The organism is Marvinbryantia sp. (assembly GCF_047017445.1).
Taxonomy (GTDB): Bacteria; Bacillota; Clostridia; order Lachnospirales; family Lachnospiraceae; genus Marvinbryantia.
Genome location: NZ_JBKXTT010000001.1, coordinates 331,420 through 389,090 on the forward strand (window position 1 = coordinate 331,420; position 57,671 = coordinate 389,090).

The 57,671-nt window shown below is 51.7% G+C and carries 48 protein-coding genes and 1 riboswitch (1 of these 49 running past the window's edge); of the genes, 8 read left to right on the top strand and 40 right to left on the bottom strand.

Translation table 11 applies throughout. The annotated features are described in order from the left end of the window. The 22 genes from nifJ to ACLU9Q_RS01545 form a co-directional block, all read right to left on the bottom strand. On the bottom strand, positions 1-1,932 hold the 5' portion of the coding sequence (nifJ, locus tag ACLU9Q_RS01440; protein ID WP_296907870.1) for a pyruvate:ferredoxin (flavodoxin) oxidoreductase. The gene continues 1,608 nt to the left of window position 1, outside the view; 1,932 of the gene's 3,540 nt are visible here — the first part of the coding sequence; its start codon is at positions 1,930-1,932; the stop codon falls past the left edge of the window. Positions 1,933-2,202: 270 nt separating this feature from the next. Continuing rightward, positions 2,203-3,960, bottom strand: coding sequence for a WG repeat-containing protein (locus ACLU9Q_RS01445; RefSeq protein ID WP_412624574.1), 1,758 nt, complete (start codon positions 3,958-3,960; stop codon positions 2,203-2,205). Between the two features lie 226 nt (positions 3,961-4,186). Then, complete coding sequence (locus tag ACLU9Q_RS01450; protein WP_296839890.1) at positions 4,187-4,888, bottom strand: zinc ribbon domain-containing protein; 702 nt, start codon at positions 4,886-4,888, stop codon at positions 4,187-4,189. Positions 4,889-4,911: 23 nt separating this feature from the next. After that, positions 4,912-6,111: a transglutaminase domain-containing protein gene (locus ACLU9Q_RS01455; protein ID WP_296839892.1), complete on the bottom strand. Its 1,200-nt coding sequence runs from the start codon at positions 6,109-6,111 to the stop codon at positions 4,912-4,914. Between the two features lie 203 nt (positions 6,112-6,314). Continuing rightward, the gene (locus ACLU9Q_RS01460) at positions 6,315-7,889 is read right to left on the bottom strand and encodes a hypothetical protein (RefSeq protein WP_412624575.1); all 1,575 of its coding nucleotides are present in this window, start codon (positions 7,887-7,889) and stop codon (positions 6,315-6,317) included. Positions 7,890-8,082: 193 nt separating this feature from the next. Beyond that, positions 8,083-11,052, bottom strand: a complete 2,970-nt coding sequence (locus ACLU9Q_RS01465; RefSeq protein ID WP_412624576.1) for a tetratricopeptide repeat protein — start codon at positions 11,050-11,052, stop codon at positions 8,083-8,085. A 172-nt stretch (positions 11,053-11,224) separates the two neighbouring features. Next, positions 11,225-12,190, bottom strand: a complete 966-nt coding sequence (locus ACLU9Q_RS01470; protein WP_412624577.1) for a succinylglutamate desuccinylase/aspartoacylase family protein — start codon at positions 12,188-12,190, stop codon at positions 11,225-11,227. Positions 12,191-12,339: 149 nt separating this feature from the next. Beyond that, positions 12,340-13,578: a hypothetical protein gene (locus ACLU9Q_RS01475; protein WP_412624578.1), complete on the bottom strand. Its 1,239-nt coding sequence runs from the start codon at positions 13,576-13,578 to the stop codon at positions 12,340-12,342. A 49-nt stretch (positions 13,579-13,627) separates the two neighbouring features. Continuing rightward, positions 13,628-14,614, bottom strand: coding sequence for an ABC transporter ATP-binding protein (locus ACLU9Q_RS01480; protein ID WP_412624579.1), 987 nt, complete (start codon positions 14,612-14,614; stop codon positions 13,628-13,630). Next, entirely contained in the window at positions 14,604-15,392 is a 789-nt protein-coding gene (locus ACLU9Q_RS01485; protein WP_412624580.1) for an ABC transporter ATP-binding protein, read from the bottom strand. Before ACLU9Q_RS01485 ends, ACLU9Q_RS01480 begins: the two co-directional genes overlap by 11 nt. Positions 15,393-15,421: 29 nt before the next feature. Further along, positions 15,422-16,966, bottom strand: coding sequence for an ABC transporter substrate-binding protein (locus tag ACLU9Q_RS01490; protein ID WP_296907879.1), 1,545 nt, complete (start codon positions 16,964-16,966; stop codon positions 15,422-15,424). Between the two features lie 14 nt (positions 16,967-16,980). Then, positions 16,981-17,808, bottom strand: coding sequence for a nickel transporter permease (gene nikC, locus ACLU9Q_RS01495; protein ID WP_296836672.1), 828 nt, complete (start codon positions 17,806-17,808; stop codon positions 16,981-16,983). A 1-nt stretch (position 17,809) separates the two neighbouring features. Next, positions 17,810-18,748 carry a nickel ABC transporter permease gene (gene nikB / locus ACLU9Q_RS01500; protein WP_296836675.1) on the bottom strand — a complete coding sequence of 313 codons (939 nt, stop codon included), beginning with the start codon at positions 18,746-18,748 and terminating at the stop codon, positions 17,810-17,812. 235 nt (positions 18,749-18,983) lie between these two features. Beyond that, a riboswitch (cobalamin riboswitch) is annotated at positions 18,984-19,171 on the bottom strand. A 93-nt stretch (positions 19,172-19,264) separates the two neighbouring features. Further along, entirely contained in the window at positions 19,265-20,131 is an 867-nt protein-coding gene (hflC, locus tag ACLU9Q_RS01505) for a protease modulator HflC (RefSeq protein ID WP_296836678.1), read from the bottom strand. Between the two features lie 2 nt (positions 20,132-20,133). Next, complete coding sequence (hflK, locus tag ACLU9Q_RS01510) at positions 20,134-21,189, bottom strand: FtsH protease activity modulator HflK (protein WP_296836685.1); 1,056 nt, start codon at positions 21,187-21,189, stop codon at positions 20,134-20,136. A gap of 261 nt (positions 21,190-21,450) precedes the next feature. After that, entirely contained in the window at positions 21,451-21,876 is a 426-nt protein-coding gene (locus ACLU9Q_RS01515; RefSeq protein ID WP_296836688.1) for a DUF1284 domain-containing protein, read from the bottom strand. Then, positions 21,866-22,420 carry a biotin transporter BioY gene (locus ACLU9Q_RS01520; protein WP_296836690.1) on the bottom strand — a complete coding sequence of 185 codons (555 nt, stop codon included), beginning with the start codon at positions 22,418-22,420 and terminating at the stop codon, positions 21,866-21,868. Before ACLU9Q_RS01520 ends, ACLU9Q_RS01515 begins: the two co-directional genes overlap by 11 nt. Before the next feature lie 405 nt (positions 22,421-22,825). Then, positions 22,826-24,613 carry a beta-glucuronidase gene (gene uidA, locus ACLU9Q_RS01525; protein ID WP_302591248.1) on the bottom strand — a complete coding sequence of 596 codons (1,788 nt, stop codon included), beginning with the start codon at positions 24,611-24,613 and terminating at the stop codon, positions 22,826-22,828. Positions 24,614-24,627: 14 nt separating this feature from the next. Then, positions 24,628-26,367 carry a DUF2264 domain-containing protein gene (locus tag ACLU9Q_RS01530; RefSeq protein ID WP_296836696.1) on the bottom strand — a complete coding sequence of 580 codons (1,740 nt, stop codon included), beginning with the start codon at positions 26,365-26,367 and terminating at the stop codon, positions 24,628-24,630. 9 nt (positions 26,368-26,376) lie between these two features. Then, entirely contained in the window at positions 26,377-27,222 is an 846-nt protein-coding gene (locus tag ACLU9Q_RS01535) for a carbohydrate ABC transporter permease (RefSeq protein WP_296836699.1), read from the bottom strand. Between the two features lie 16 nt (positions 27,223-27,238). Further along, positions 27,239-28,147 (bottom strand): carbohydrate ABC transporter permease, encoded by a 909-nt coding sequence (locus tag ACLU9Q_RS01540; RefSeq protein WP_296836701.1) that lies wholly within the window; start codon positions 28,145-28,147, stop codon positions 27,239-27,241. Between the two features lie 106 nt (positions 28,148-28,253). Continuing rightward, a complete protein-coding gene (locus ACLU9Q_RS01545) occupies positions 28,254-29,039 on the bottom strand; it encodes an extracellular solute-binding protein (RefSeq protein ID WP_412624581.1) in 786 nt (261 codons plus the stop codon). 151 nt (positions 29,040-29,190) lie between these two features. Here ACLU9Q_RS01545 and ACLU9Q_RS01550 point away from each other — a divergent pair, with 151 nt between their 5' ends. Continuing rightward, a complete protein-coding gene (locus ACLU9Q_RS01550; protein ID WP_412624582.1) occupies positions 29,191-29,937 on the top strand; it encodes a helix-turn-helix domain-containing protein in 747 nt (248 codons plus the stop codon). Between the two features lie 96 nt (positions 29,938-30,033). On the opposite strand, the gene ACLU9Q_RS01555 is transcribed toward ACLU9Q_RS01550, so the two are convergent. The 4 genes from ACLU9Q_RS01555 to ACLU9Q_RS01570 all read right to left on the bottom strand — a co-directional run bounded on the left by ACLU9Q_RS01555 (position 30,034) and on the right by ACLU9Q_RS01570 (position 37,431). Continuing rightward, the gene (locus tag ACLU9Q_RS01555; RefSeq protein WP_296838413.1) at positions 30,034-31,518 is read right to left on the bottom strand and encodes a glutamate synthase subunit beta; all 1,485 of its coding nucleotides are present in this window, start codon (positions 31,516-31,518) and stop codon (positions 30,034-30,036) included. Positions 31,519-31,530: 12 nt separating this feature from the next. Beyond that, entirely contained in the window at positions 31,531-36,069 is a 4,539-nt protein-coding gene (gene gltB / locus ACLU9Q_RS01560; RefSeq protein WP_296838411.1) for a glutamate synthase large subunit, read from the bottom strand. Between the two features lie 353 nt (positions 36,070-36,422). After that, complete coding sequence (locus ACLU9Q_RS01565) at positions 36,423-36,983, bottom strand: Maf family protein (protein WP_296838407.1); 561 nt, start codon at positions 36,981-36,983, stop codon at positions 36,423-36,425. Positions 36,984-37,128: 145 nt separating this feature from the next. Next, positions 37,129-37,431 carry a hypothetical protein gene (locus tag ACLU9Q_RS01570; RefSeq protein ID WP_296838404.1) on the bottom strand — a complete coding sequence of 101 codons (303 nt, stop codon included), beginning with the start codon at positions 37,429-37,431 and terminating at the stop codon, positions 37,129-37,131. 163 nt (positions 37,432-37,594) lie between these two features. Between ACLU9Q_RS01570 and ACLU9Q_RS01575 the strand changes: the two genes are divergently transcribed. Genes ACLU9Q_RS01575 through ACLU9Q_RS01585 form a run of 3 tightly spaced genes read left to right on the top strand, consistent with a single transcriptional unit; the run spans position 37,595 to position 38,761 of the window. Continuing rightward, on the top strand, positions 37,595-37,912 hold the full coding sequence (locus tag ACLU9Q_RS01575; protein WP_296838401.1) for a PadR family transcriptional regulator: 318 nt from the start codon (positions 37,595-37,597) through the stop codon (positions 37,910-37,912). Next, a complete protein-coding gene (locus ACLU9Q_RS01580; RefSeq protein WP_296907892.1) occupies positions 37,905-38,525 on the top strand; it encodes a DUF1700 domain-containing protein in 621 nt (206 codons plus the stop codon). Before ACLU9Q_RS01575 ends, ACLU9Q_RS01580 begins: the two co-directional genes overlap by 8 nt. After that, complete coding sequence (locus ACLU9Q_RS01585; RefSeq protein ID WP_296838388.1) at positions 38,522-38,761, top strand: hypothetical protein; 240 nt, start codon at positions 38,522-38,524, stop codon at positions 38,759-38,761. Before ACLU9Q_RS01580 ends, ACLU9Q_RS01585 begins: the two co-directional genes overlap by 4 nt. Here ACLU9Q_RS01585 and ACLU9Q_RS01590 read toward each other — a convergent pair. The 4 genes from ACLU9Q_RS01590 to ACLU9Q_RS01605 form a co-directional block, all read right to left on the bottom strand. Next, positions 38,721-40,964 (bottom strand): ABC transporter permease, encoded by a 2,244-nt coding sequence (locus ACLU9Q_RS01590; protein WP_296907894.1) that lies wholly within the window; start codon positions 40,962-40,964, stop codon positions 38,721-38,723. The two genes, ACLU9Q_RS01585 and ACLU9Q_RS01590, sit on opposite strands and share 41 nt — an antisense overlap. Before the next feature lie 5 nt (positions 40,965-40,969). Then, entirely contained in the window at positions 40,970-41,647 is a 678-nt protein-coding gene (locus ACLU9Q_RS01595; protein ID WP_296907896.1) for an ABC transporter ATP-binding protein, read from the bottom strand. A gap of 86 nt (positions 41,648-41,733) precedes the next feature. Further along, complete coding sequence (locus ACLU9Q_RS01600) at positions 41,734-42,954, bottom strand: sensor histidine kinase (RefSeq protein ID WP_296837690.1); 1,221 nt, start codon at positions 42,952-42,954, stop codon at positions 41,734-41,736. Beyond that, complete coding sequence (locus ACLU9Q_RS01605; protein WP_296907899.1) at positions 42,951-43,628, bottom strand: response regulator transcription factor; 678 nt, start codon at positions 43,626-43,628, stop codon at positions 42,951-42,953. The genes ACLU9Q_RS01600 and ACLU9Q_RS01605 overlap by 4 nt, the downstream gene beginning before the upstream one ends. 213 nt (positions 43,629-43,841) lie before the next feature. Here ACLU9Q_RS01605 and ACLU9Q_RS01610 point away from each other — a divergent pair, with 213 nt between their 5' ends. Both ACLU9Q_RS01610 and ACLU9Q_RS01615 read left to right on the top strand, forming a co-directional pair. Next, positions 43,842-45,089, top strand: coding sequence for an MFS transporter (locus ACLU9Q_RS01610; RefSeq protein WP_412624583.1), 1,248 nt, complete (start codon positions 43,842-43,844; stop codon positions 45,087-45,089). Between the two features lie 73 nt (positions 45,090-45,162). Continuing rightward, entirely contained in the window at positions 45,163-45,942 is a 780-nt protein-coding gene (locus tag ACLU9Q_RS01615) for a class I SAM-dependent methyltransferase (RefSeq protein ID WP_302225189.1), read from the top strand. 16 nt (positions 45,943-45,958) lie between these two features. Here ACLU9Q_RS01615 and ACLU9Q_RS01620 read toward each other — a convergent pair whose 3' ends face one another. The 10 genes from ACLU9Q_RS01620 to ACLU9Q_RS01665 form a co-directional block, all read right to left on the bottom strand. Beyond that, entirely contained in the window at positions 45,959-46,717 is a 759-nt protein-coding gene (locus ACLU9Q_RS01620; protein ID WP_302225188.1) for an ABC transporter ATP-binding protein, read from the bottom strand. 106 nt (positions 46,718-46,823) lie between these two features. Continuing rightward, positions 46,824-47,609 (bottom strand): ABC transporter ATP-binding protein, encoded by a 786-nt coding sequence (locus ACLU9Q_RS01625; protein ID WP_302225186.1) that lies wholly within the window; start codon positions 47,607-47,609, stop codon positions 46,824-46,826. Between the two features lie 72 nt (positions 47,610-47,681). Next, on the bottom strand, positions 47,682-49,232 hold the full coding sequence (locus ACLU9Q_RS01630) for an ABC transporter substrate-binding protein (protein ID WP_302225184.1): 1,551 nt from the start codon (positions 49,230-49,232) through the stop codon (positions 47,682-47,684). A gap of 31 nt (positions 49,233-49,263) precedes the next feature. Next, positions 49,264-50,163, bottom strand: coding sequence for a nickel transporter permease (gene nikC, locus ACLU9Q_RS01635; RefSeq protein WP_302225182.1), 900 nt, complete (start codon positions 50,161-50,163; stop codon positions 49,264-49,266). Next, positions 50,160-51,104 carry a nickel ABC transporter permease gene (gene nikB, locus ACLU9Q_RS01640; protein ID WP_302591213.1) on the bottom strand — a complete coding sequence of 315 codons (945 nt, stop codon included), beginning with the start codon at positions 51,102-51,104 and terminating at the stop codon, positions 50,160-50,162. The genes nikC (ACLU9Q_RS01635) and nikB (ACLU9Q_RS01640) overlap by 4 nt, the downstream gene beginning before the upstream one ends. Before the next feature lie 4 nt (positions 51,105-51,108). Continuing rightward, complete coding sequence (locus ACLU9Q_RS01645) at positions 51,109-51,714, bottom strand: class I SAM-dependent methyltransferase (RefSeq protein WP_302591212.1); 606 nt, start codon at positions 51,712-51,714, stop codon at positions 51,109-51,111. Between the two features lie 18 nt (positions 51,715-51,732). Continuing rightward, positions 51,733-52,914: an ABC transporter substrate-binding protein gene (locus ACLU9Q_RS01650; RefSeq protein WP_302591210.1), complete on the bottom strand. Its 1,182-nt coding sequence runs from the start codon at positions 52,912-52,914 to the stop codon at positions 51,733-51,735. Beyond that, complete coding sequence (locus tag ACLU9Q_RS01655; RefSeq protein WP_302591209.1) at positions 52,911-53,678, bottom strand: ABC transporter ATP-binding protein; 768 nt, start codon at positions 53,676-53,678, stop codon at positions 52,911-52,913. The genes ACLU9Q_RS01650 and ACLU9Q_RS01655 overlap by 4 nt, the downstream gene beginning before the upstream one ends. Beyond that, entirely contained in the window at positions 53,672-54,739 is a 1,068-nt protein-coding gene (locus tag ACLU9Q_RS01660) for a FecCD family ABC transporter permease (protein WP_412624584.1), read from the bottom strand. Before ACLU9Q_RS01660 ends, ACLU9Q_RS01655 begins: the two co-directional genes overlap by 7 nt. Positions 54,740-54,801: 62 nt before the next feature. Further along, complete coding sequence (locus tag ACLU9Q_RS01665; RefSeq protein WP_302591303.1) at positions 54,802-55,701, bottom strand: LysR family transcriptional regulator; 900 nt, start codon at positions 55,699-55,701, stop codon at positions 54,802-54,804. Positions 55,702-56,102: 401 nt separating this feature from the next. Here ACLU9Q_RS01665 and ACLU9Q_RS01670 point away from each other — a divergent pair, with 401 nt between their 5' ends. Both ACLU9Q_RS01670 and ACLU9Q_RS01675 read left to right on the top strand, forming a co-directional pair. Continuing rightward, positions 56,103-56,861 (top strand): class I SAM-dependent methyltransferase, encoded by a 759-nt coding sequence (locus ACLU9Q_RS01670; RefSeq protein ID WP_302591207.1) that lies wholly within the window; start codon positions 56,103-56,105, stop codon positions 56,859-56,861. A 5-nt stretch (positions 56,862-56,866) separates the two neighbouring features. Continuing rightward, positions 56,867-57,622 (top strand): class I SAM-dependent methyltransferase, encoded by a 756-nt coding sequence (locus ACLU9Q_RS01675; RefSeq protein ID WP_302591205.1) that lies wholly within the window; start codon positions 56,867-56,869, stop codon positions 57,620-57,622. Positions 57,623-57,671: the final 49 nt, after the last annotated feature.

Sequence of the window (57,671 nt, forward strand, 5' to 3'; positions counted from 1 at the left end):
TACGGTATTTACGAAATCAACAACATCCTGTCTCTTTCCGGTAACATCCTTTGCGATGATATCTTCCTCTGCAGCATCCTTCCAGCTTTCCGGAACGGTGATCTCAACAACCTGCTTTGCGCCGGCGTCGATCGCATCGTAGTTCATCTGAACGATCGCGTCACCCTTACGTCCGTAGGTAGCCTTTGCAGCAGCCTTCATGAGGTCGATTGCCTGCTCCTCCGGAATGATGTTCGCCAGTTTGAAGAATGCGGACTGCAGAACAGTGTTGATACGCTGTCCAAGACCAATCTCCTTACCGATCTTAATACCATCAATTACATAGAATTTGATGTTGTGGTTTGCGATAAAGCTCTTAACCTGTCCCGGAAGATGCTTCTCGATACCTTCCATATCCCACGGGCAGTTCAGAAGGAATGTACCGCCGTCTACCAGCTCCTGTACCATGTTGTACTTACGTACATAGGACGGGTTGTGGCATGCAACGAAGTTTGCCTTATGAATAAGGTAGGTAGATTTAATCGGCTTCTTACCAAAACGAAGGTGGGACATTGTAACACCGCCGGACTTCTTGGAGTCATAATCGAAGTAAGCCTGTGCGTACATATCGGTGTTGTCGCCGATGATCTTGATGGAGTTCTTATTAGCACCTACGGTACCGTCTGCGCCCAGACCCCAGAATTTGCAGTTGATGGTTCCTTCCGGTGTGGTAACGAGCGGAGCGCCCAGTTCCAGAGACAGGTTGGTAACATCATCTACGATACCAAGGGTGAATTTCTGCTTTGTGGTGTTGTTATATACTGCAACGATCTGTGCCGGTGTGGTATCCTTGGAACCAAGGCCATAACGTCCTGTGAATACCGGAACAGAATCAAATTTGGAGCCCTTCAGAGCTGCAACAACGTCCAAGAACAGCGGCTCGCCCATAGCGCCCGGCTCTTTTGTTCTGTCGAGAACAGTGATCTGCTTCACGGTCTCCGGGATAGCTGCGATCAGAGCCTCTGCGCTGAACGGTCTGTAAAGACGAACCTTTACAACGCCGACCTTCTCGCCTGCTGCCATCAGGTAGTCGATGGTCTCTTCGATGGTATCACATACGGAACCCATTGCTACGATAACTTTTTCAGCATCCTCTGCGCCGTAGTAGTTGAACAGCTTGTAGTTTGTGCCGATCTTAGCGTTTACTTTGTCCATGTATTCCTGTACGATTGCCGGCATAGCATCATAGTACGGGTTACATGCTTCACGAGCCTGGAAGAAGATATCCGGGTTCTGTGCAGAACCTCTCTGGCACGGATGATTCGGATTCAGCGCATGTTTTCTGAATGCATCAACTGCATCCATATCTACCATATCTTTCAGATCTTCGTAATCCCATGTCTCGATCTTCTGGATCTCGTGAGATGTACGGAAACCATCGAAGAAGTTGATGAACGGGATACGTCCCTTGATCGCTGCACAGTGTGCAACCGGTGTAAGGTCCATAACTTCCTGTACGGAAGATTCGCACAGCATAGCCGCACCTGTCTGACGACATGCGTAAACGTCGGAGTGATCTCCGAAGATGGAAAGCGCATGGCTTGCGATCGCACGAGCGGATACGTTGAATACGCCCGGAAGCTGCTCACCAGCGATTTTGTACAGGTTCGGGATCATCAGAAGAAGACCCTGAGAAGCTGTGTAGGTAGTTGTCAGAGCACCTGCTGACAGGGAACCGTGTACAGCGCCTGCTGCACCTGCCTCGGACTGCATCTCTGTAACCTGAACTTCCTGGCCAAAGATGTTCTTTCTGCCCTGGGTTGCCCATTCGTCTGTAGCTTCAGCCATAACAGATGACGGGGTGATCGGGAAGATAGCCGCCACATCACTGTATGCATAAGAAGCATGAGCTGCAGCATGGTTACCATCCATGGTTTTCATTTTTCTTGCCATTTTTGATATTCCTCCTTATTTTTTTGAATCCCAAAGGATTCATTGTTTCATATGTGTACCATATGACACGAAGCCCGTGCCCTGCACGCCCGGCAGCGCCCGAAGCTTCTCATATGGATTTATCATATCACAAATCTGGCAACTTGTCTATTTTCCCTTGCGCAAAAAATAAAAATTCTTGTACTTTTCACGATACAAAAAAGCCGTGCACAGCACATGAAGCTGCACGGCTCTTTTGTTCGGCGTGCAGACGCACGTCCGCAACATTTTTTACAGCAGCGCAGTCACGCTCGTAATGACTCCTTTGATGCCTGCCGCATCTGTCCCCTCTGTTTCCAGCATCTCAAGCACATTATCCAGCAAGATCACCGCTGCTTCATTCTGGTCGCCGATCGCGGCTGCAGCCTGCTGAACAAGAATTTTTACGGATGTCCGTATTTCGGCACTGTCATTGTCAAGAAGAGTCGCTGCGCTCTCCAGAAGCGCTTTAGCGGAACCTGTGTCTCCGGTTTCTTCCGCCGGCGCTTCCGTTTCCGCTGCCGCCGTGGTTTCTTCCGCCGATGCTTCTGTTTCCGCTGCCGCCGCGGTCTCTTCCGCCGGCGCTTCTGTTTCCGCTGCCGCTGCGGTCTCTTGCGCCGGCGCTTCTGTTTCCGCTGCCGCCGCAGTCTCTTCCGTCGGCGCTTCTGTTTCCGCTGCCGCTGTGGTTTCTTCCGCCAGTGCTTCTGTTTCTGCACCCGGAAGCTTATAAATCTCAACTATACCGTCGCTGTAATCAGCATCCACAAGCACATATTTTCCGTCGCCGGAGATCACAATGTCATCATTTTCACACGGAATAATCTCATTGCCATGCCAGTCGATCATACCTTCGTTATATTCGGCATCCTCTGTTCTGTAATAGAAGCCGCTTCCATTCTGCAGCGGGACGATCCTCTCATATCCCTCTACCACTGTTTCTGTTCCGTCCGCAGCAAGAAGCCGTTCATTTCCTTCCAGATCCGTCAGAATAGCCGTAACACCGTTCACCTCTACCGCACTTTCTGAATATTTCGGTTCCATGGTCGTATTTCCCTGACTATCTATATATCCAAATTTTCCGTCCTGTACCACAGCGAAATAGCCGTTTGCATTATAGCCATAGCCTGCTCCGTATTCATTGACATAGGGCAGGTAAAACAGGCTCTCAACATCATCGTAAACCGGCTCGACGACCACATTGCCCTGCCCGTCGATCAGTCCTCTTTTATCGTCGCTGTACACCTCAGCATACCCATACCTGAAATCTCCAATCATACTGAACGACGGTTCTGTCACGATATTTCCCTGTGCATCCTTCACGCCGTACTTCCCATCCTCACGGTAAACAACCAGTTTGACATTTGCTTCCGGCTCTGCATAAATATCCCCGACATCCGAAGCTACTTTCTGAAAGGAAGCATCATAGGTATCCACAGTACCGGTTGCCCGATCCTGAATGTTAATATAGGAACCGTATGCCTTTACATCCATAATATTTTCTCTCGGAAGCGTAGCAAGGCAGGTTGCTGCTCCGTCCGCCACATGGTAAACATCCACCGTATCGATCAGGTAGTAAGCCTCGTCACCCCAGAGATTTTCATAATCGTACTGATCGGCAGTTGCTTCCTTCAGCGTAATACCCAGCGTCCACTCGTCATTCAGCACATTGATGTCTCCATATTTTGTCGGGATCATCTCCTGACCGTTCTGATTTAATGCGCCGGTATTGTTAAGCTCTTCGTTATTTTGATTTACAATAATCATTCCATACTCATTTTCCGTCGTTCTTCTATAAATCTCCTCTGACTTTACCTGTCCGTCCATAGAGGTAAGATAATAGCCGGAATTGCCCTCCATGATCAACAGGTTAGAGCCGTTCACAAATCTGCCCGTCCCCGCCACTTCATATGCCTTTTCCAGTGATATCTCCGCACTCGCCGTCAAGGACAATGCCGCTGCTGCTCCAACTGCAAAAACAGTCATCATCGCGCACTTTCTGTTCCCTCTCATTTTCCTTTTCCTCCTATCCTTTTTATGTCATCCAAAGCTGACGCTTCCCCAACTGTCAGCTTTTTATCATACCATACTTTCAGTAATTTTTCTATTATATTCACGCATTTGTTCGTTCTTTTTCGGTACTCGCCGCTATAAATGCAATTACACATACAAATGTGGTACCGAGTATTTTGCCAGCTTTTTTTTAATTTAGCAGTCCCCCCCGGTCCTTCATATCACCTCATCGTGTCCTATGTTTGTATTCCTTCTGTCTTGCCGCATCAAATCCCAACAGAACCTGCGGATTTTTTGTGTGAATAAGCGCAGCAAGCGCCTTTATTTCCTCGCTTCCTGCATTATTGCTCAGTTTTAATTTGCAGAAGGATCCTATTTTTCCCTTATTATCGCCAATCATTGCTTCTGACATGATCGGGATAAACAAATAGCTTACCCTATGCCGGTAAACCCATCCGATATCCCTGTACCGGAAGAAACGGCCGGAGCCTTTTCCAAAAACATAGTTTTCACTATAACGGACCTTCCCGTCAAGTATAGGCGAGGAAGCGGCAAATTCCCGAAGCATTTCTTCATAGGCACCCGACGTGCACATGGCAGAAATGCCTTTGCTTACACGGCTTCTGCCTATCGCCCACGGTATCCCAAAGCAGATTGCCACGCCCCCGTAGATAAATGCTCCCTGCGGCAATATGAATAAACAGGCTATTGTAAGACCGCACATCACAATAAAAATATTCCGCGCTATATATGGCGTCACATACTTCTTAAAGGCTTTTTCATCAATCTGCTGATCCGACTGCCGCTGCTGTGGCTGCGTATTGTTTCGGGATGTCTTCTGCGCGGCGTTACTAACCTGTGCTGCGCCGCAATGGTTGCAAAATTTTGCATTTTCCGGAATCTGCTTCCCGCAATTCTGACAAAACATTCTGCTTGTTCCTCCTTCATTCGTTAATAGAAATCCAATTGATATTCCATATAAAAATATTCGTCATACGGACACAACGGATAGTATTGATACTGAAAGTTCATGCCTGACCAGCCGGAACTGCCGATATAATCCGCCACCGGATAAATCAGACTATATTGGTACTCGTCACCGGAAAGATTTTCTATCTGCTCTATGGTATCACTGCCCTTTACAAGAAAGGTGAGACGGTGGTCCCCAATTCCTCTGTTTATCGCCTGCGTATAAAGAAAATCGAAAAACGATTCGACAGAATCTATCATATGTGTACCGTCAAGTCCTAACTGACCTATTACATCATATTCCCACTCTGTCCCGTACAGCGCCTGATAACTCACATCGTCAGCATCGCACGCCGGCAGCAGCATTCCCTCTCCTGTTCTTAACCGTCCAAGACCGCTTTCAACCTCAAAGATAATTTGCGCATCCAATGTATTGAAATACTCATAGGCTATATAAGACGGATATTTGTCTGCTTCATTATAAAAATCATCCCATGTAACATCACAATTATAATAATTCCCATTGATTTTTATCAGATTCCATGCATGATAGACCCAGTCTCTTTCTTCCATACTGTAAAGTGTACCCACACAAAAATAGCAGGGAACGCCCCGTTTCATCATCAGATATTGAAACGCACGCGTATAACCAGAACATACCGTTCTATTTTCAACAAAAACGCTGTAAATGTTTTGATCATATGCACCCGACTGATAGGTTGTATTTTTGCACAGATAATCATGAAAAAATCTCTCTGCCTCTATATCAGAAAGACCGTCCGCTTCCTGCAATACTCTGTCGGCAGCATCCTCCACCAGCGCCCGATTATGCTCCAGATCCTGGGCGAGGATATTATATCCAATCTCTATTTTCAAAACCTTCTCTGTATCGCCGCCGCATGTAAAAAGGCAATCGTTTGACTCGTACCAGAATAACTGAGGCTGATCGTACGATATGTAATGTAAAATATTGCTGACAGTCGATCTGCGTAATTCGTAAGAGGGAACTATCTCCTTTTCTCCATTTTCAATACCGGCTAATATTTCTTCATATACTACTTTTTCCCGGTCTGGCAGCAGGGCGTAAAAAGGAAACATCTCCCCGTCCAGCCCTTCCGGCTGTTTGTTTTGTATATTTGCGGTCTGCTGCAATCCGTCAAAAATTGCTCTTCTGTTTGCCATAACAGATGCTGCTGCAGCCATTGCCGCAAGTATCATCACAGCTTTCAGCTTTTCACAAAACCTGCTTATAATCTGCTCCTCCTTCTATCTTGCATTTCCGTCTGGCTTGCCGTTTCATTTTGATTCTTCTAAATACAATTTCTACTTTTTCTTAATGTTCTTATTCTTAACGCCAGAGGAATGCGATGCAGTTCCTTTTGGTCTTACTCTCTGGTCGACCATCCATTCTGTCCTGTCAGAGCAAAGCCCTGATCCAGCAAAGACTGCCCGCATTCCTCCGCCAGCAGGAATCCGCTTTGTACGGGGAGTCCCAGACACTCCGCAACAAATGCAGCCGCATCCGGATTCCCTTCATCCAGACACTGAAAATCCAGCCACACCCAGAAATAGTCCTCTTGATATTCTTCTTCCCCAATGCTGATGGAAACAAGCTCCGACCAGTCACTTTGTCTGATTTTTTCTGTCATCATCACATAACTTGTCACCAGATCTTCATATCCGTCCACGCTGGAATTTAAATTCACATCCACAGTCACCCTGGACACAAAAGCAGAATCTTCTTCGCTCTGCAAACCAACCCTGCAATAATCGTAGCCCGAATCCGAATATTTAATTTCAAAATCCCTGCCTTCCCATCCCCAGACGCCTCCATCGTCAAGACCAAAACCTGCTCTCACTGTACGCGACGCTGTAAGATAATCTATTTCTCCCGCTTCCATTTCAATTTCCAGAAGCGATGTCGCCAGCTCCGCCACATAAGGGTCTTTATCCAGACAACTGAAAACAAAATCCACCCTGTATCCGCCGGATGCAGCATCCTCTGCTATGATGATCAGGGAAGAGTTTTCGCGATACATGTAGCCGCCCGCTTTCAGTTCCTCCAGACGCATCTCTGCCGCCTGAGCGGCGTTTACGAAGCTGCTTCCATCCGGAATGTCCGTACTGTAAATGTGACCGCGGATCAGATTCACCCTACTGTTCAGAAAATCAAAGGTGATCCACGAAACTCCCGCGCTGCCCTCATGCCAGTCGGTCGACTCTCCCGGATACGCCTCCGTACTGCTTTCCGCTCCTATACTGTTTTCCGTCTCCGCGCTGCTTTCCTCTTTCTCCAAATCCATTGAAAAATCCGGCACGTCATAGGTCGTCTCCAGTAAGGTATAACCAAAGCCAAGCATAGCCTCCCCGGCTTTGTCAATCGTTATTCTGCCGTTGTCAGCCTCAAATCCGATAAAGGCTGCCGCCAGCTCCGCCACGTCCGTATGCTCCTCCAAAGATGCAAATTCAAACGTCTCGCTGTAATCATAGCTTTCAGTATTTTCTGTCACTATCACAAAGGAGGCATCGCTTACGCCCATTTCTTCCAGTAAATCCGATGCAATTTCGGCATCTTCTCTGAGTCCGTCCAGGTAGCTTACATCCACCGCCGCTGCATCATACACCGTGATTGCTCCGGAAACTGTATCGACAATTCCGTCCTCTCCATAAAAAAACTTCGTATATGTGCGGCCTGTATCGCCCTCCATGACAAACGTTTTGCATTCGTTTTCCTTTTCCTGGGTATCAAAGGTAAAACTGTCCGGTACATCAAAAGCTTTCGCCTGTGTGAAGTTACCGGCTCCGGTAACAGTGTATACCGTCACAAATGCCGCTGCAACTGCAGCGATTTGAGTGACACCCCTGCGAATCCCGTTTCCTTTGGGCTTTTGTGGAGCGCAAGCCGTATACTTTTCCGGGATCTCTTGCCCGCAATTTCTGCAAAGCATGTTTCTCTTCATGTTTCTCTTTCCTCCTGTTATCCTGCTTTTATGGCATTCGAAGCTGGCGCTTCTCTGGCTGCCAGTTCTTTATAAATACCATACTTCCGGCACTTTTCCTATTGCCTGCGTGTACTTCGTTCTTTTTGTGCACAAACCTGCGTCTTTTGTGTACGCTTTTATCCCTCCGGGCACTCTTCCAGCCGGTTACTGTTCACTCCGTTCTCAGTAACTGCAGACGCTCCTTTGCCTCCCTCGTCATCTCATGCTCCGTTCCAAATGCCTGCTCCATATAGCCGACAGCCTCCGTAAGCCAGCGCCGTTCCTCTTCCCGGTCCCCGAGCTCATGAAAGATCCGTGCCAGATTATCGCAGACCTGCGCAGTAATCGGGATGTCGCGGTTCTCCGTATCCGAGATCAGCTCCCCGTACACTTCTGTAAGGTATACGCGCGCCTCCACAAGCTTTCCCATTTTCATTTTCAAATAACCGACATTATTTTTTGCGCGCCGGACCATGCCCTTTGTTGCCGTATACCGGTCATAAATAGCAAGGGCTTCCTCCGTATAGAAAAGAGCTTTTTCATACTGCCCCATGCGGCAGAGAGAAAATCCCAGGGCATAGCTTACATATGCCGTCTCCGTGTGATTTTCCCCGTAATAAGCGCGGGCGTACTCTCGCGCAGCTTCCAGGGATGCAACCGCGCTCTCATCCTGCGCTCTGGTAAGCTCAGCCATTCCCCTCCAGTAAAAGAACTGATACTGCCAGAGAATATCCTCCTCCCCGATGCCCGCACAGAGCTCCTCCTGCGCTTTCCGGAACATCTCCCACTGTTCTGTAAAAAAATAATAGCGGCCCTTTTGCATGAGAATTTCTCTGACCATCTCCGCATCCGGCTCCGGCGGCAAAAGACTCTCGCTCCTCTTTATCCAGCAGGGGATCTCTTCGAAATCGTTCTTCTCCAGAAGAATCTTTATGATATAACGTGAGATTTCCAATTTCAGTCCTGCATCCTGTATTTTTTCCCAGAACACTCTGCACTGTTCCAGAGCCTTCTGAAACTTTCCGTCGTGGATCAATGTCCTGATATAAGCCACATAAAAATGCTCCGCCAATTCTTTCCCCTGTATGGCATTTGCAGCATCCTCTTCAAGCTCTGCCAATATACATTCGTATTCCTCTGCAGACGCTCCAAGATCATATGCCTCCAGAATCAGACACCGGAGCCGCCATGCAAAAGGCAGATCCGGATATTCCTGCCGGAAACGTGCAAGCCGCCGGAACATATCTCCGGAAAATCCGTATATCCGACCAACCGCTTCGATAGCCAGCAGCAAAATTCCAATCTGACGCTGAGTGCGTCTGCCGGTCTGCATTTTCTTCTCATAATACAATAAAATGCGGCAGATTTCTCCGATCTGAGGTACCTTTGCAAACGCATCCGCAAGCATCCCGCCCTCAAGATACTTTGTTAAAACATCCGGACATGTCTCTCCCTGGCCTTCCGTTCCCTCCAAAAGAGCCGTCATCTGTTCCAGTACCCGCTCAAAGAAGCATTCCTTCCGTCCCGGTCCGCGGTTTTCCAGGCACTCTGCTATAAAGGGGTGCATGGAAAATCCATTTTCTGATTTTTCAAGGAACCCCTGCCAGCACAGCATCCCGAGCCGTCTTTCTATCTGTGCCGCGCTTTCCGTCTGTTCCATAAAGTATTTCCACAGAAAGCTTCCGGAATAAGCACGGTAGGGTAATCTCGTGTAGATATCCAGTACCTGCCGGTCCTTCCCGCTTAAATGATCGAGCTGATACACGCGCTCATAAACCTGTCTAAGAAACACCGACGCCGCCTTTTCCTCCCGGAAAGCCAGCGCGCTGCCTCTCATAAACCGATCTCTCAGCTCTTCCGGGCTCCAGTTGCCGGAGCCGGCGGTCCTGCCTAAGAAGCGCAGCGTCAGCGGGTGCCGGCTCCCCTCATGCTCCAGCATCTGCAGAAGCGCCACCTGGCTTTCCTTCGTCAGCATTTTTCCGTAATGATCCCGGAAGATCAGACTGCCGGCCTCGGCGCTGAGACTTTTGATCTCGAAGGTGGTGAATCCGGGCAGCTCCCTCACCCGGGAGGTTGCAAAGATCGTTGCGGGCAGACTGCAAAGCTCCTTCACTCCCTCATCCTTTGCGGCAGTGTGGTCTATATTATCAATGAAGATCAGCACGCGTTTATTTTCAAGAAGACGGATGCGCGCTAATATTTCCTTAAAGTTTTTGTTCAGATCCGTATGTCCTGTTTCTGCAAAGGCGGCGACAAAGCTCATCGCCATGCTGTTTTCCCAGGAAATGAGGGCCGCCATATCGCAGAGATTCTCCTCCGCGCAAAGACGCAAAAGCTGACGCAGCAGTTCTGTCTTGCCGATGCCTCCCATACCGGAAATAAGATAGTGACCGCCGGTGAGCGCCATCTGTCGGAGTTCGAATAATTCCTGCTCCCGCCCAAAGAAATGCTGACTCGGCAGAGGACTCCTTCCCAGCTCTCCCGTCTGCTTTGTCAGAAATCTGATATACTTTTTTCTTTTTTCAGAAAGCAGCTCCACTTCCACTGTCTCCGCAGAAAAAGAGGCGAGGCAGGTCTGTTCTCTAAGCCTTCCCATCCGACTCCCTGCCAGAGCAAATACGGTGAGCAGCGTCAGCATCCATGCGCTGTACTGTAAGCCACGCTCCTCATCCAGCCCCTCATCCCCAATGCTTTTATAAACGCTTTGAAAGTACCGGCTCAATTCCTGATCGAAATACGGATCCTCCTCCAGGCAGTTCAGATACGCTTTCAGCTTCCACAAAAAAGCTTTCCGGGAAAATTCTCTTTCTTTAAGGAAATCCGCGAAAAGCTCCTGCTGACGCTTTAAGGCCCGGGGCGTAAGAAGTCTGACACATTCCTCCTCGTAATTACCGTAAGCGGGCCGGGTGCCGGTGCGGTTGATCACCGGGGAAATGTGGCGGTTCCGTTTTCCCTCAGAACGCCAGATCATTTTTCCGTATTGTCCGGTGCGAAAATCTTCCGCCAGATAAGTCTGCCAGAATTTTACAAGCGTCAGCCCGCGCCGGTTCTTCTCGCTGAACACCGCCTCCGAGTACACCGGAAAATCCTGTACCGCAAACAAACGGTATATATTTTTCAGAGAAAGCAGCATTTTGCCCATAAAAATCCTCCTGATCCTGGCAGCATGATATCTCCCTGCCTGCTTCGATTCTATTAACATTTACATATCATGTCTGAAGGAAAACTACAAGAAAAATCCCCGTATTTTATTTTTTGCGCACAATTTCCCGATTTTTGTGCACAAAAAAACAGGCGGACAAAGCCGCCCATAGTCAGATCACTCCATAAGCCACCATCGGACTTCCTTTCGGCAGATTGAGACTGACCGTCTGGTATAAAATCACGCAGCGCTCCGCCGCACGGCAGATATGGATGACATTTCCAAAATAATCGCGGATCTCACCGAGAACCGCGCTCTTCTCACAGATATCGCCTGCAGAAAAGAACGGGTACCAGCATCCGCCGCAGGGTGCATCTATGTAACGAACGTCTGTCAGAAGCGTCTGCTTCCCGGCTTCACGCAGAGCCTCTTCCGCCCGCGTACCGTCTGACATTCCCGCTCCGCCGTATAGATGATGCAGTACGTTTCTCACATCCGCTTTGTCTGCCTCCACCTCCGCACGGCTCCACAGCCCTCTGCCGCCGCGCTCCAGAAGAATCGAGGGAATCCCGGCTGCGCTGGCATAATTATAAGCACCTCCGGTCGTGACCTGCGATTCCACAACATACTCTGTATCCACACATGCCGCCATCGCCTGCGCCGCCGCGCGCACCTGTTCCTTTACCGGTCCCACATAATACACATACGGATGCAGTTCTTCAAAATAATCTCCGCTGTGCAGGTCGATATAATAATCCGCTGCCGGAAATAAAACATCCGTCACGGTCCGGCAGATTTTCTCTGCCGTTGTACCTTCCCTGTTTCCCGGAAATTCCCGGTTTAAATTCTTTCCATCCTCCCAGACCATGCTCGTGCCGCGCTGCCCATAGCCGCTCACATTCACGATCGGAACAAGGATTACCGTCCCGCCAATATCCTCCGGCCGCAGCTCCTCCGCCAGCTCCATCACCGCCTGCACGCCCACATGCTCCCCGCTGTGGACGCCCGCCGTGATCAGCGTCGTTTTTCCGTCGCCTCCACAAATCATTGTCACCGGCAGACGATACGGCGTGCCGTCCACCGGGATCCAGCCCGCCTTCTTCTCGCCCGGGCAGGCTTCCAGATTTCCTATTCTCATATGCATTCCTCCATGTTAAAACAGGCGGCCGCATCCACCCGGACACAGCCGCCCATACATTTTCCGCTCGCGCCAGCAACTCTCAGCTGACCTTCGCGCTTAACCAACATGTTACTGTTCACTCTGTTCGCAGTAACCTTCCTTCACTTTCAGCTTTCCAGAATCCTCGCCTTCACATCCTCCACGGTGTACGCCTCTGTCAGCTCCTTAAGCGCTTCCGGCGACGCATCGTCACTGAACACCCTGATCACCTGCATCAGATCCTCGCAGCTATAGGCGTTCTCATAAATGCCGGTGGTGTAGCCGTAAAGCTCGATGTATTCCTCGCGGCTCTGTGCCTTCCAGAAGCCCTGATACAGGCGGATCGTTTTGCCGTCCTGCGAGTTCGACTCCGGGTACCCGGAAACAGCATTGTACATCATTGCAAAAGCAGGTCCCGCCATGGAAGCATACTTGCCCTCCACGTAATCGATCGGCGCATTTCCAAAAGCATCCTTCTCCTTTATCGCCTCAAAATTCGCCTCGGTGAAGCTGTCGATCGCACCCACCATAATATTCCTTTCCTGCGCCGCTTCCTTTTCTGCAATCTTATCGAGATATGTAGACGCGTGGAAAGCGCTCAGCAGCGCATCGCAGTCCCCGGCCGCAAATGCCGCCTCCAGATTTTGAAGACCGGCGCCGTTTTCCGTATAGTCCGGCACCAGCGTAACCGAAACGCTGCCGTCCGCGCTCATCAGCGTGGTATTTTCCGCCGACGCCGCAAGCTCTGCCGCCTCGCCGTCCAGCACAAGCCCCGCCTGTTCGGAAAATGTCTCCAGCATTGCCTCCACACGGGATGCGTGAGTGGCATTTCCCCTGGACGCGCCGCCCGTCATGATCACGTAAGACTTCGCGCCCTTCTCCAGAAAATACTCCGCCATATTAATACCCGTCTGGTACACCTCCTCCGGGTTCGGTCCTACCGAACCGAGAAACCACGGATCATCCTTCACCGCGTCAAATGCCTCATCCGTAACAATACTTGATCCGAGTACATAATACAGCTCATTTTCCGCGCACACCGCCAGTGTGCTCTCCAGATCATAACCGCAGAAGGAAATGATCCCCTCTGCTCCCTGCTCCTTTGCCGCTTCGATAAACTGATTTTCCTCCTCCGCTGTCGCAACCGCTCCTGAGAAGAAAAACTGCACAGGGAAACCCTCCTGGATATAATCACGGTAATAATTACTGAACATACCCATTTCCGCGCTGTCCGGGTCATATACGACCACGCCGATTTTCATCGTCTCTGTGCCATCCTCCTGCGCTTCCTCCGCCTGCGCGCCCGCGCAGAACAGAAGCATAAAGCAGAGCATGATCCCAAATACCGCAAACCTTCTTTTTCTCATATCGTCTGCCCTTCTATCTATAATATGATGTCGGGGGCAAAAGTCCCCATTATTTCTCATCCGCGTGCGCCTGCTGCTGTGCCACATAATGGCACGCCGCCTCATGCCCCGGCGCAATTTCCTGCAGCACCGGCTTCTGCGACCGGCATTTTTCCATGCAGTGTTCGCAGCGGTCTGCAAAAGGACAGCCCTTCGGAATGTCCAGCGGGCTTGGCGCCTCGCTCTCAATACTCTCAATCTTTTTATTCGGGTCCATGTGGATGGAAAACTGCGCGCCCAGCAGCGCCTGCGTGTACGGATGCACCGTCTTCGTCGCTACATCCTCGCCCGGAATCACCTCCACAATATGTCCCAGGTACATCACGGCAATCTGATGCGCAAACGACTGAATCAGCGCCAGGTCATGACAGATAAAAATCATGCTGACATTTTTTTCTTTCTGCAGACGCACCAGCAGCTCAATAATCGTTTTCTGGATGGAAACGTCCAGCGCCGACGTCGCCTCGTCGCACACCAGAATCTCCGGCTCCAGCGACAGTGCGCGTGCAATGCTGACTCTCTGCCGCTGTCCGCCGCTCATATTGTGCGGATAGCGGTGCATAAAGTCCGCCGGCAGCTCCACCATTTCCAGAAGTTCGCGCGCCTTTTCCTCCTTCTGGCTCCGCTTCAGCTTTCCGAAATTCATCAGCGGCTCCGTCAGAATATCAATAATCTTCATCTTGGGATTAAAGGACGCCAGCGGGTCCTGGAATACCATCTGGATATTCTGCCGGTTTTCCCAGCGCTCCTTCTTCGTCATCGCTGCCATGTCCCGGTCATGATAGAGGATCTTTCCCTGCGTCGGGTCATCCAGCGACAGCACCATCCGCACGAAGGTGGACTTTCCGCAGCCGCTCTCTCCCACGATGCCGAGCGTTTTTCCCTTATACACTGTTAAATTCACATCATTGCACGCCGTCAGTGTCCGGCCGTGGGAGGCGGGAAACTGTTTTACAATGTGCTCTGCTTTCATCACAACATCTGCTTCATGAAACAAACCGTTCTCCCTCCATTTCCGGTACTGCCGCCAGCAGCCTCTTCGTATAATCATTTGTCGGGTGATTCATCACCTCATCGCGCGTGCCCGCGTCCACCACCTTGCCGTACTGCATAACGATCAGCTTATCCGCCATATATGCCGCCACACCCAGGTTGTGGGTAACAATGATAATGCCCGTCTGCGATTTCTCCCGCAGCTCCATCATCTGCCGCACGATCTGTGCCTGCGTCGTCACGTCCAGCGCGCTGGTCGGCTCATCCGCCAGCAGCAGCTCCGGATCAAAGGTCATTGCCATAGCGATGCCGACGCGCTGCCGCATACCGCCCGAAAGCTGGTGCGGATAACTGTTCATAATGTTTTCCGCCTCCGGCAGGCGCATTTTCTCCAGCATGGAGGTTCCAAGCTTCCACGCCTCTTTTTTCGACTGATCGCTGTGCGCACAGATATATTCCACATACTGACTGCCAATTTTGCGGATGGGATTCAATGTCCCACCGCAGTCCTGGAAGATCATGGACATCTTTGTGCCGCGCAGCTTCCGCCATTCCTCTCTCGAATACTTCAGAAGGGATTCCCCGTGAAACGTAATATCGCCCTGCGTCACCCGGCCGCCCCCGGCAAGTGCGCCGAGGACCGCACGGATAACCGTCGTTTTTCCGCTTCCGCTCTCTCCCACCACGCTGATGATCTCCCCTTTCTTCATGGAAAGGTTGAAATGCTCGATGGTGGGCGGCTGTTTCCCATACTGAACTGCCAAATCCTTAATTTCCAGCATAGTTTCCGCTCCTTTGATGCGCGCCGCGTTTATTCCGCCATTTTCATATCCGCCGTTACCCAGTAGTAATCCATCGGATACATAACCAGTCCTTCCACAGAAGATTTGGAAATCAGGAAGGTATTCTCATATCCGAAGAATACGGTTGCCGCGTCGTCCATAATCGCCTGCTGTATCTTCACGATCAGTTCCCTTCTGGCATCGGCATCCATTGTCGCCGCCAGCTCATCCAGCCATGCGTCAACGTCCGCGTTCGCATAGCCCGCCGTATTGTTTGCAGAGCTGCTGTACCAGTTCTCACGCAGATAGTTCTCCGGGTCACCGGTATTTGCAACCAGCACGTTCCAGATCAGAAGATCATACTGTCCGGAATCGCGGCGGTCAAGCATCGTTTCATAAGATACACAATCAAGCTTGATATTGATACCGATTTCCTTCAGGCTCGCCTGTGCCGCCTGCGCGTAAACGCCCAGCTCCGCACGGCTGTCATAGTATACGAAGGTCAGCTCCAGCGGCTCGCCCTCCGGCGTCTCCACATAGCCGTCCCCATTGCTGTCCACGTAACCGGCGTCCGCCAGAAGCTGCTTTGCGCCCTCCGGGTCATAAGCATTGGCGTCGTTCAGTTCGTCATAACCGTAATCCAGTGTCGGCGGAACCGGAGCCTTTGCCGGGGTAGCGCCACCCTCCAGAAGTACGCTTGTGTAGGTTTCCTTGTCAAGACCGCGCAGCAGCGCCTGACGGAGTGCCAGATCGCCCAGTGCACCGTTCTGGTTCATAAATGCATAGGTGGAGCGCAGGGATTCCAAAGACTGGATGGTGTAGGCATCGTTGCCGTCAAATTCGAATACGTTTTCTGTCTTCAGATTATATGCCACGTCGATCTCGCCGGACTGAAGCGCCATCGAACGGGTCGTCTGGTCGCCGATGATGCGCAGCGTCACGCTGTCGTTCGGAACCTCGCCTTCCCAGTAATACTCGTTGCGCACCACAACCGTATCACCCGCCGGGTCGAAGGACTGGAAAGCATAAGGACCAGTGCAGACAGGACCGGACATGGCAATATTGGAATTGTCAATGCTGGTGTCCATGATCAGGAACAGCGGGTCCGCAAGGCAGCCTGCCATGTTTGCGTTTGCTCTGTTCAGATTGAAAATCAGGTTCTGTCCATCCACCTCAACGCTTGCCACATCGAAGAATTCCGGCACACGGTTGGACATTTCAAAGGTCCTCTCCAGGGAAGCCTTCACCAGCTCCGGCGTCATATCGTTGCCGTTGGAGAATTTTACGCCTTCACGGATGGTGAAGGTCCATGTTTTTCCGTCCTCGCTGTTGCTCCACTCTGTCGCCAGACACGGAACCATGTTGCCCTCCGCATCAAATTTTGTCAGACCCTGTCCGACGCCGTAACGGGAAATTACCCAGCTGAAGTACTGCTCCGTCGGCTCCAGCGTATCTGCAAAGCTGGTCACGCCGATCGTCATGGTTCCCGCCGCGGAAGCCGCCGTCCCTGCCGCCATTACGGCTGCGGCAACTGCCACTGCCGCCGCTAATTTTTTCATCTTTCTTACCTTCATTTGTTCTTCCTCCTCTAATTTTCCTGTCTCGGGTCCAGAATGTCACGGATGCTGTCGCCGAGCATATTAAATACAACTACTACAATTACAATAGCGATACCGGGCGCGATCATCAGCCACGGAGCTTTCGCCATATAGGTTCTTCCTTCGTTCAGCATCAGTCCCCATTCCGGCGTGGGCGCCACCGCGCCAAAACCGAGGAAGGAGAGCGATGCCAGCTCCAGCATCATCGTTCCCATATCCGCCGCCGCTGTCACCGTCATGGTCGTCAGCATGTTGGGAAGGATGTGCCTCCACAAAATTTTTGCCGTACTGGTACCGTTTACCACAGCAGCCTCCACGTACAGATTCCGTTTCAGCTTTAAAACCATACTGCGCGCCAGACGGGCATATTTGGGCCAGCTCACCGCCGTAATGGCGATAACGCCGTTTCGGAGGCTCGCACCCAGCATTCCGGCAATCGCGATTGCGAGGATCATTCCCGGAAAGGAAATCATCATATCGGCAACGCGCATGATGATCTGGTCGATCCAGCCGCCGAAATAGCCCGCGATAATACCCAGCACCGTTCCCGTAACAAAAATCGTCGCCACCAGAATCAGCGTGTATACCAGAGAGGTTCTGGTGCCGTAGATTACCCTGGAGAGCAGATCTCTTCCCAGCTTATCGGCGCCCAGCGGATATTCCTTGCAGGGAGCCTTCAGAGAATCCGTCATAACAGCTTCCAGCGGGTCCTTCGGCGCGATCCAGGGAGCGAAAATCGCCACGCCCGCGATTGCCAGCGCCAGAATAAAGAAAATGGTAAACTGTTTATGCTCCAGAAAAAAGTTCTTCTTTTTCATGTCAGTTGACCTCCTTGATTCTTGGGTCGAGCCAGGTATAGGACAGATCAACCAAAATGTTAATCACCATATACAGTATTGCAATTACCAGCACGTACCCCTGTACCATCGGATAATCGCGGCAGGAAATCGCTTTGATCGCCATGCTTCCCATACCCGGCCAGTTGTAGATAATCTCCACGACCGCCGTACCTCCAAGCAGAGACCCCAGCGAAAGCCCCAGCAGGGTAACGATGGGCAGCATTGCATTTGGCAGCACATGCTTCCAGAGAATTACACTTTCTTTCATTCCTCTCATTCTTGCGCCTGTCACATAGTCCTGCCGCAGCTCCTCCAGAACTGCGTTGCGCACCTGCCGGGTATACTTGGAGGACATGGACATCGCCAGCGTGACCGCCGGCAGGATCATCGCCTTAAAGTCTGTCGTGCCGCCCGCCACATTCACCCAGCGGAGCTGCACGCCGAAAATGCTCAGAAGCACAAGCCCGATCCAGAAGCTCGGGATGGATACGCCCATAAAGGTGATGCCGCGTATCAGATAGTCCGGCCATTTGTTCTGATAGACTGCCGACAGGATCCCGCAGGGAATCGAAAATACAATCATCAGAAGAAGCGCAAACAACGACAGCTTCATTGTCGGCCAGAAGCACTTCATCAGCTTCTCCGCCACCGGGATCTTAAAGGCATAGGAGGTTCCCATATCGCCTGTCAGGACACCCTTCAGCCAGTTTCCGTACTGCACCAGAAACGGCTGGTCAAGTCCCAGCTCATGCCTGGTCTGCTCCAGAAGCTCCGGTGTCGGCAGATTTCCGCATTCTGTCAGCATGATCTCCGCCGGGTCGCCAGGGGAAAGATAGGTGAGCGCAAAGGTGAAAAAACTGACGCCGATCAGAACTACCAGAATCTGCAGAAGCCTTTTTCCAATTTGTTTCTTTGACATTTTTTCTCCTTCCTACATCTTCCGGTTTAAAACAAAACAGCCGCAGGATCGTTCTTTCTCCCTGCGGCATCGTAACATGTAACTATGTAGCTTTCTGTATGCAAACGGAACGCGCCCTGCGCCTCCCGCCCATTTTTCATGAAAAATCACAAAAATAAGAAGCCCGTATCACAGACTGATACGGGCACAATTTCACATACAAAATACTTGCTGCTTCTTATCGACCGTAAGAATCAAACGAAAAACAATCGCAAGCAGTTCTCCTGACTTAAGTTCATCGCCCAAAAGCGCCTTCCCAGATCTTCTTTATCAAAATCCAGTGACATAAATGCTCTCAGACTCGCTATCACAGTGACGGGATCGTACCGGACTTTCACCGGTTTCTCTATTAATCCTTGCGGAACTTGCAACGGCTGGCTTCAAACCAGCAAATGTTATTTAATTTTACGTCATACATTATAGACCAATATCTTTCACTTGTCCAGAAAAATGCAAAAGATTTTCATGTTTTTTCATTTATTCTCCGGTAAACGCCTGCGCGATCGGTGAATCCTCCGGCAGCACAATCGTTTTGTTTTCCCCGGTCATGGAGGCTTTCAGTGCATCGAGACTTCTCACATAGGAATAGAAATCGGTCTTGTCCTCATCCGAGTAGGCGTCCGCCAGAATCCTCATGTACTCCGCCTCGCCCTCCGCGACCAGGATCTCGCCCTGCCGCTTCGCATCGGAAATCTGGATTGCAACCTCCTTGTCCGTCGTGTTGCGGATGACCTTCGCCTCGGAATTTCCCTCCGCCGTGTAGGTCGCCGCAATGTTGTTGCGCTCGGAGATCATACGCTCGTACACCGACGACTTGTTGTCGTCCGGCAGGTCAAGCTGCTTCATATCGAACTCCAGCAGCTCAATGCCGTACTGCGCCAGATTATCGCCGACGCTCGCCATCACCGCCTCGGAGAGCCTGCCGCCGCGCCCGCTGATGACTTCGTCCTGGGACAGGCTGCCGATGGTGTTTTTCGTTGCATTGTACACCGCCGTGTTGATACGGTTCTCGGCGTTCGTCATAGAAGAATTCAGCGACTGTGCAAATTTCAGAGGATCGCTGATGCGCCAGAGCACGTAGCTGTCGCTGATCATTGTTTTCTTTTCCTTCGTGATAACGTCCGACGGCGTCAGATCGTAAAGAAGGATTTTTTTCGGCAGCGTCGACGCCTCCTGCACAAACGGCACCTTAAAGCTGATGCCCTCCTCATCCACTACGCTTACAACCTTTCCAAACTGACGGATCAGCTTGTATTCATCTTTTTCTGTCACCACGATGGATGAACCGAGCAGAACGACTGCCAGCACCGCGCCCGCCGCTGCAATAATGCCAATTTTCTTCATAATTATCTTCCTCCTTCCTCTGAAGCTTCTGTCTGCGCCTGTGCACTGCCTGTCTGTTCATCCGCCGTCTCCTCCGTGAAGGAATCCAGCGGCAGGATCTTCTGCACGCCGCTTCCGCTGTCGATCACGACCTTCATGCCCGGCAGCACCTCTTCCATCGTCTCATAGAACATACGCTGTTTTGTAACCACCGGATTCTTGCGGTATTCCTCGTACATGGCGTTAAATCTCGCCACCTGCGCTTCCGCCTCATTGATGCGTGTCTGCTTCTGTGCCTCCGCTTCTTTGATGATCTGGTCCGCCTGCGCCTCCGCCTCCGGAAGCTGCTCATTGCGGTACTTATTCGCATTGTTGAGCGCCGTTTCTTTGCCCTGCTTCGCGTTCTCCACTGCCTTAAATGCCTGGATGACCTCCGCTGTCGGCGGCTCGGAATCCTGCATGGAAATGTTCACGAGCTGAATGCCGATGTCCTGCTCCTCCAGCTTCTGCGTGATCAGATCCTTGATCTTCGCCTGGATCTCACTCTTTCCCGTTGTCAGCACGTCGTCCACCTGGTAGCTGCCGACCACGGTACGGATCGCACTCTGGGCAATGTTTTTCAGGATAACCTCCGGCTCGCCCGCCGCGTACAGATACTGCACCGGCTCCGTAATGCGATACTCCACGAAAAAGTCCACGTTGATAAAGTTGTAGTCCGAGGTAATCATCAGACTCTCTTCCTCGACGTTGTTGTTCGACGCCATATCATAGCCGATCGGGAAGCCCTGTATCGTCGTATTTACCTTGTGCACTGACTGGATCAGCGGAATCTTAAAATGCAGCCCGGTCTCCGGCACTGCCTTCGGCTTGCCCATCGTCACCAGGACCGCCTGCTCCTCCTCACCGATCTGATAAAAGGAATCGCCTGCGAAAACCGCCACCAGTATCACGGCAGCCGCTGCTGCAATGCCAACCTTCGCCGCTCCTTTCGCCTTTTTGTTCTTCTTTCTTTTCTTTTCGTTTCTTGCCAGCTCCTCCGGATCAATTACCCGGTCGCCGTCGTTTCTGAATTCTGTCATACCTTTTCCTCCTGTGTGTGCATTTGTCTGATGTTTCAAAGAGAAGGGAGCTTTCCGCGCTCATCCCGGCAAAGCGCCTTGTTTCACAGAAACGCAAAAGTAATTTTCTGTGTAAAAAAAGACTTTCATTTCAGTGTATACCCTGAAACAAAAGTCTCGCTATTTGCTCACATGAGGCGGATAATAATATCGTTCTGACGCCGCATGTACCATCTGATTCGACTGTACGATGTAAGCTACTCCCTTTCCTTTGATAATTTTTTAACACATTTTTGTACTTTTGTCAATACATTTTTTCCATTTCTTATAGGAACATAATCCCTTCGCATACCACTGGCAGTTTTTGCAGGAACCGGTAAAGATTTCCTCTGTGAGCTTCTGTGCTGCAAGCTCCTTTAGCCCGCGGTATGTGTAGCTTTCGCCCGGTCGGATGCCAAGCGCTTCCGCCAGTGCAGCGTCTTTCTTCTCCACCTGCATTCCGCTCGTTTGGCAGGTGTTTTCCGCCGTCAGATTCGGGCAGCCCGCGCAGATAACATCCGGCGCACAGACCGCCTCCAGCGGCTCGTCCGCCTGCGTCTCCAGCATACTGATCATTTTTTCCATGTTTTCACAGAAGCCGTCGCTGTAGCCGTACCCCGCAAACAGCGGAATACACAGCAGATGGTGGATGCGCAGCTTACATCTCATAGGCAAGGTTCGCTGCGGACAATCCTCTGCGCACAGCCAGCGCCACGAAATATGCCAGCACGACAGACACAACATCCTTTACCAGATACGGCACGGAAACCGCCATCGCCGCCGGTACAAATTCCATGTCCATCACCGCCATAAACTGGAAAATTCCAAGCAGATGACAGATCGCAAGCCCCGCCGCGCTCAGTACAATGAGCAGCCCTTTATTTTTCTGCTTCAGACCAAGCCCGCACAGGAGCACCATGAAAAGAAATCCCCAGATAAATCCGCCGGTCATTCCCACCAGCTTATCAAAGCCGCCGCTGAAATTTGCAAATACCGGAACGCCCACCGCGCCGAGCAGTATGTAGACAGCCGTTGCCGCTACCCCCATTTTCCATCCAAGCACATATGCCGTGAGCGCCACCGCAAACGTCTGCAGCGTCACCGGCACACCGGACGGCATCGGGATCGCCATCTGTGAAAGCACCGCCAGCACGGCCACAAACATGCCGGTAAATACCACTGTTCTTGTTGAAATACTTTTCTTGTTTTCCATAATCCTTTTCTCTCCTCGTCGAATTGTAAACCTTTATTTTATTTTTCGTTTACATTTCGATTGTACACGTGGCGGGTAAGATTGTCAACTACATTTTTTGTACAGTTTACATTTCATTATTGGTATTCACAGCTTTTTCCTTTCCACCGTTTTCCACTTTCTTTGTTTTTCTTTAAGACTTTTTTTCGAAATCAAACAATTTTTGGACACAAACCTGCTCTATACTATAATCATTAAATGAAGTCGCCGAGATGTACGGCGCGTCTGCATTGAACCGGCTTCGACAAAAAACAATCTTCCTTTTCCATACACCATATATGGGGCGGAAGTTTACATACATTATATCCTCTAAGTGTTTACGGCACCCGCAGCTTCTTTTGCAGGTGCCGTAAATATTTTCCTATTCTATTTCGTATATTCAAAATCCGGTATTTTATGCCACCGCTCCTTAAAGTAGTGTGCTGCCAGCTTCGGGCGGCGCTGGCGGGTAAACATGCCCTTTTTGTTTCCGTCCACGCGCAGCGTTCCCTGAATAGTCGCAAAATCCGCAAAGTTCCAGGTCTGCTCACCGACCACGAAGGGGCATTCATCAAGCACGCGGTTGATTGTTTTATAGTACTCCACCTGGTATTCCTCGCTGAACATGTTCGGCGTCGCCATGTGGATGCCCGCCACCGTGTCCGCGCCGTACTCCGTGATCATCCAGGGCTTGCCAAGCTTCGCCCAGTATTTCATCTCCTCGCGCATCGCGTTTTCCGCAGCCTCCAGATCGCCGCCGAACACATACCATCCATAATAGCGGTTTGCAAGAATGATATCCATCTCCGGCGCCGTGATGTCCCGCGTGTAATCGTTCTGGCAAATAACCAGAGACACCGGTCGGTTCTGCGGATCGCAGGCGTGAGCAAGGTCGTAAAGCGGCTTAAAGTAATCGTGCGCCTCCTGCGGCTGCTTTTCCGTATCCGGCTCATTGGCGATCGACCAGATCGCCACGCAGGGATGGTTCTTATCGCGCGCGATCAGGTCGCGGATCACCTGCTCATGGTGCTCCTTCGTGCGGAATTTCGCATATCCCTTATCGTTCCAGCCAAAGTTCAGCCCGACAGCCGGCGTCTCGTCGATCACCACGATTCCAAGGCGGTCGCAGAGGTTCATCATTTCCTCCGCATACGGATAGTGGGAGGTACGGAATGAATTCGCGCCCAGCCATTTCATCAGCGAGAGATCCTTCACGTTCATCGCCTGATCCAGGCCGCGCCCGTGTACCTCGCTGTCCTCATGCTTTCCAAAGCCCTTAAAATAAAACGGTTTGCCGTTGATAAGAAACTTGGTTCCTTTAATTTCCACGGTGCGGACGCCAAACTCCTCCTCGTAGAGATCCTCCCCGAAAGAAACGCGCGCCGTGTACAGATAAGCATTTCCGGGATTCCAGAGATGTGCGTCCGGGATGGAGAGAACGCCCTTCGCCCCGACCGCCTTTGCCACGGACTTTCCGTCCTCATCAAATACCTCGATCTGCACCTCTCCCTCGCCCACACAGCTCACGGAATAAGAGACAAGCGCCTCCGTCCCCGTAAGCTCCGGCACCAGCACGATATCCTCGATATAGGAAAACGGCGTCGTGTAGATTTTCACCGGGCGATGAATGCCCGCATAATTGAAAAAGTCAAAATTCGGGGCATTGTGCGGCTTCTGGCGCGTCATATTCACGCTCGGGATATCCGGAAGGTCCGCCCCGAAAAAGGCTGCGCCCACCTCGTTTCCGATCGGAAGCGTGGAATAATCCACCCGGTTGTCCACCGCCACGCAGAGCAGATTTTTACCCGGATGCACGCATGTCTGGATCTCCGCCTCAAACGGAAGGAAGCCTCCCCGGTGCTCGCAGAGCAGCTCGCCGTTTAAATACACCTTTGCCTGGTGGGTGACAGCTCCGAACCGCAGCACGATCCGCTGTCCTTTTAATATCGCCGGAATCACCAGCTCCGTCTGATAAAACGCCCATCCATAGTGATCGCGGAACGCCGCTCCCTCCACCTGGTCGTTGTAGGACGCCGGAACCGCCAGCTTCACCGGATCCTCCAGCGGCTTCTTCATCCACTCCTTTTCAAAGCCCGTGCCGTCGTCCAGCTTAAAATCCCAGATTCCCGACAGGTCGATCAGCGCTCTCGCATCATTCAATTTCGGATATAACATAGTTTTCTTCCTCCTTACCAATATGGTTTCCAGTCCTTCACAAGCCTTGTCAGCGCTTCCTCCTTCACCTCCGCCGTAATTTCCGTGCAGAGCGTCTGCACGCCCTTTTGAATCTTATATTTTATTGACGGAATCCTCGTTTTGGAATACAGTACATTGGTGTTCGGATCGGCGGTGATAAGAACGCCCTCGCCCTCCGCGGACGACACCGCGCACTTCATCCGCTTATTTTCCGCCAGGCAGAAGCCCTTTTCTTCCCTTGATGCAAATGCCTCCGAAAGCTTCGCTCCCACCGAAAAACCGCAGTCATACGCCTCGCACTTCACGGTACTCTCTATTTTATGTATCCGTTTATGCCCGTTTTCCGTCGGAATGATCGTCGTTTCCACCTCAATTCCCGGATACGGACTCCACCGCGACCACACGGAGTCCTCCCGCACGGCGCGCTCCTCGCAGATGCGACGCACATACACATAGCCGTCTATAAAAAATGCCAGCATACTGTCCGGGCAGTTTTCATAGAGCTCATAGCAGGACTTCGCCACGGAAAAGCCGAATTTCGTATCGTAGGCGAATTTCCCGTACTTTGCCACGATCTGCCCGTGCCCGTTCGGACTGTATACGCCCGGCACATATGCCGTCACATGATGCCGATAGCGCCGCACCAGCATGTCCGCCTCCGGCATACTGCAGATATCCGGCACTTTCGGAAATTCCGCCGCCTCCGCCGTCCAGAACGGGTGCTTATCCGGCAGCGCCAGCACGGTAAACGCCATCATGCTCCAGTAAACGGAGCCGGGACCGTTGTACTTTTCCGCCATCACCAGGTTCGGGTACGCATAGCCGATCGTCAGGATCCCCTCCCGGTCGAAAACCGGCTGCTGCATCCAGTATTTTATGTGCCGCACGATCAGTCCCTTCATCACCGGTACCGGAAACGGCGCCACATCCGCCAGAAGGCATGCCTCAAAAAAAGCCGCCTGCGCAAACCGGTAAATGAGCGACCGCCCAAACGGCAGCGCCTCCCCGTCCCCGTCGAACCAGTAAATAAATTCCTTCGCAAACAGCAATGCGCGCTCGCGGAACCTTCCGCAGCGCTCCTTATCCTCGTCCTCCATAAACATCGCATAAATGAGGCTGTAAAACTGAATGGCAACGGAAACATAGTAATCCTTCTGGTTGGAATCCCCGTCCCGGTACCAGCCGCTGCCGAGATAAAAGCTCTCCGTCAAATCCAGCGCCTCAAAAAGCCGCTCCCGGTCGTAAGGCATCCCGTTTTCCTTCAGCGCAAGGTTCACAAGTACCCGGAACAGCAGCCAGTTGCAGCAGGGAATCTGATGTTCATTGATCGTGTACAGATAGGCGGCGAGCCGCCGCTTTTCCTCACTGTCAAGCGGCTCCCAGAGAACATCCCCTGCGAGCAGCATTCCAAAGGCGATCGCGCCCATCTCGATAAACCGCTGGTCGTATTCCCCCGGAGCGCCCCAGAATTCGGGATTTTCCGGGTCGGTTCCCGCCGCAAGCCCCCTGCGGCAGACAGCCTCAAACCACGGCTCCTTTCCGCCGCCCGCCCAGAAGGGCACCAGTCCCCAGAGCGGCCGGGAAAAGCCCTCCATCAGAATTGCTTTTTCATCATAATTGGTAGAGGTCACTCCCAGGGAAACGCCCGCTCCCTCCGCTGTGTAATGGGGCTTCAGCGGATTTAAGAGCGAAAGCATCAGCGCCTGGAAATCCTTTTTTGATTCTAGTCTCATAGTTTTATTTTAGCCCTTCACGCCGGTTGCAGCAATCCCTTCCACAAAATATTTCTGCAGACACAGGAACACGATCAGCACCGGGATCAATGTAATGATGGACCCAGCCATGATCAGTCCGTACTCGGCGGAATACTGGCCGATGAACATGCGCAGTCCGAGCTGGATCGTCTTTTTCGACTCTGTTTTCAAATAGATAAGCGGTCCAAGGTAATCGTTCCACGTATTGACGAAGGTGAAGATCGTCAGCGTGGCGAGCGCCGGTTTGGACAGCGGCAGCATAATGCTGCTGTAGATCCGGTATTCGCTCATGCCGTCGATGCGCGCCGCCTCGCAGAGCGAATCCGGGATGCCCGCGTAGAACTGCTTCATCATAAACACGCCGAACGCCGAGAACGCCTGCAGGCAGAGCATCGCCAGGAGCGTATCGTTCAGTCCCATTCTTCGCATCATGATAAACTGCGGCACCATGTATACCTGCCACGGCATCGCAATGGTGGCGATGTAGGCGAGGAACAGCCCGTTCTTAAACCTAAACTCCAGCTTGGAAAAGGCGTAAGCGGCAAAGCTGCTGGTCAGAAGCTGGAAAAAGGTTACCGCGATCGTCAGGATCACCGTGTTGCCGATAAATTTCAGCAGCGGGATCTTTGTCCAGATATTTACGTAGTTTTCCCACTTCGGCACCTCCGGGATCCAGCGGAAGGGCGTCATCTGAAAGACCTCAGTGTTTGATTTAATGGAAGCCGACAGCATCCACAAAAACGGTACCACCATCAGCGCGGTAATGATAATCAATAAAGTATACAGGCAGATCCTTCCGATCAGCCGTTTTTTTGACGCGGATTTTGTTTTCATGCGTTTCTCCCTCCTGTCACTCTTTTTCATACTTCGCTTCCCCGCGGAACTGGATAATCGTTACGATCAATACCAGCACGAACAGAACCATTGCCACCGCGCTGGAATATCCGAGATCCCATTCCTGGAAAGCCTTCTGGTAAATGTAGTAAACAAGTACGGTCGAAGAGGTGCCAAGCTTTCCGTCTCCGCCGCCTGCCAGCATGACAGCCACATCGTACACCTTAAAGCAGCTGATCGTCAGCATAACCACTACAAAGAAGGTGGTCGAACGGAGCTGCGGCCAGGTGATATAGCGGAATTTTTCCCAGGTGGTCGCACCGTCCAGACTCGCCGCCTCATAAAATTCCCCCGGAATTCCCTGCAGACCTGCCAGATAAATAACCATATAGTAACCCATGAAACGCCACACGCTGAAAAGAATCATGGTGAGAAGGATCAGATCGCCTCCAAACCAGTTTGGAAGATTCTTTACGTGAAACACATAATACAGAATCGCGTTGACCGGACCCTTGCTCGGATGGAAGATCATCTGCCAGACCGCCGTGATCGCCACCAGCGATGCCACATACGGGAAAAATGCCACGGTACGGAAAATTCCCCGGAATTTCACCTTCTGGTTCAAAATAATTGCCAGCGCCAGCGACGCCACCATCGTCAGAGGAACGGTTCCCACACAGTAGAGAATCGTATTTTTCAGAGCCGCCCAGAAGAAGGTGTCATCCTTCAGGCGGGCAAAATTCGCAAGCCCCACGAACTCCAGGGGATTGCTGCCGTCCCACTTCATAAATCCAAGTCCAAAGGCACAGATAATCGGGATCAGCGTAAATACCGCAAATCCGATAAAGTTTGGCGCAATAAACGAATATGCCACCAAAGCGCGCTTTCTGTTGCGGCGCTTCCTGCTTTTTTCCGCTTCATTCATCCTTTTTTCTCCTTTCCTTTGCGAAATCGGGCACAGAAAAAGGGAACCGGCTTATACAGGTCTGTTTCCGATTCCCTTTTTGCACTGCCGTTACATTTCCTGCTGATTATTCACCGAGGATTTTTCCTACCTCTTCGTTCATCTTTGCAATGCCGTCGTCAATGGAGGTATCTCCATTCATGATATCCTTGTGATACGTATCCAGAACCGTGTTGATCTCTGTGATGTGCGCATCATACGGAGCTTCCAGATAAATCTGGGCGGTCTTTAACGCTTCCTTGCTGTTCTCATCCTGCGGGAAGCCCTCAAGTGAGGAAATCTGCTCTACAACGCTGTCGTTGAGGATCGCCGGGAAGGTACCCGTGAAAGCTACCACCTCTGCGCCTTCCTCTCCGCATGCAAACTTGATGAAATCCCATGCAGCATCCTGTTTCTCCGAGCAGGTCGGGATCGCAAGCGCTGTGATGGTACCAAGGGTCGTGCCTGCCTCTACGCCTTCCGGATGCGGATATTTTACGATGCCCCAGTCGCCTACCAGCTCGCTGTCGTAGTTGCCGTTTGCCAGCTCAGACATCAGTGTGGTGATGTACCAGGAGCCCATATTCATCGTTGCGGTATTTCCCTCAGAGAAAGCGCCGCTGTAGTGAAGCTGGGATGCGTTTGTGTCGATGTAGGAACGGCACACGCCGTCTGCTTCCTGCTGTTTTACCAGCTCATAATACGGTTTTAAGAAATCATAATTGCCGTCCAGTACGGTGTGTTCTCCGTCAAGGATGCCGAAAAGCTGTACTGCACTTCTCCAGGTGTGGTAGTGTGCGCCGTATACCTGATCGCTTCCGAAGCCTTCCTTCGTAACGCTTCTTGCCAGCGCGTCGTACTGCTCCATCGTCATATCGTTTGCAGAATATCTTTATCTTGGATGTGTAGAAATCCGCCAGCCAAGCCTGCTGATACAGCTGCAGAGACAGGCCGCATACAACCGGCAGATGCAAAAATATAATGCGTCTTTACTGTTCCTTTACTCCGATATACACGCTGACCCTATGCTGCTTTTAGATGACCTGCGTCTGCTCTACCGCTGTCGCGGTCTGGATTTCTATGGCATCGCTGCTCGCCGCGCAGAGCACTATCCTGCCACGCAGGATGCGCAGTTAAAAGAATATTCTCTTGATATCATAACTTCGCTCCAGACAGGAAAGTTTGATCTTGCGCACACACAAATTCATACCCTTTTTGATTTCGTATCCAGCACTTTTTATCCGGATATCGCAAATTTGAAAACAATATGCCAGAATTTTTGTGAGACAGCCTATTCCCATACAGTTCCGCTTGACAGGAATGCCTATTATCAATATACACAGGAAATATCCGCACAATTTCAGTCTGCTGAAAACGCTGCTTCCCTTCAGCGGCTTCTGACGGATGCCCTGGAACAATTGCAGCGACGTTCCAATTCCTGTACCTGCTACTCCCAAAGAATTGCGCAGGCTGTCTCTATTATAGAGGCACACTACATGGACGAGATCAGTCTGTCCGGCGTCGCCCAGATGCTCTATATCAGTCCTGAATACCTGTCCCGCAGCTTCAAAAAGGAAGTCGGCAGTAATTTTAACGCTTACTTAAACAATGTCCGCCTGGAGCACGCCCTGGAGCTCTTAAAAGAACCCTCCTCCCGCATATCGGAAGTGGCTGAAAAAACCGGTTTCCAGACACCCGCCTATTTCTCGAAGTGCTTTAAAACAGCCTTTGGTATCTCCCCACAGGAATGGAAAATGAAAAATATGCAATAAAAATCTGCAGAGAATCTGTTTCCCTGCAGATTTTTGCCATTATAGAAAACTGCCCTCCGGCACCTTTCCACGCAAAGACACACATCTGTGCTCTTTTTATAAATTCGTATACCCCATCAGCGATTCGTCCACCGCTTTTGCCGCCTCACGCCCTTCGCGGATCGCCCACACGACGAGGGACTGTCCGCGGTGCATATCGCCTGCGGTAAAGACATTCGGGATGCTGGTCTGATATTTGCCCGGATCGGTCGCCACGTTGGTGCGCCCGTCGAGCGCTACCTTGAAGGCATCCGTCACATACTTCTGGGAACCGAGGAAGCCAGCCGCGATCAGCACGAGGTCGACGTCCACGATCTCCTCTGTGCCCTCCACCGGAACCATCATCATGCGTCCGCTCTTTTCGTCGCGCTTGCCCTCCAGCTTCACGAGCTTTGCCTGGCAGACCTCGCCCTTTTTGTTGGCGATAAATTCCGTGACGGTCGTCTGATAGACGCGCGGATCATGCCCGAACACCGCGATCGCCTCCTGCTGACCGTAGTCGGTCTTGCAGACTCTCGGCCACTGCGGCCACGGATTGTTTGCCGCGCGCGTATCCGGCGCCTTCGGCATCATCTCAAGCTGCAGCACACTTGCCGCGCCGAGACGGATGGACGTGCCAACACAGTCGTTTCCAGTGTCGCCGCCGCCGATCACCATCACCTTTTTGCCCTTTGCAGAGATGAATTTTCCATCCTCAAAATTAGAATCCAAAAGGCTCTTTGTGGTCGCCTTTAAGAAATCCACCGCAAAATAAATGCCCTTTGCCTCGCGCCCCGGCACCTTGATATCGCGCGGGTTGGAGGCTCCGCAGCAAAGCACCACACGGTCATAATCCTTCAAAAGCTGCTCCGCCGGGATGTCCTCGCCGATGTTGGCGTTCGTCACAAAGGTGATGCCCTCCGCCTCCATGATCGCCAGACGGCGGTCGATGATATGCTTCTCCAGCTTCATATTCGGGATACCGTAGCGCAGCAATCCGCCGATGCGGTCGTTTCTCTCAAATACTGTCACCAGATGACCGCGCTTGTTAAGCTGCATCGCCGTCGCCAGGCCGGACGGGCCGCTTCCGACCACCGCCACGCGCTTTCCGGTGCGTACCTTCGGCGGATTCGGCTTTACCAGCCCTTTCTCGTAAGCATTTTCGATAATCGCGCGCTCATTCTCCTTCGTCGCCACCGGCTCCCCGTTCAGATTGCAGGTGCATGCCGCCTCGCAGAGCGCCGGACACACGCGCGACGTAAACTCCGGGAAGCAGTGCGTCTTTGTCAGACGCAGATATGCCTGCTCCCAGTTTCCCGTGTAAACAAGATCGTTCCACTCCGGCACCAGATTATTTAAGGGGCAGCCCGACGCCATGCCGCCGATCATCATTCCCGACTGACAAAACGGCACGCCGCACGCCATACACCGCGCCGCCTGCTGTCGCTGCTTCTCTCTGGAGAGCGGAGTATGGAATTCGTTGAAGTTTTTGATACGGACCTTCGGGGAAGCCGCCGCTGCAGTCTCCCGCTCATAATCCATAAATCCTGTTGGTTTTCCCATCTTCGTCTCCTCCTATCCTTTCTTGATCGCGTTAAACGCTTCAATCTGTGCCTGCTCGCTGCTCAATCCTTTTTCCTCCATCTGAACGATGGTATTCATCATCCGCTTGTAGTCATTCGGGATGATCTTCTTGAATTTCAGCAGATATTCCTCAAAATGCTCCAGAACTTCCTTGCCCTTCACGGAATTTGTATACTTCACGTGATCCTGGATCATTTTCTTCAATTCTTCCACATCGTATTTGTTGGTCAGCTTCTCAATGGAAACCATCTCTTTGTTGACCTTCTTGTAGAGGTCGCTGTCCTCATCCAGCACGTAGGCGATACCACCGCTCATGCCCGCCGCAAAGTTTTTGCCGGTCCTGCCGAGGATCACCGCCCGTCCGCCGGTCATATATTCGCAGCCGTGCTCGCCGACGCCCTCTACCACGGCAACCGCACCGGAGTTGCGGACGCAGAAGCGCTCGCCTGCCACACCGTTGATGTAGGCGCTGCCGCTGGTAGCGCCGTAAAGCGCCACGTTGCCGATGATGATATTCTCATCCTGTTTGTAGGTAATTCCCTTCGGCGGGTACACGATCAGTCTGCCGCCGGAAAGCCCCTTTCCAAAATAATCATTGCTGTCGCCCACCAGCTCCAGAGTCAGCCCCTTCGGGATAAACGCGCCGAAGCTCTGTCCGCCCGCGCCGTTACATTTTACAGTAAAGGTATCATCCTCCAGGGTGTCGCCGTACAGCTTCGTGATCTCCGAACCGAAAATCGTTCCGAACGCACGGTCCACGTTGGACACATCCACCTCAATGCTGCGCTTCTGCTTCTTCTCCAGCGCGCCCTTCAGCTTCTTCAGCAGGATCTTCTCGTCCGCCGTCTTTTCCAGATGGAAGTCGTAAACATGCTCCGGCTCAAAGGTGCATTTCTGTCCTACATACGGGTTGTCGAGGATCGCGCTCAGATCTACGCGCGCCGCCTTCTCCTTATAGAAGCCCTCGCCCTTTCTTAAAAGATCGCTTCTGCCGACCAGCTCATCGACTGTGCGCACGCCCAGCTTCGCCATATATTCGCGCAGCTCCTGTGCGATAAAGCGCATAAAGTTGATAACATATTCCGGTTTGCCGCGGAAACGCTTGCGCAGCTCCGGATTCTGGGTAGCAACGCCCACCGGACAGGTATCCAGGTTGCAGACACGCATCATCACGCAGCCCATCGTTACCAGCGGAGCGGTGGCAAAACCAAATTCCTCCGCGCCGAGGATCGCCGCGATCGCGACATCGCGTCCGCTCATCAGCTTACCGTCCGTCTCAATGCGCACCTTATTCCGCAGCCCGTTCATCATCAGCGTCTGATGCGTCTCAGCAAGACCAAGCTCCCACGGAAGACCGGCGTTGTGGATGGAGCTGCGCGGCGCCGCTCCGGTACCGCCGTCATAGCCGGAAATAAGGATAACCTGCGCGCCCGCTTTTGCAACGCCCGCCGCAACGGTACCAACGCCCGCCTCGGACACCAGCTTCACGGAAATGCGCGCATCTTTATTGGAATTTTTCAAATCGTATATCAGCTGCGCCAGATCCTCGATCGAATAAATATCGTGATGAGGCGGCGGGGAAATCAGGCTCACGCCCGGCGTCGAATGTCTCGTTTTTGCGATCCACGGATATACCTTTCCGCCCGGCAGATGTCCGCCCTCGCCCGGCTTCGCGCCCTGCGCCATCTTGATCTGCAGCTCCTTTGCGCTCACCAGATAACGGCTGGTCACGCCGAAACGTCCGGATGCCACCTGCTTAATCGCTGAGCTGCGGTCGTTCGCAGTGCCTGCAGACGCCAGACGCTCGTCGCTCTCGCCGCCCTCGCCGGAGTTGGATTTTCCGTGCAGCTTATTCATCGCGATCGCCAGCGTCTCGTGCGCCTCCTGCGAAATCGAGCCGTAGGACATCGCACCCGTCTTAAAGCGCTTCACGATCTCATCCACGCTCTCCACCTCTTCAATGGGCACGCCCTCCTCAGGGTAATTAAAATCCATCAGACTGCGCAGATAGCCGGATTCCTCGCGGTTCACGCGCGCCGTGTATTCCTTGAACATCTGGTAATTGCCCTGTTTCGTCGACTCCTGCAGCAGATGGATCGTCAGCGGATTGTAGCGGTGCTCCTCGCCCTGGCTCCGCGATTTGTGGCGTCCGATGCTGTTTAAGGTGAGATCGGTGCCAAGTCCTAACGGATCAAACGCTTCGTTGTGCAGCGCTTCTGTCTGGTTCTCGATATCCTGCAGTGTGATGCCGCCCACACGACTAACCGTTTTTGTAAAGTATTTGTCGATTACTTCCTTGCTGATGCCGATCGCCTCAAAAATCTGAGAGCCCTGATAGGACTGGATCGTGGAAATACCCATCTTCGACGCGATCTTGACGATGCCGTGCAGCACTGCCGAATTGTAATCATTGACCGCCGCATAGTAATCCTTCTCGATCATCTTATTGTCGATGAGCTGGCGGATGGTATCCTGCGCCAGATACGGGTTAATCGCGCAGGCTCCGTAGCCCAGAAGCGTGGCAAAATGATGCACCTCGCGCGGCTCGCCGGATTCCAGAACGATCGCAAGCGATGTTCTCTTCTTCGTCTTTACAAGATACTGATGCACCGCAGATACCGCAAGCAGCGACGGGATCGGCACATGGTTCTCATCCACGCCGCGGTCAGTCAGCACAAGAATGTTCGCGCCGTCGCGGTGCGCCTTGTCAACCTCCACGAACAGACGCTCAATCGCACGCTCGATGCTGGTGCTCTTATAATATGTGATCGGCACCTCCGCCACCTTAAAGCCATCCACCTTCATATGCTTGATCTTCAGCATATCGGTATTTGTGAGGATCGGGTTATTCACCTTCAATACCTTGCAGTTTTCCGGCGCCTCCTCCAGAAGATTGCCGTCCTCACCGATATAAACGGTTGTCGAGGTGACAATTTCCTCGCGGATCGCGTCGATAGGCGGATTTGTTACCTGCGCGAACAATTGCTTAAAGTAGTTAAACAGCGGCTGCTGCTGGTCAGAAAGCACGGCAAGCGGCGTGTCGATACCCATGGAAGCAATGCCCTCCGCGCCGTTTAATGCCATGTTGCGGATGGAAGTGCGATATTCCTCATAAGTATAGCCGAATGCCTTCTGCAGTCTTGCGCGCTCCTCGTCCGTGTACTCCGGCACGCGCACATTCGGGATCTTCAGATCCTTCAGACATACCAGGTTGCTGTCCAGCCACTCTCCGTACGGCTCACGCGAAGCATAGTATTCCTTCAGCTCCTCATCGTCGATAATTCTGCCCTGTACCGTATCGATCAGCAGCATTTTACCCGGATGCAGACGCTCCTTGCGGACAATCTTTTCGGGCGGAATATCCAGCACACCCACCTCGGAGGATAAAATCATATAGCCATCATTCGTGATATAATAGCGTGACGGACGCAGACCGTTGCGGTCGAGCACCGCGCCCACCTGGTCGCCGTCGCTGAACATAATAGCGGCAGGACCGTCCCACGGCTCCATCATGGTCGCATAATACTGGTAGAAATCACGCTTGTTCTGCGAGAGGTTCTGGTTGTTCGCCCACGGCTCCGGAATCAGAATCATCATGGCAAGCGCCATATCCATGCCGCTCATGATAAGAAATTCCAGCGTGTTGTCCAGCATGGCAGAATCAGAACCCGCCATATTGATCACCGGCAGCACCTTGTGGAAATCATCCTGCAGATACGGGGACGCCATCGTTTCCTCGCGCGCCAGCATCTTGTCGGCGTTGCCGCGGATGGTATTGATCTCACCGTTATGTACGATGAAACGGTTCGGATGCGCCCGCTCCCAGCTCGGATTAGTATTCGTGCTGAAACGGGAGTGCACGGTCGCGATCGCCGATTCGTAGTCCGGGCTCTGCAGGTCAGTGAAGAACTGGCGGAGCTGCCCTACCAGGAACATACCCTTGTAGACGATCGTTCTGCTGGAGAGGGAGGCAACGTAGGTATTCTCGTTGCTTTGCTCAAACTCGCGGCGCGCCACATACAGTCTGCGGTCGAACGGCAGACCTTTCTCCACATCCGCAGGTTTTTTGATAAACGCCTGCATAATGCATGGCATCTTGTCGAGCGCCTTCTGTCCGAGCACCTCCGGTACTGTCGGAACGGTGCGCCAGCCGAGAAATTCCAGACCTTCCTTGCTCAGAATAATCTCAAACATCTTCATCGCCTGTTTTCTCTTCAGCTCATCCTGCGGGAAGAAAAACTGACCAATGCCGTATTCCCGCTCCTTACCAATAGAAATGCCGAGGGCGTTACAGGTTTTGGAAAAGAATTTGTGCGAAATCTGTAAAAGGATTCCTACACCGTCCCCTGTTTTTCCCTCGGCGTCTTTGCCGGCTCTGTGCTCTAAGTTTTCTACAATCTTCAAGGCGTTTTCAACCGTCGCCCTGGTTTTGATTCCCTTGATGTTTACCACTGCGCCAATACCGCAGTTGTCATGCTCAAATTCCTGCCGGTACAGCGGCGGAGCCTGAGGTGCGCTCTTGTTTGCCATAGCCCTCTTCCTTTCTTTCACGGCGCACAGTCTTCGGGGCTTTTCCCCTGTTTCTGTCTCTGCCGTATTTTATGCATAATATCAATTCATTTTTTCGATTGAATTTTATTTTGCATTTTATTTACGCATTATCATACACCCTTTTTTCTCCTTTGTAAATAGGGAATTTTTGCGAAATTGTCAGATTATTTGACAACTTTTATGTTTATCTGGCAGTTGCAGCGAATTGTTTGCCGTTGAATGCCTGTTTCGTTCAATTTGGCTGGTTTTGCAGGGATATACAGCATGTCCGGCAATAAATTTTTTTTGCTGCCGGTACCGCACAACGCAGATTTTTCCAGCTAACATTCTATCTATGCCCACCCGCGCGCTTTCATCTCCTGCCACAGTCTCGCCACCGGCAGCCCGACAACCGTATAGTAATCCCCACAGATTCCTTTGATATGGACGGCAAATCTGCCCTGTATCCCGTAGGCGCCCGCCTTGTCCATGCAGTCGCCGCTCTCCACGTAATTCCGGATGTCCTCGTCTGTCATCGTGTAGAGGGTGACGTCGGTCTTTTCATAGAAGGAATGTGCCTGCCCATCCCTTATCAGAGTGACGCCCGTATAGACCTGATGCGTCCTTCCCTGCAATGCGCGCAGCATCGCCGCCGCATGCTCTGTACTCTTCGGCTTTCCAAGTACCTGCCCGTCCAGCACCACGATCGTATCTGCGCCAAGCACCAGACGTCCCGGATGCGCGTCCGCCACCACCTGTGCCTTGCACAGAGATAACTCCTTTACGATCTCCGCCGGCTCTGTTTTTGTGATAATCTCCTCCGCGTCGCTCTTGATCACCTCAAAGGGGATGCCCGCCTGCTCCAAAAGCTCGCGGCGGCGCGGCGAACCGGATGCTAAAATTATTTTTTCCATAGTTTTCTCCTTTTCCATGCTTCCACCAATCGGATATACAATCTGTCCATATACATGCCGGCGCGGGCTGCGTTTTCACTTTGTCTGTGCGCCTGCTGCCGGTTTTCTTTCTTGTCAGTATACAGACAGGTATCGGCTGGACGCCCTACAAGTGAATGCCCTGCCAGGTAACGTAACGCACAAACAGAAATTTCTTCAGTCCGAACGTGACCGTCTCATCATATTCCAACCGGTACGGCGGCAGCAGCACGCTGCCGTGCTCCGTCATATGCTCCCGGAAGTGCTTTTTTTCGATAAAAAATGCTGCCCGCTTTTCATCCACCAGATGCACATGCAACTCCGTCACCTCAAAATCAGAATTGTTGCTTGTCACAACCTCCACCGCAATCGTATTTTTCCGTTTCTGCCTCATATACTCCTGCAGTGCAGGCTCATAAATAAACTTCATCGTTCTCTCCATCTTTTTCGTGGAATGCAGCGCACAAATACCGCTTCCTGCTGCTTCCGCACGCTTTCCCTGCAAGCATATCATACCTGAACTTTTTTGTCAAAATACCCCTTGACACATTATACTATGTATTGTATAGTATAGTGCATAAGGAGGCAAGCACATGGATATTCAGCTCAAAAAAGGCTTTCTGGAATACTGCGTGCTGGGCGCACTTTATCAGACAGATTCCTACGGATATCAGATCATCAAGGATATCTCGCCCTGCATTGAAATTTCAGAATCCACCCTGTACCCTATCCTGAAGCGGCTGGAGGCAAGCGCCTGCGTGGAGACATACTCCGTGGAGCACAACAGCCGTCTGCGCAAATATTACCGCATCACCCAGAAGGGGCGCGCGCGCGCACAGGAATTTCTAAACGACTGGCAGCAATTGCTGCAGATTTACGACTTTATGAAGGGAGCGATTGATCATGAGTAAAACTGAATTTCTGACGCGGCTGGAGAAGCTCCTGAAGGGGCTTTCCAGAAAAGAACGCGAAACCCATCTTTCCTATTATCAGGAAATGATCGAGGATGCAATGGAGGACGGCTGCACTGAAGAAGAAGCCGTCGCCCGCATCGGCAATCCCGGCGCCGTTGCCGAGCAGATCTTATCCGAACAGGAGACTCCGGCAAAATCCGTTTCCACCGGTCAAAAGATCCTTATCACTTTGCTGCTGATTCTCGGCTCGCCGCTCTGGGGTTCGCTTGTGCTCGCCGTCGCCGCGCTTGCGCTTGGTCTTGCACTGGCCGCCGCCATGATGGTGCTCTGCGCTTACATCGTAATCTGGTGCGTTCCGGTAACGACCGGCGCAGTATCCCTCAGCGCCCTGCTGCTCGCCGTCGTCAGCACCGTCGGGGCGTTCCCGGTATTTTTCGGTAATGCAGCGCTCGGCGTCCTGCAGTTCGGCGTCGGTATTTTGTCCGCAGGCGTCTTTATCCTTGCCGGCTGGCTTACCTTGTTACTCGGCAGCTATTTTGTGCGCGTCACGGTCCGTTTCAGCAGATGGCTGAAGCGCCTGTTCACCAGAAGAAAGGAGGCAATCGCATGAACAGCAAAAAAAATCTTCTCGCTACGCTTAAGGCAAAAGCCCTTCCGGGCGGTATCACCTTCCTTGCAGCCGGGCTTCTGATCTGCTTTCTCGGCTTTGCAATGGCTCATTTTGATTTTAGTAATCTGGAAATGCCCGGCACACCGAAATGGTACCTCACCGTCCATATCGATGATGAACAGTTCTGGCTCGGCTTTACAGCATCGTATCATCACGCAGCGCACCCGCAAGACTGATCTGCATCAGCCTCCGACCGCCGAGATAATAGGCAAGCGCCACCATGCCAAACGCCGCTCCGAAAAACAACAGCAGCGGCAGCAGTGGCGCTTCTCTTAAAAATACGCCCGGCTCCAGATAGCTCGCTTTAATCATCAGCCCGGTAAAAAACGCAGTCAATAGCAGGGAAACCAGCGCCGGACGTCCCACAAGCGCAGCCGCCTCCAGACAGAACATCTTTTTCATGCCCTCCGGCGTCAGCCCGACGGACAGATAGCGGGCAAATTCTCGCTTTCTTTGCCGCACAAAGCCCATCGTATTTGAAAATACATCGGCAATTCCAATCAGTGCAAGCAGTGTGCAGAAGCCGCCGAGGATCCACATCATTCCCCGCTGCATCTCGTCGTTGGAAAGCTTTTCCTGGATGCGGTTTTCTATTTCCATTTCATAACTGCTCCCGAGAATCTGCATCACATTTTGTTCCAGCTCCTGCAAGTCCGCCGGCGCTGCTCCTTCCTTTGCCAGAATACGGATGCAGCACTCGCTGTTCTCTCCGCCAACCTGTCCTCTGATACTCTCCCAGAGCGACAGCGGCAGAAAATGCACCAGCTCGTAATAATCTGTTTCTCCATAGGCTTCCCGCAAAACGGGCGGCTCCTGCGTGTACGCAAGCACCAAAAGCTCCGCCGCTGATCCTTCCGCAGCCGGCTCCTGCCCCACCGCAATTTGCCGTTCACCGGAAACATCCGCCGGGCGCAGAGCGGTCGTATTGATCGTATCCTGCAGATACGGGAAATAATCGGTGCTGCGGAAATCAGGGTTGGAGCTGTCCCGCATACGATTCAGAATGATCGCGCCGTCCAGCCGCGATCCTGTGCCAAGCTGCGCACAGTATTCCAGAAAGCTTTCGTCATCCAGAATGATAATCGGCGCATTTACGAGCCACGCTCCGTCCTCTGACATCACATATGATTCCGGCACACGCTGCATATTTCCTGACGCCAGCGCCTCTGCGCTCAGCTCCGCTTCCGTGACAAGGCGTTTCGCCGACGCCCTCTGGTAAGCCGTACAGCTTCGCACTCCCGGCAGCTCCCTGATCTGACTGATCTGCGTTAAGCTTTCCATATCTGTGTTTTTCAGGGTCACATAAATATCCCATGCATTCTGATACCGCTCAAAATATGTCATCCGCTGGCTGATGCCCGTCAGCGTAAAAAAACACAGCATCAGTGAAAACGCCAGAAAAGACACTGTCAGCGAAAGCTTCGCCGTGCGCAGGGATTTCCGCTGCGCGTACAGCGCGTTTGCCGCAAGCTCGCCCTCCATGCCAAAGAAATGCGGCAAAATCCAAAAGCGCTTTTTCTTTTTCACCGCCCGCTCCCCGGTATTTCTGACTGCCTCCAGCACGGTCATCCTGCTTAACCTGTGCGCCGGGATCCAGGCAGAAATCCACACCGTCGCAATGGATGCTGCCAGCGTGACCGCAAATACCAGCGGGTGATACGTCCATACCGCGTCAAACCGCCCCTGCACGTCCGCCGCCATCGCATTAATCAGATGAAGCACTCCCATACCGCCGATAATTCCAAAAAGCTGCCCCGCCAGAAGCGGCACAGCGCACAGCGCTGCCGCCTCCTGCAGCAGGCAGGCGCGTATCTGTGCCGGGGTTGCGCCGATGCTGGCGAAAATACCAAACTGATGCACGCGTGCGTCCATAGACACCGCAAAGGCATTGTGAATGATCATAATTAAAGAAAAACATGCCAGCGCCAGAATTGCTAGAAACAGCGGAAAAACAAGCCGCGGCGCCGGATCTGCGGGATCACGGATAAGGTACATCGATAAAAGCGCGTGATGATATGTGATATTTTCGGCATCGATTCCCAGCGCTTCCGCGATACGCGGCATATCTTCAAGGATAGCATACAGATTTGAGAAATAGATATCGACAGTCAGCTCCGCCTTTCCTTCCTGAACAATCACCCGCTCCACGTTCGCAAAATTGCGGATTACCGCCAGCTCCTCTTCCGAAGCCACGCCCGAAAGCCGCGCCTGCCAATCACCCTCTTCTGCTTTGATCCTCTGGATGTCATACGCCCAGAAATTATAAAACAGGCTGCACAGCAGCGATAAAAGCAGCGCGGAAATAAATGCCGAAGCCATGACAGTGATCCCGGACGCCCGGTTGCCTCTGATATAATTCGCCGAATATTCTCTCCACATCTCGCTCACCTCCGCTCGTCGCGAAGAATACGTCCGTCTTCCATCGTAATGATGCGGTCCGCCTCCAGCGCAATTTTTTCATCATGTGTGATCAGAAAAACCGTCTGTCCGAAATTTCGGTTGGAGAGCTTCAGCATGTCCAGCACCTCACGGGAATTTTTCCGGTCCAGATTTCCGGTCGGCTCATCCAGCAAAAGCACCGCCGGGCGGTACATCATTGCCCGCGCGATCGCTGCGCGCTGCTGCTGTCCGCCGGAGAGCTGGCCCGGCAGCGCCTCCAGCTTATCCCCGATGCCAAGCGTATGAACCACCTGCGCAAAATGATCCTGCTCCGGCTTCTTTTTGTCTAAAAGAAGCGGCATCAGAATATTTTTCCGCACCGTCAGTGTCGGAATCAGGTTGTAAAACTGATAGACGATTCCCACCTTCCGTCTGCGCAGAAGCGCCGACTGCGTGCGGTTCAGCGAAGTAATGTCCTTTCCTTCTATAAAAACATGTCCCTCCGTCGGCTGCTCCACACTTCCAAGAATGTGCAGAAGCGTAGACTTTCCGGAACCTGATGTGCCGACCACCGCCGCAAATTCGCCTTTCCCCAGTGACAGGTTCACCCCATCCAGCGCAGCCACCCTGCTCTCCCCGGAGCCGTAAACCTTGCGCACGCCCTCGCATCTCAAAATTTCCATATAATTGTCCCCTTTCTGCCATCCTTTTCATCGGCTATGCCACTCTAAATCAAGTATAGCAGACGCAAGTGACAGTTCCGTGACAATTACGCATACACACGCACCTCAAAACACGCACCGCCCTCCGGCAGATTTTTTGCCGTCAGGCTGCCGTTCTGCAGCGCAAATATTTCCCCCGCAAGGGACAGGCCGATTCCGATTCCTTCGCCTTTTGCGCATTTTCCGCGGTAAAACCGTTCGAAGAGATGCGGGATATCCTCTCTCGCAAAGCCCTCTCCCTCGTCGCAGATTCTGATTTCTGTGTACAGCGGATTTTTTTCATACGTACAGGTTATCGTTCCGCCTTCCGGGGTGTGCTCGGCACAGTTTTTTATAAGATTCATCAGCGCCTCCATCGTCCATTCCAGGTCGCCCGTAAATTCTGCGCTGCCGTTCTCCAAAATCGAAACCTTCATCCTCTGTTTTGAAAGCAGGCTTTCCAGATTTTCTGCCGCGAGCATCAACACCGTAAATGCGTCCACTGATTCCTGCTTTAGCTGCAAAGTCCCGGAATCAATCCGCGCCAAAGTAAGCAGCGCCTCACCAAGAATCGTCAGCCGGTCAAGCTGCGCCTGCACCTGCCGCGTCAGGCGGCTCATGCTTTCCGGCAGCTTAAATTCATCTGTCTGCCCGCACAGCCGCTGCAGAGAGAGCGAGGCCGCTGTGATCGGCGTTTTGAGCTGATGCGCGATGTTGGCGAGGTTGTCCGCAAAACGTTCTTTTGCACGCACTGCCTCCTCCCGCGTCTGCCGCAGCGCCGTCACCGTTTTATACAGTTCGTCCTCCAGCGCAGAAAAGTCGTCCTCCTGTGCCTGCAAAAGCTCTCCGCTGCCACAGTTTACCCGCTCCAGGTAAGCCGTCAGTCCTGCAATCCGTTCCCGCTTTTTCCTTTGCAGAAGAAAAACAGCCGCAGACATGCACAGACCTCCGAAAATGCCGCAGAGAGCCGCCAGTATCCACACAGCGCCCCTGTTATGCCCGGCAAAGTCCGCCTCACGATATCCATACCTTTCCAGGAATATCTCCGTCCGGGAATCCTTATCCGTCTCCATAAACAGCCCGCTTTCATGCAGGTCCTTTAAGACCTCTAAAAGCGGCTGCTCCGCCTCCGGCATTTTTTCCGTCAGCGCCGTGCAGATGCCGGAAATCTGGCTGAACCGCTCCCGCGCCAGCAGATGCCCGCAGAGCATCGCCGTCAGTGCCGCGCTCGCCAGACCTGCCGCCAGAAGCGATAAAACGAGCCATCGCTTTGATTTTCGTTCCGTCATATCGTGTCCTCCATCCGGTAGCCGAAGCTGCGGATCGTTTTGATGCACGCCGGATTTCCCAGCCTCTCCCGCAGGCGCTTCATCGTCACCGTCAGCGTGTTGTCATTTACAAAATTCCCCCCGGAATCCCATATTTTCTCCAGAAGCTCGCTTCTGGTAACGGTGCGCCCCTTTTGTTCCAGCAGATACTCCAGCAGCCGGTATTCCGACGGAGCAAGCGCTGCCTCGCATCCGCCGCGGGAAACCGTCTGTTTTTCCCGGTCCAGACAGATTTCATCACAGAAAAGCTGCGTGCGCTCCGCCCGCTTCATCCTCCGCAAAATCGCCTGCACCCTCGCATACAGCACCTCCAGCTCAAACGGCTTTGTCAGATAATCGTCCGCACCGCTCTGGAAGCCTTCCAGCATGTCCTCCGTCTCCCCTCTGACTGTCAGAAGCAGCACCGGCAGCTCATCACCCATCCTTCTGCGGATCCAGCTGCACAGCCCGCTTCCGCTTCCATCCGGAAGGTTCCAGTCGGCGATCACAAAATCCGGTCGGCTGGCGAGCAGCGCCTGCTTTGCCGCAGAAACTCCGGCAAAAACCGTCACCCGAAAACCCTTTTCCTCCAGATATGCCGCTACGCTTCCGGCAATCGCAGCGTCATCTTCAATATAATAGATTTCCCTTTGCATGTTCCCTCTCCCGCCCTGTTTTTGTCCAGTGTATCACAGAAGCGGTTGCAAAACAATTTCCCACTTACATTTTACAAAATTCAGAAATACTTTTTACAGAAATGCTCTGGCATTCCCCCGCACAGGTATGCTATTATAAATTCAAAAGCCGGGCGTTCAAAAAGCCCGACAACTATCAGCGCTTTGCGCGCAGATTATGTGAGGACAGACATCATGAACAAAAACAAGCTTACGAAGTTAGAAAAGTACTGGATTCTCTACGACATCGGAAATTCCGCCTTTGTCATGCTGGTGGCGACGATTCTTCCGATTTATTTTAACTCGCTGGCGCAGAATGCCGGTATTTCTGAGGTGGATTATCTCGCTTACTGGGGATATGCCGCTTCTGTTGCGACGGTTGTGGTAGCCGTGCTCGGCCCGGTGCTCGGCACTGTCGCCGACACACGCAACTACAAGAAACCGCTCTTTACCGTCTGTATGATGCTCGGCGTGATCGGCTGTGCCGCGCTCTCTCTGCCGACCTCCTGGATTCTGTTTCTGGGAGTCTTCGTCATCGCAAAGGTCGGCTTTAATGCCAGTCTGATATTTTACGATTCCATGCTGGTGGATGTCACCACGCCGGAGAAAATGGACGATGTTTCTTCGCAGGGCTATGCCTGGGGATATATCGGAAGCTGCATTCCCTTTGTGCTTTCTCTTGTCCTGGTGCTGATGAATGAAAGTCTGGGTCTTTCCATGCAGACCGCCATGACGCTGGCGTTTCTTCTGAATGCCGCCTGGTGGCTTCTGATGACGCTCCCGCTTCTGCGCAACTATAAGCAGACGCACTACTCGCCGGCGCCGGAGCATCCGGTGCGCGACAGCTTCCGCCGCCTTGGCAGCACCCTGTCTGATATTAAGGGACAGAAACATATTTTCATGTACCTGCTGGCATTTTTCTTTTTTATCGACGGGGTCTATACGATTATCGACATGGCGACCGCCTACGGCAGCGCGCTCGGTCTGGATACGCAGGGGCTTCTGCTCGCGCTGCTTCTGACACAGATCGTCGCTTTCCCATGTGCGCTCCTCTTCGGCTCGCTGTCCAAGCGCTATGCGACGGATTTGCTGATTAAGGTCTGTATTATCGCCTATACGGGTATCGCGCTGTTCGCCATCCAGCTTGATAAGCAATGGGAATTCTGGCTGCTCGCTGTTCTGGTCGGCATGTTCCAGGGCGCGATCCAGGCGCTCGCCCGCTCCTATTTTGCCCAAATCATTCCGCCCGAAAAATCCGGCGAATACTTCGGCATCTACGATATCTGCGGAAAAGGCGCCTCCTTCCTCGGAACCACGCTGGTCGGTATCGTCGCGCAGATTACCGGCAACGCCAGCGCAGGCGTTGGTGTCCTGACGGTGATGTTCATCATCGGATTTGTGCTTTTCTGCAAATCTGCGAAGATGAACCGGACGACCAAATGATTATTCCATACAAATAATTCATTGGATTGCTGACGCACAGATGAAAATTTCTAAAATATGGGAGTGAATGAAAATGAATCAGAACTGGAATGCGGAAAAATATTCTTCCGATTTTTCCTTTGTGCATGAATATGGCAACGATGTTATTTCACTGATTGATCTGGAAAATGCCCGGACCGTGCTGGATCTTGGCTGTGGGAACGGCGCGCTTTCAAAGGTTCTTGCAGAAAAGGGGCTTATCGTCACTGGAATGGATGCCTCGGAGGACATGCTCGCAGCTGCACGGAAAAACTGCCCCGGCATCCGTTTTCTCCGCGCCGATGCTACTGATTTTACTCTGGAGGAAAGCGTGGACGCTGTTTTTTCAAATGCGGTATTTCACTGGATTGATAAAAGCCGCCAGGAAGATATGATGCGCTGTGTTTACCAGGCTTTAAATGACGGCGGACAGTTTGTATTTGAAATGGGCGGAATTGGCAATAACCGGCTCATTCATACCGCTCTGGCACAGGAATTTACAAAACTGGGGTATACGTACACCATGCCGTTTTATTTTCCTTCTATCGGGGAATATGCCGCCATGCTGGAAAAAACCGGCTTTACTGTGCGCTGCGCTGTGCTCTTTGACCGCCCGACCAGGCTGAACGGTGAGGATGGTCTGACGGACTGGATAAAGATGTTTGTGAAAAATCCCTTTGTAAACGTTACGGAAGATGACCGGCAGGTTATCTTAAAAAAAGCGGTAAGCGCTCTGGCTCCCGCTTTATATAAAGATGGTGTCTGGTATTCCGACTATGTACGGCTGCGGATGAAGGCCGTAAAAGAGAACACAGGCAATTCCATCCAGGTATAAAACCGCCGCGCCCTTTTTATAATACGGAATCCACCAGTATTTTTGTGTATTCTTCCTTCGGATGGTTGATGATATCGTCCGGCGTTCCCTGCTCTACAACCTTTCCCCTGCGGAGCACCAGCACCTTATCGCAGAATGCCTGCACAAGCGCAAGGTCATGACAGATAAGGAGAAAAGAAAGATTTTTCTTTTCTTTCAAATTTATCAGCAGTTCCAGCACCTGCTTCTGCACCGTCACGTCAAGCGCACTGGTCGCCTCATCGCAGATCAATATGGACGGGTTTACTGCCAGCGCCCGTGCGATTGCCGCCCGCTGGCATTGTCCGCCGCTGACCTCATGCGGATACCTGGCTGCAAATTCCGGCGTCAGCCCGCACATTTCCAGAAGCTCTTCCGTCTTTTTTTTCGTATCGCGGCGGCTCATACCGATGTTTCGCAGACTCTCGCCAATCCCGTCTCCCAGCGTGCGCCGCGGGTCAAATGATTCCATCGGCATCTGAAACACCATCTGCATTTCACGATATACGGCTCGCAGTTCTTTTCCTTTTATATTGGTAATATCTTTGCCGAGCAGTGAGACGCTCCCCTCCGTGGTCTCGATAAGACGCGTAATCATCCTGGCAATCGTGCTTTTTCCAGAACCCGATTCCCCGACAATGCCGAGACATTCGCCGCGCTCCAAGGTAAAGCTGACGTCCTCCACCGCCGTGAAGGATTTTTTCCCGGAGGTAAAGACTTTTTTCAAATGTTCTGCTTTTAGTATTGTATCCGGCATACTCGTTTCCATCCTTTTCTGACAAATTCTCCCGGCTCTTTCCGAAAGCCGGACGGTTTCTTTGCAGCAGTTCAGCCTGGCTGTCCTGCTCTCTGTTAAATATAAGCTACGCCTTTCTGCGCAGATGCAGCACGGAATCCATCAGCTTTTTCGTATATACATTTTCCGGATGGTTTAGTACGCAATCTGCCGGACCATAGTCTCTCATTTCCCCATTTTGAAGAACCAGGACCCGGTCCGCCATCGCTTTTACAACACCGATATTATGTGTGACCAGAATCATCGCCGTGCCGTATGTCGCCCGCATCAGCTTCATTTCTCTTATTACCTGCGCCTGAACCGTCACATCCAGAGCGCTCGTCGGTTCGTCCGCCAGAAGCAGAGCAGGCTTCATCATCATTGCGGCGCAGATACCGACACGCTGGTTCATACCGCCGGATAATTCAAACGGATAGCTGTCCATTATCCGCTGCGGGTCTGTCAGCCCGATTTTCCGCATCACCTCACCTGCACGCTCGTACACCTGTTTTTTCGTGACACGCTCATGCTCAGAGATGCTCTCGTATATCTGCACTCCCACTGTCCGGATCGGGCAGAGCGCCGCCTTGCAATCCTGAAATACCATACCGATTTCCGGTCCCAGAATCTTACGCAGCTCTTCCGATGGCATATCCACTACATTCCGCCCTTTATACCAGATATCGCCTTCCGTCACCATGCCGCCTCCGCCCAGCAAGCCCATAACAGCCTTTATAATCGTACTTTTCCCGCTTCCCGATTCACCGACAACGCCAAGTATCTCCCCGGCATCCACGTTGAAACTGACGTCCTTTACAACCGGTTTCCCGTTATAACATATTGTAATATGTTCCGCCTGCAGCAATGGTTCCATAAAAATATCTCCTATACTAAATGTTGCATTCAGATAACAGGCATCTGCCCTTTCCTCTCTGATATCATCCGCTTACTCCACATTCAGCTCCGCCGTGATTTCATAATAATCACACGGATGCGCATACATACCTGTAACATTTGATTTTGTAACAATTCCCATGTTCAGATGCGATACAAAGAAAATCGCGCTCTCATCCAGCATAGCCTGCTGCATCTGAACCGCAAGCTCTCCGCGCTTTTCTGTATCAAACTCCTGATGCAGCTCTTCGTACAGGCTCTCCACCTCAGCGATACTATGATTAGAGCGGTTCTTTGCTGAGCTTTCCAGTGCACAGGTGGTAAAGAAATATTCCGGGTCGCCCGTCGGCGCCGTCGTCAGCGAGCTTACATATACATCATATTCCCCACTGTCCGCAATGCTCAGATGGTCGGACGTACAGTTTACGTCTACCTCAATTCCGATTTCCTTCAGGGTTGCCTGCGCGTATTCTGCCAGCTTGGGCTGTTCAAGACGTCCCGGATAGGTCAGCCAGCGGATAGTCAGCTTCTGTCCATCCTTATCACGGTATCCGTCTCCGTCTGTATCTATCCAGCCTGCCTCCTCCAGCAGAGCCATCGCGCCCTCCGGGTCATAATCCGGAGCCTCTACCGCTTCATTTCCGTAGCTGAAGCTGCTTGGAAATGCAGACTTCGCCGGGATACCGCGTCCTTCCATCAGCACGCTGCAGAAGCCTTCCTTATCAATTCCCATTGTAATTGCTTTACGCACCGCTTCATCCTGGACAATTTCCGAATCGTAATTGAACTGCCCGAAAAAGCAGCGGCTTGTAGCAACAGAATTTATCGTATAATCGGGATTGTTTTCAAACAGTGCATAACTATCGTAGGACAGTCCATAGGTTCCCTGGATATCTCCCGTCTGGAGCGCTGCCTGCAGAGAGCTGGCGTCGCTGAAGGTCTTAACCACCACGTTATCCACGTTCACTTCGCCGCCCCAGTAATTCTCATTTTTCACCAGGTCAATCTGCGTCTCTGTGACATTCGTCGCAATATACGGACCTGTTCCGGCAACGTTTGCCGTACCTGTCGTATCACCCTCCACGCCGTCCGTGCCGTACTCCATATCAATAATTGCGCCGTATGGGTCTCCGAGATAGTTGATGAGCGCCGGACACGGCTCTGTCATATGAATCGTAATCGTCATGCCGTCCGCTTCAATGCTCTCGATCTTCATATCGCTGGGCGCACGGTCATGCACCGCAAGAAGATGGTCCAGACATTCCTTTACCGCCTCCCCGTCCATAACACGACCGCTTGAAAATGTCACGCCATCCCGCAGCGTGATCTTTACCGTCAAATCATCAATAAATTCATAATCCGTAGCCAGCCACGGCTCAATTTCCATGTTGTCATTATATTTAAACAGCGTCTCGCCCACGCCGTAGCGCAGCGCGCTCCAGCCCGAATAATTGCTGTGCGGATTCAGCCCCTCATCGCCCATCTCCACACCGTAACCGGTCGTGCCGTAAACAAATGTCTTTCCTTCCGCCATTGCAGCCGACGATGCCGTCGCCGAGACCGCCGCGCCCAGAAGGAGCGCTGTAAGTAATTTCTTCTTCATATTGTTTTTTCCTCCATAGATTGTGTTTTTCCTATTTTCTTCTCTGCTTCGGGTCCATATAATCACGGATTGTATCTCCCAGCAGATTAAAAATCATAACCGTCGCAAAAATTGCCCCGCCGGGCGCCAGCACCATCCAGGGAGCCGTCTGCAGCATTACCCTGCCGTCGCTTATCATACTGCCCCACTCTGCCATCGGCGGCTTAACTCCCAGACCCAGAAAGGACAGACCAGCCAGCTCCATCATCATCGTCCCGATATCAAGCACCGCCGTCACAAGAATGGTTCCTGCAATATTCGGGAGAATATGTTTTACCAGCAGCTTTGCCGTATTGCTTCCCGACAGCCTTGCAGCCATCAGATACGGCGCATCCTTCTGCGCAAGCGTCAGACCTCTTGCCAGACGCGCAAATTTGGGCCAGCCGATTGCCGCCAGCGCGATAATCGCGTTCTGCACGCCTCCGCCCAGCACTCCGGCTACCGCAAGCGCAAATACAAGGCTTGGGAATGCCAGAAATAAATCGGAAATGCGCATCAAAACAGTATCGACCTTTCCGCCCATCCAGCCGCAGATAATTCCAATCGCAGTCCCGGTTACAGTAATGACAGCCACCAGAACCAGAGTGGCAAAAATACTTGTCGTGCTTCCCATCAGAACTCTGGAAAACATATCCCGCCCATAGCGGTCAGTCCCCAGAATATGCTGCCAGCTTGGCGGCTGCTGCGCGCTCAACAAATCCTGCGCGTACGGATCGTACGAACAGAGCTGCCGCGCAAAAACAGCTGCCAGCAGCAGCCCGGCCGCCAGCGCGATGAAAAAAATCAGTTTTGCCTTTATGTGGTTTTTCCGGAGCTTCTGTTTCCGGACTGTGACTGGTTTGTCCGTGCCTGCACACTGTCCCGTTTCCTGCCTCATTCCTTCCACACTCATGCTCCGTCACCTCCCAGCCGTACACGCGGGTCCAGAAAGTGATAAATAATATCGGTCACAAGATTTACCAGAACGTAAATCATCGCCATCCATGCCACATACGCCTGAATCATCGGATAATCACGCATCGTGATGGAATCTACCGCCAGCTTTCCCACGCCGTCCCACATAAAGATATTCTCAACAATCGCCGTGCCGCCCAGCAGGCTTCCGATAGACAGCGCCAGCAGCGTAATGATTGTCAGCATGGATGATTTCATGACGCTTTTCCAGATAATCACCGAGCCTCTCACACCTCTTGCCCTGGCTCCCGTCACGTAATCTTTATTCAGCTCCTCCAGAACGGTCGCCCTCACCTGTCGCGTATACTTGGACGCCATAGACAGCGCCAGCGTCAGCGTCGGCAGCACAAGGCTGAGCGCCAGATTATCCGTCGTAATTACCGGAAAAATCTGCAGCCGGATGGAAAGAAAATACATCAGTACAAGCGCCGCAAAAAAATTCGGCATTGAATTGCCGATAAAGCTTAAGAAACGAATTACGTAATCCACCCACCGGTTATGCTTCACCGCCGACAAAATTCCAAGCGGAACCGCAATCAGCACCGTCAGGATAATGGAAGACAGCGTCAGCAGCATGGTCGCAGGCAGCTTCGACACAAACGTGTCAAACACATCCTTATGTGACACATAGCTCTCCCCCATATCTCCTGTCAACATTCCGCCAAGCCAGGCGGCATACTGCACCAGAAAAGGTTTGTCCAGACCATACTCCGCTCTCGCCGCATCAATAATCTCCTGCGAAACTGCCGTTCCCGCATTCTCGTACATATAAGTAACGGCATCGCCTCCCGCCAGCCGCATCATCCCAAAAGACAGGAAGGTAATTCCTATTAATATCGGGATAAGCTGCAGCAGCCGCCTTATCACATATTTTCTCATTTCATCACTCCCGCCTGTCTTTCCGGTTTTTCACACCGGACACCTGATACATCCGGCAGTCTGAAATCACAGTCTCCACTGTAAAATACGGTTCAAACAGCTCTTTCAGACACTCCGCTGGCATCAGCCCGTTAGAAACCTTACTGGCTGCTCCCTCGTGATGGCGGTCAATCTGTTCCCGGCTGGCTCCGTGGGCAATGGTCATTCTTCCCCCGTCCTTCAGCAGCAAAGCCAGCGTCCTGATCAGACGCCGTGCGTCCGGAAAATGCGGAAACGCATTATAAACCACAATCGCATCGAACCTTCTGTCAAATTTCTGCTCCTCGACATCTCCGCAGATTACCCGGATTTCCGGAACATCTCTGCACTTTTGCGCCGCAATCCTTGCCATCTCCGGCGAAATATCGATACCGGTCACAGAGGAAACACCCCTCTCAATATAGTAAGGAAACAGCACCCCGGTGCCGCAGGCGACGTCCAGCACTTCCATGCCCGCCGCAATTCCCGTATTATCCAGGATTTTCCCGATTATTTCATCATTTGCCACCGTGCCGGCGTCCCACCCCGGCGCACAGCGGTCAAAAAAAGCAATGACATCTTCTTTCTGCATATTCCCGCCTTCGTTCGCTTAATTCTCTCCAAAGAAAGTTGCCGTATCAATCTTCTGATATCCGCCGAAGCTGGACGGGCATGCAAAGATTTCCTCCGCCAGCTCCTGCCCCAGAAACATATTGGTAATTTCGTTTGTCTTTTCCATCATGTCAACATCCTCAAACAGCTCCGGATAGACTGTCTTTGCAACAAACCAACTGTTGCACAGCGCAATTTCAAAGTTGGTATAATACGCATTATACGCCATTTCCAGATAAACCTCGCCGTTGTTCCATGCCTTGCAGGTATCAAACATGGTCGGGTCCTCCTGATACAGCGGGATAATATTTTTGACCGCGGCCGCATCCATAATGATGATATCCATATCTTCCCCCAGCTCCACGAATTTCTCCTCTTCAATCGGTTGGATACCTTCCATCCCCGTACCGCTCAGAACATTTTTCACGTTTGCGATATTCAGGGAGACAAAGTTTTCCGCAGTCATCAGATGATCGGTTGTTCCCCAGTTGCCAAGTCCGCAAATATATACAGCCGGTTTATCTTCCTCCGCAATATCCGCCGTTCTGGATGTAATTTCTGCCGCCTCTGCTTCAACATATGCAATAAGTTCTTCCGCTCTTTCCTCTTCTCCAAACAGAACGCCAAGCAGTTCCATAGAACCGGAAAACGCTTCATCAAACACGCCTTTTGAGCCTGCTTTCAGCGTAATGACCGGAACGCCAAGCTGCTCCTGCAGCGCGTCCTCCTTCTCCACATCCTCAAACTCAGAAATCACAATATCCGGTTCGCATGACAGGATTTTTTCCGCTTCAGCCGCCTGCGCCATCGGACCTCCCACACCACAGGACGGAAGCATACTGAATACCTCCTCATAAGCAAGAACATACGGTCTTGCCACGGAATCGAACATCTCCGGGCGTTCCTCCAGCGTCGTGTTATCAATGTCCTCCACACCGCACAGCAAATTCACATCACCTATATAGCTGTACATGCGCAGCGCGCCTGCGCCGACGCATACCACCCTCTCATAACTTCCGGGCGTAACCGACACCTCTCTGCCGATCATATCGGTAATGGTAATCTCTTCTCCCGCATTCTCCACCGCAGTTTCCTGCTCCTCGCACTGCACGTTACTGCCGCAAAAGCCAAACGCCATTACAGAAGCCAGCAGAGCGGCTGTCATTTTTTTCATCTTCATTCCTTTTTTCCTCCTGTTAAGATTATTGTTTCATGATTTATCTCAACAATTCTGACATCAATGTCAAAAATGTCTTTGATTACTGCTTCACTGATACACGTACTGTCCCCGGCGTACTTCACGGCTCCGTCCTTCAGAAAGAAAAACCGGTCGCCAAAATCCATTGCCTGATTAAGGTCATGCAGTGAACTCAGAATACTGATTTGTTTCTCTTTTGCCAGTTTTTTCGCTTCTCTGATAATCAACTGTTCATTCGCTATATCAAGATTTCCGGTTGGTTCGTCAAAAATCATCAGTCCCGGTTCCTGCGCCATAGCACGGGCTATCGCTATTTTCTGCCGTTCTCCTCCGGACAGCTCGCTGACGTTCCGGTCTGCAAATGCTTCCAGATGCATATCGGCTATGATTTTCTCCACGACAGCATAGTCATCGTGCCCCGCTTTCAGCCCGAAATAGGAAACTCTTCCCATAAGTATAGAATCAAATACACTCAACTCCCCGAAATGAATCTCCTGCGGAACATAGGCTATGCGCTTCGCCCGCTCCCTCACCGGCATTTTTACCAGCTCTTCTCCCTCAAACAGAATCGTACCGTCCATAGGAGCGCAAAGCCCCAGAATATTCTTAAACAGTGTCGTTTTTCCCGATCCGTTTTTGCCGAGCAGAATGCCAATTTCTCCCCGTCCAAGCTCCAGATTGACATTTCTGAGTACATCTCTGCCACGTCTTCTGTAACGAAAGCACAGATTACTGACCTTCAGCATCGGCGATTCTCCTTTCCCGAAAAAATAATTGCAACAAAGAAGGGCGCACCCATCAAAGAAGTAATCGCACCGACCGGCAGAGCAGAGCCGTTTCCCATACTTCTTGCAAATGTATCGGCAAGCAATAACAGCAGACTGCCGCTTAAGGCAGAAATCGGTATGGTAACCCGGTGGTCCTGTCCCAGCAGTTTCTTTGTAATATGCGGACAGATAATTCCCACAAATCCGATAATTCCCAAAAAGGATACACAGACTGCGGTAATCAGAGAAGCAAGCAGCATTGAGAAGAACCGCAGTGTTTTTACATTCACCCCCATTGTCTTTGCCACAGCCTCCCCGCCAAGAAGTGCGTTCAGCCTCCACGACATAAGGGTAAAAAAGACCAGACCTGCCGTCACTACCGTAAACATTATGGCATCTGTGCGGTAGGTTGCCCGTCCAAGATCACCGAAATTCCAGACAACTGCCGCTGATATTCCCACATCCGTAGCATAAAACTGAAGAATCGTTGTTGCCGCCGCCCAGACCGAGCCGAGAGCCATACCGGAGAGCACTACTACGTTCGGCGAAAAGGACCGGATTGTACAAAGCCCCAGAATCATCAGAATAGACACTGTGGAAAAGAAAAACGCCATAACGCTTGTCGCATAAGGATTCGCGCCAACAGCATAATTCGCTGCGTTATTGCCGGTGGACAAAAAACCGCCCGCAAATGCAATGATGGACAGATTTGCTCCGAATACCGCTGCATTTGAAACGCCCAGCGTAGAAGGCGACGCCATAGAATTATTCAACGTTGTCTGCATAATCAGACCGGAAACAGACAATCCCGCACCCGCAATGATTGCCGCCAGGACCCGCGGAATACGGATATTCCAGATAATCCGCACATTGGCAACCGTTCCTTTTCCGGTCAGCGCCCCAAAGCATTCTGCCGCTGACATATGCGACGAGCCTGCAAACAGACAGACAAATCCCAGTGCAACTACTATAACGCACAATGCCATAATCACAAGGCGATCTTTCCAATTCTTTTTTCGAAACTTTCCAGTTTCCCTCATTGATTTTCAAACTTCTCCTTAAAACAATCCTTTTTCTTCTGTCATCTGCTTCTTTATATAAATTATCCGTTCAAAAGTCTTTCCTTAATGAACGCCAGAAAATCCCCCGCCTGCCCGGACAGCTCTTCACCTCTGCGCCTTATATATCCAAATAATATCCTCGTATCCGTCAGATTCCGTTTCCATCCTGCAGCGTTTTCTTTTGACGGTTTTCCGGAGAGATAACCGGCGCTGATATTCACCAGCCCCTCAGACTGCAGGAACCTCTCCATAATATAGTCACTGTTTGTAGTAATAACTGTCTCCGCGTCTGTGGCAGACCTTCCCCCATCATCTGTGATATTCCAGTAATTATCCGGTGAAAATTCGTCAGGAAACCGTTGAATCAATTTCATTCTGGAAAAATCTACCGTTTCATTTTTTCCTCCTTCGCAGTTCTTTCCGCCATAAAGCACGGCAGTTGTTTCTTTCAGAACCGTAAATTCCAGATAATTTCTGGAGATATAATATTGAAACACCGTCAACCGGTCTTTTAGTATATATACAAATCCAATATCATCTGTCCGCTCCCGCACGCGCTCCACAATTTCCCGGCAATCTGCTGAATAAATCTGATAATGGATTTTTTCCTTTTGTTTCTGTTCATAAAATGCAGTAAAGCAGTCTGCGAACCACGAGCTCGGATTGCATGAAACAGAAAGTGTTTCTATTGTCTCCTCTTTGTCCGGCATCTGCATTTTCTGCAGATCATCAAGGATAGAAAGCGCGTAAGGATATATGCGCTCTGCTTCCCGCGTCATACGTATTCCCCTTGGCAGCCGCTCAAAAAGCACCAGATTCATATCTTCCTCCAGCGCTTTGATAATCTTACTGACACTGGACTGCGTAGTAAACAATACTTCGGCTGCCCGGCTAAAGGAACCTGTCTGCACACAGGCGACAAAATACCGGATTTCCCTCATATCCAACTGAAAAATCCCCTCCACTTTTCTTAAACTATCCCTGCCGGTTCCTCTGTTTCTGCAAACAACCAGTCTGTTATTTCAAAATCCTCATACTGGTACACTACACATAAGCAGAGACATATTCCGTCTGAAAATCCAGAATATGTCTCTTCCCATGAATGATAGGAAACTTTATATGTTGTATCTGACATGTCCCTATCATATCCTATTCTTTCTCTGCTCCACAAGCCACCCCGGGGGATATTTCTTATTCCTTTTTTTCATGCATTTCCATTCCATTTACAGCATATCAAAATTATGAACATACAAAAAATATCCCCCCTGGGAGCTTGCGGCCGCCATCCGTTTCTGTTATCTTAGTTATCGCAGTAAAAATTACTTTACAGAGGATTGGATATATGCCGGAACAATTAAAAGAACTCGAAAAATACTGGAGCGGTCGTGCAGAAGGATATTCTGCGGTCAACCAGGAGGAACTCGCCGGGGAGCAGCATCAGAAATGGCTGCATTACCTTCAAAACCGCTTTCCTGATAAAGCGCCGGAGCAGGTTTCCGTGCTGGATATCGGTACCGGTCCCGGTTTTTTTGCCATTATTCTGGCAGAAGCCGGCTATCATGTGACCGCAGTAGACTACACTGCAGCCATGCTAAAGCAGGCGCGCAGAAATGCAGGTGTGCTCTCAGATAGTATTACCTGGAAAATGATGGACGCACAGAATCTGGATTTTGAAGATAATACTTTCGATGTCATCGTCAGCCGCAATCTCACATGGAATCTGGACGAGCCGGAAAAAGCATACGCACAGTGGCTTCGGGTGCTGAAACCGGGTGGAACGCTGCTGAATTTCGATGCAAACTGGTACGGTTATCTTTTTGACGAAGAAAAACGCCTGTTGTATGAGACAGACCGTGCCAATGTCGCCAGTCTGAATCTTGAAGATCAATATACCTGTACGGACATTAATGCAATGGAAGCGCTGGCACGAAATATGCCGCTCTCAAATATTCTCCGTCCCGACTGGGATAAAAAGATTTTATCTGAGCTGGGTTTCTCTTCTATCAGGATTGAAGAAGATATGGGCAGCCAGGTATACAGTTTTATGGAAAGGATTAATTACGCCGCCACACCGCTGTTTTGCGTACAGGCGTTTAAATAAGTCGTATGGAATATAAGGAAACATTTCCCCCGGAATCCGGGGAAATCAAAAACAGAATTGTAAATTACTGGACACAGCGCAGCCACGCGTTCAGCGAGCTTCGCGAAAAAGAACAGGTATCAGAGACCGGGCAGGCATGGCTTGCCGAAATCGTGCAGAATCTCCCTTCCGGAAAAAAGCTTAAGATTCTGGATATCGGCTGCGGAACAGGCATGTTCGCTCTTATGCTTTCTCAACTTGGACATGATACTACCGGCATTGATCTGACAGAACACATGGTTCTTCACGCCAGGGAGCTGGCTGCAAAACAGCACTCCTCTGCAAAATTTTTCTGCATGGATGCGGAAAGCCCGGCTTTTGCAGACAATACTTTTGATATACTTCTCACGCGCAACCTCACCTGGACTCTCCCCCACGCGGAGCAGGCTTATGCGCAGTGGTTCCGCATTCTCAAACGCGGCGGCGCCCTGCTGAATTTTGACGCCGATTACGGACATGACAGCTGTAATAAAAATCTTTCTGAGCTTCCCGCCGAGCATGCGCACTGCTCTCTCCCCGGCAGGACGCTGCAGGAGTGTGAGGCCATCAAAAGCCAGCTTTCTATCAGCAGACATTCCCGCCCCGCATGGGATACGGCTCTTCTGGAAGCCATCGGATATAAGAACATCACCATAGACACGGAGATTTCTTCCAGAATATACAAATGCTGCAATGAATTCTACAATCCGACACCCATGTTTCTTATACGGGCGGAAAAATAAAAAATGAAAAGTGCGGACATTGCCTGTTTTTCTCTGAACAAGGTCCTGT

What these genes read in the sequence shown, in the direction of transcription:
- ACLU9Q_RS01445 (WP_412624574.1), bottom strand. Translation starts at nt 3,960, where the DNA reads ATGAGAGGGAACAGAAAGTGCGCGATGATGACTGTTTTTGCAGTTGGA.
- ACLU9Q_RS01450 (WP_296839890.1), bottom strand. Translation starts at nt 4,888, where the DNA reads ATGTTTTGTCAGAATTGCGGGAAGCAGATTCCGGAAAATGCAAAATTT.
- ACLU9Q_RS01455 (WP_296839892.1), bottom strand. Translation starts at nt 6,111, where the DNA reads ATGGCAAACAGAAGAGCAATTTTTGACGGATTGCAGCAGACCGCAAAT.
- ACLU9Q_RS01460 (WP_412624575.1), bottom strand. Translation starts at nt 7,889, where the DNA reads ATGAAGAGAAACATGCTTTGCAGAAATTGCGGGCAAGAGATCCCGGAA.
- ACLU9Q_RS01465 (WP_412624576.1), bottom strand. Translation starts at nt 11,052, where the DNA reads ATGGGCAAAATGCTGCTTTCTCTGAAAAATATATACCGTTTGTTTGCG.
- ACLU9Q_RS01470 (WP_412624577.1), bottom strand. Translation starts at nt 12,190, where the DNA reads ATGAGAATAGGAAATCTGGAAGCCTGCCCGGGCGAGAAGAAGGCGGGC.
- ACLU9Q_RS01475 (WP_412624578.1), bottom strand. Translation starts at nt 13,578, where the DNA reads ATGAGAAAAAGAAGGTTTGCGGTATTTGGGATCATGCTCTGCTTTATG.
- ACLU9Q_RS01485 (WP_412624580.1), bottom strand. Translation starts at nt 15,392, where the DNA reads ATGCTGGAAATTAAGGATTTGGCAGTTCAGTATGGGAAACAGCCGCCC.
- ACLU9Q_RS01490 (WP_296907879.1), bottom strand. Translation starts at nt 16,966, where the DNA reads ATGAAGGTAAGAAAGATGAAAAAATTAGCGGCGGCAGTGGCAGTTGCC.
- nikC (WP_296836672.1), bottom strand. Translation starts at nt 17,808, where the DNA reads ATGAAAAAGAAGAACTTTTTTCTGGAGCATAAACAGTTTACCATTTTC.
- nikB (WP_296836675.1), bottom strand. Translation starts at nt 18,748, where the DNA reads ATGTCAAAGAAACAAATTGGAAAAAGGCTTCTGCAGATTCTGGTAGTT.
- hflC (WP_296836678.1), bottom strand. Translation starts at nt 20,131, where the DNA reads ATGAAGAAAATTGGCATTATTGCAGCGGCGGGCGCGGTGCTGGCAGTC.
- hflK (WP_296836685.1), bottom strand. Translation starts at nt 21,189, where the DNA reads ATGACAGAATTCAGAAACGACGGCGACCGGGTAATTGATCCGGAGGAG.
- ACLU9Q_RS01515 (WP_296836688.1), bottom strand. Translation starts at nt 21,876, where the DNA reads ATGAGATGTAAGCTGCGCATCCACCATCTGCTGTGTATTCCGCTGTTT.
- ACLU9Q_RS01520 (WP_296836690.1), bottom strand. Translation starts at nt 22,420, where the DNA reads ATGGAAAACAAGAAAAGTATTTCAACAAGAACAGTGGTATTTACCGGC.
- uidA (WP_302591248.1), bottom strand. Translation starts at nt 24,613, where the DNA reads ATGTTATATCCGAAATTGAATGATGCGAGAGCGCTGATCGACCTGTCG.
- ACLU9Q_RS01530 (WP_296836696.1), bottom strand. Translation starts at nt 26,367, where the DNA reads ATGAGACTAGAATCAAAAAAGGATTTCCAGGCGCTGATGCTTTCGCTC.
- ACLU9Q_RS01535 (WP_296836699.1), bottom strand. Translation starts at nt 27,222, where the DNA reads ATGAAAACAAAATCCGCGTCAAAAAAACGGCTGATCGGAAGGATCTGC.
- ACLU9Q_RS01540 (WP_296836701.1), bottom strand. Translation starts at nt 28,147, where the DNA reads ATGAATGAAGCGGAAAAAAGCAGGAAGCGCCGCAACAGAAAGCGCGCT.
- ACLU9Q_RS01545 (WP_412624581.1), bottom strand. Translation starts at nt 29,039, where the DNA reads ATGACGATGGAGCAGTACGACGCGCTGGCAAGAAGCGTTACGAAGGAA.
- ACLU9Q_RS01550 (WP_412624582.1), top strand. Translation starts at nt 29,191, where the DNA reads ATGCTGCTTTTAGATGACCTGCGTCTGCTCTACCGCTGTCGCGGTCTG.
- ACLU9Q_RS01555 (WP_296838413.1), bottom strand. Translation starts at nt 31,518, where the DNA reads ATGGGAAAACCAACAGGATTTATGGATTATGAGCGGGAGACTGCAGCG.
- gltB (WP_296838411.1), bottom strand. Translation starts at nt 36,069, where the DNA reads ATGGCAAACAAGAGCGCACCTCAGGCTCCGCCGCTGTACCGGCAGGAA.
- ACLU9Q_RS01565 (WP_296838407.1), bottom strand. Translation starts at nt 36,983, where the DNA reads ATGGAAAAAATAATTTTAGCATCCGGTTCGCCGCGCCGCCGCGAGCTT.
- ACLU9Q_RS01570 (WP_296838404.1), bottom strand. Translation starts at nt 37,431, where the DNA reads ATGAAGTTTATTTATGAGCCTGCACTGCAGGAGTATATGAGGCAGAAA.
- ACLU9Q_RS01575 (WP_296838401.1), top strand. Translation starts at nt 37,595, where the DNA reads ATGGATATTCAGCTCAAAAAAGGCTTTCTGGAATACTGCGTGCTGGGC.
- ACLU9Q_RS01580 (WP_296907892.1), top strand. Translation starts at nt 37,905, where the DNA reads ATGAGTAAAACTGAATTTCTGACGCGGCTGGAGAAGCTCCTGAAGGGG.
- ACLU9Q_RS01585 (WP_296838388.1), top strand. Translation starts at nt 38,522, where the DNA reads ATGAACAGCAAAAAAAATCTTCTCGCTACGCTTAAGGCAAAAGCCCTT.
- ACLU9Q_RS01590 (WP_296907894.1), bottom strand. Translation starts at nt 40,964, where the DNA reads ATGTGGAGAGAATATTCGGCGAATTATATCAGAGGCAACCGGGCGTCC.
- ACLU9Q_RS01595 (WP_296907896.1), bottom strand. Translation starts at nt 41,647, where the DNA reads ATGGAAATTTTGAGATGCGAGGGCGTGCGCAAGGTTTACGGCTCCGGG.
- ACLU9Q_RS01600 (WP_296837690.1), bottom strand. Translation starts at nt 42,954, where the DNA reads ATGACGGAACGAAAATCAAAGCGATGGCTCGTTTTATCGCTTCTGGCG.
- ACLU9Q_RS01605 (WP_296907899.1), bottom strand. Translation starts at nt 43,628, where the DNA reads ATGCAAAGGGAAATCTATTATATTGAAGATGACGCTGCGATTGCCGGA.
- ACLU9Q_RS01610 (WP_412624583.1), top strand. Translation starts at nt 43,842, where the DNA reads ATGAACAAAAACAAGCTTACGAAGTTAGAAAAGTACTGGATTCTCTAC.
- ACLU9Q_RS01615 (WP_302225189.1), top strand. Translation starts at nt 45,163, where the DNA reads ATGAATCAGAACTGGAATGCGGAAAAATATTCTTCCGATTTTTCCTTT.
- ACLU9Q_RS01620 (WP_302225188.1), bottom strand. Translation starts at nt 46,717, where the DNA reads ATGCCGGATACAATACTAAAAGCAGAACATTTGAAAAAAGTCTTTACC.
- ACLU9Q_RS01625 (WP_302225186.1), bottom strand. Translation starts at nt 47,609, where the DNA reads ATGGAACCATTGCTGCAGGCGGAACATATTACAATATGTTATAACGGG.
- ACLU9Q_RS01630 (WP_302225184.1), bottom strand. Translation starts at nt 49,232, where the DNA reads ATGAAGAAGAAATTACTTACAGCGCTCCTTCTGGGCGCGGCGGTCTCG.
- nikC (WP_302225182.1), bottom strand. Translation starts at nt 50,163, where the DNA reads ATGAGTGTGGAAGGAATGAGGCAGGAAACGGGACAGTGTGCAGGCACG.
- nikB (WP_302591213.1), bottom strand. Translation starts at nt 51,104, where the DNA reads ATGAGAAAATATGTGATAAGGCGGCTGCTGCAGCTTATCCCGATATTA.
- ACLU9Q_RS01645 (WP_302591212.1), bottom strand. Translation starts at nt 51,714, where the DNA reads ATGCAGAAAGAAGATGTCATTGCTTTTTTTGACCGCTGTGCGCCGGGG.
- ACLU9Q_RS01650 (WP_302591210.1), bottom strand. Translation starts at nt 52,914, where the DNA reads ATGAAGATGAAAAAAATGACAGCCGCTCTGCTGGCTTCTGTAATGGCG.
- ACLU9Q_RS01655 (WP_302591209.1), bottom strand. Translation starts at nt 53,678, where the DNA reads ATGCTGAAGGTCAGTAATCTGTGCTTTCGTTACAGAAGACGTGGCAGA.
- ACLU9Q_RS01660 (WP_412624584.1), bottom strand. Translation starts at nt 54,739, where the DNA reads ATGAGGGAAACTGGAAAGTTTCGAAAAAAGAATTGGAAAGATCGCCTT.
- ACLU9Q_RS01665 (WP_302591303.1), bottom strand. Translation starts at nt 55,701, where the DNA reads ATGAGGGAAATCCGGTATTTTGTCGCCTGTGTGCAGACAGGTTCCTTT.
- ACLU9Q_RS01670 (WP_302591207.1), top strand. Translation starts at nt 56,103, where the DNA reads ATGCCGGAACAATTAAAAGAACTCGAAAAATACTGGAGCGGTCGTGCA.
- ACLU9Q_RS01675 (WP_302591205.1), top strand. Translation starts at nt 56,867, where the DNA reads ATGGAATATAAGGAAACATTTCCCCCGGAATCCGGGGAAATCAAAAAC.